Genomic DNA, 57,671 nt, shown 5'->3' on the forward strand with positions numbered 1-57,671 from the left:
CAGATATTTCCTTGGCAATTATTTCATCTCTCTCTCTGACCATTGCGATCCCCGAATCAAACAATACATTATCACGAATGGTTAACAGCAACCCTTCCTCTGTCAGAGATGTCTCTAAATTGGATTTTAAATGACTGTCATTAATATAAGTATCTATTTTTTCTTGGACTACCTTTAATTCTTCCAATTCAGGGCTGGCTTCCTCTGTTCCTTCTTCTTCTTCCCCATCAAATTTCTCTGGGTCTGTTTCTGCCATCATCCCTTCAGGCATCGGGCTCGGATGCTCAAAAACACCTGTTCCTCCATCTAATGCTTTATTAAAGGCTCGTGATAGTTCAGAGAACTTTTGGGCATCTACAGAACTCATAGCAAATAAGACAATAAATAACGCTAATAATAAGGTTAATAAGTCACTATATGGGAGCAGCCAGGATTCGGACATATGCTCCTCATGCTGAGATTTCTTTTTTCGCCTGGACATTGTTTCTCATCTCGCCTTCCAACCACTTCTTCCTTTCCGCAGCAGGTAAATAAGAAGATAGTTTTTGCTCTATTGTCCTTGGTGCTTCACCTTCTAATATAGATAGAATACCTTCTACCATCATCTCTTTAATACGTACTTCCTGTTTAGATTTTCTCTTTAATTTATTCGCAAACGGGTGCCACAATAAATATCCCGTAAAGATTCCCATCAATGTAGCAACAAATGCTGCACTTATGGCATGGCCCAGTATCTCTGTATCACTCATATTGCCCAAGGCTGCAATTAATCCTACTACTGCACCTAATACCCCGAGGGTCGGAGCATAGGTACCAGCCTGTGTGAAAATCTGAGCCCCAACAGCATGCCTTTCCTCCATGGCATCTATTTCTTCTGAAAGGATGTCGCGAATATAATCTGCACTTTGTCCTTCAACCGCCAAATTCAAGCCGTTCCTTAAAAACGGATCTTCAACTGATTCTGAAATTTTTTCTAGCGCCAGCAAACCTTCTTTACGAGCTGTTTGTGCCCAATCGCAAAATGTATGAATTAATTCTTCCGTTGAGACCATTGCTTTTTCTGAAAAAATGATGACAAATAGCTTAGGAAGCTTAATCAATTCATTAACTGGAAAAGCAACTAATATAGCTGCAGCCGTTCCTAAGAAAATGATTAATATAGCAGCTGGATTGACGAGAACTGCGATATCAACACCTTTAAGCACCATTCCAACACCTACTGAAACGATGGCCAACATAATCCCTATGATTGAAGACTTGTCCATATAATTCACCCGTTTTCTACTATTCTTTTATCTCTTCTAGTATCGACATTTCAATAAATTCCTTAACACTAATAAGCTTTTAAAAAGATATGAGAATCAATTTTAGGTAAAAAGACATAAAAAAAAGTGATGAAAACATCACTTTTTTTAATCGATTAAGAGTTGAATCAACAATTACAGATACCTTGCAATAGCAATTCTGAGGAGAATGACTTAACTTTATCCTCTCTATCATTTAATCTTCCATGAATATAATATGGGGTTTTTTAACAAATATGTCGAAGTAACCAAATTTCTGTAATATTTTTGTAAATTAAATTCAATAATGCTGTAACCATAGAAACTAGTATTTTAGTTATAGTAAAAAAGTAGAGAAAAAGGCGGTAAGATTTAACAATGCTGCCAAAAAAACATCTCGGGGGTCACTATGAAAAAAATAATTATTGCTCTTGCTATTTTTCTGTCATCCACGCTTGTGCCATTTGGACCATTTGAATCTAAAGCCTCAGCCGCTATTTCGACAAGTAAAGCTAACAAAGTTGTTTCAACCGGGAAAAAATATGTAGGAACGCCTTATCGATACGGCGGAACAACACCTAAAGGATTTGACTGTTCTGGTTTTGTGGGGTATACCTACAAAAAAGCGGCAGGAAAGAAACTTCCAAGGACCTCAACCAGTATGTATAAACAGGGGAAAAAGATCGCTAAATCTAAGTTAAAAAAAGGTGATTTAGTTTTCTTTAATACTTCTGGAAAAGGAGTTTCCCATGTAGCAATCTATATTGGCAGCAACAAAGTCATTCACTCTGTATCTAAAGGTGTAAAAATAGATTCATTAAGCTCTTCATATTGGAAGAAGCGTTATGTAGGTGCTAAAAGAATATAAACTCTATTTTCCAGGCGGACATCCTTCGCCTTTTTATTTTGCCTTTTTTTTACCCACTTGTAAAAAGTGTAGACCTTTTCATCGAGTATAGCTTGCATACTGTCTTAACCAGTCAGCATCTCACTTGATGGTATTTCACTATAGACTCTGATCTCTCCTTTTCTTTTCAGGAAGGTTTTTAAAGCATCTATTTTTTTATTGGTCGCATTAATGCGTATAAGTCTTCTTCCAAGCGTGCAGCATATGCTTCAGCATGTTTCCCTGCATCCTTCACTCCAGCATTGTAAAAATGAGGTCCTAACGTTTCTGTGAAAAACTCCAAAATATTCTCAGCAGCCAGTTCTCCAATCTCTTCATCACGCTCTTTTTGAAAATATTGTTGAATTTGACCAATTATCCATCTTTTATCTTCTGCTTTCCAATTGATTAGCAATTGTACCCCTCCTTTGAAATTTACTTTATCTTTCATTTATAACAAAAAAATAGTAGGATATAAACCTTCATGTGGTTTATCCTACTATTTTTTAAGCGCAACACCTATTGTTTGTGCCTTTAATTATTTAATTTAGTCTTCGCTCTACTTTTCAAGCTGGCTTTTTCATATACTTGGTTAGCATTTTGTAGGCATGCTCTACTTGTTCATCACTAGGAGATTGGATTCCCGCCAGTGGATATTTGTAGCCAAGTGTTTCCCATTTATAAACACCTAATTGATGATATGGTAAGATTTCTACCTTTTCAATATTATTAAGTGTACCTAAGAATTGACCCATTCTTTCCAAGTATTCATCCTGGTCATTAACCGTTGGAACTAGTACGTGTCTAATCCAAACCGGTTGTCCTTTGTCAGAAAGATAACGGGCACAATCCAAAATATGTTCATTCGGTTTACCAGTTAGCTTAATATGGCGTTTACTATCTATATGTTTAATATCCAGTAGGATTAAGTCTGTATATTCAAGCAGTTCATCGAATTGCTCTAAAAATTCTGGTGATCTCGAAAAACAGCCAGCTGAGGAATCAATGGTCGTGTGAATTCCTCTTTCCTTACATAATTTAAACAGTTCTATAATAAAAGGAATTTGCAATAGCGGTTCTCCGCCGCTGACGGTAACTCCCCCGCCTGATGCATCCATGAATGGTTTATATAATTCAATATCTTTAACGATTTCTTCAGGACTCATTTGCTTGCCTGTTCCAATTGACCACGTATCGGCATTATGGCAATATTGGCAGCGCAACAAACAACCTTGCGTAAAGACAATGTAGCGGATCCCCGGGCCATCTACTGTGCCGCATGTTTCAACGGAATGTATATTTCCATATGTTGTCATGAGATCCCATCCTTTCTTTTCTAAAAATATCCAATTGGAAGTTAAAAGTTAGTCTCCCTGCTAATACAGGGAGACCTCCTAGTAACAAGTACTTCTATATTACATAGTTTCGTGGAACGTACGATTGATAACGTCAATTTGTTGCTCACGAGTCAACTTGATGAAGTTAACAGCGTATCCAGATACACGGATTGTTAATTGTGGATACTCTTCTGGATGTTCCATAGCAGCTAGCAATGTGTCACGATTGAATACGTTGATATTCAAGTGGTGACCTTCCTTGGAAGCATAACCATCCAAGATTGCAGCAAGGTTCGCTTCACGTTGCTCTTCTTCACGTCCAAGTGCTTTTGGCACCATAGAGAATGTGTTAGAAATACCGTCTAAAGAGCAATCGTATGGAAGCTTAGATACAGAAGATAGAGAAGCTAGAGCACCTTTTGTATCACGTCCGTGCATTGGGTTCGCACCTGGTGCGAATGGTTCGCCAGCGCGACGTCCATCTGGAGTGTTACCAGTTTTCTTACCATATACTACGTTAGAAGTAATTGTAAGAATGGATTGTGTGTGCACAGAGCTACGGTATGTTTTATGCTTTTTCAATTTAGTCATAAAGTTACGAACAAGCTCAACAGCCATGCTATCTACGCGATCATCATTGTTTCCGTATTTAGGGAAATCACCGATGATTTCAAAGTCAACTGCTACACCATTTTCATCACGGATTGGTTTAACTTGTGCATATTTAATCGCACTTAATGCGTCGGCTACTACAGACAATCCAGCAATTCCCGCTGCCATTGTGCGAAGGATTCCAACATCATGTAATGCCATTTCAATACGCTCATAGCTATACTTGTCGTGCATGTAGTGGATTACATTCAATGTATTGATGTATAGCTCTGCAAGCCATTCCATTGTGCTATCGAAGTTAGCCATAACTTCATCATAATCTAACACGTCAGAAGTAATTGCTTTGAAGTTCGGTCCAACTTGAATTTTAAGTTTTTCATCCACCCCACCGTTGATTGCATAAAGCAATGCTTTTGCAAGGTTTGCACGTGCTCCGAAGAATTGCATTTGTTTACCGATACGCATTGCGGATACACAGCAAGCAATACCGTAGTCATCGCCGTATTCTCTGATCATGATGTCATCGTTTTCGTACTGAATCGCACTTGTTTGGATAGACATTTTTGCACAGAAACGTTTGAACCCTTCTGGGAACTTCGTAGACCATAATACAGTCAAGTTTGGTTCTGGAGCTGGTCCAAGGTTTGTTAATGTATGCAAGAAACGGAAAGAGTTTTTCGTTACAAGTGTTCTTCCGTCTAATGCCATACCACCGATTGATTCTGTTACCCAAGTAGGGTCTCCACTGAACAATTGGTTGTAATCAGGTGTACGAGCAAATTTTACAAGACGAAGCTTCATAACAAAGTGATCGATGATCTCTTGTGCTTCTTGTTCAGTTAATGTGCCTTCACGAAGGTCACGTTCGATATAAATATCAAGGAAGGAAGATGTACGTCCTAGTGACATCGCTGCACCGTTTTGTTCTTTAATTGCAGCAAGGTAAGCAAAGTATAACCATTGTACTGCTTCTTTGGCATTTGTAGCTGGTTTAGAGATATCATAACCATAAATCTCAGCTAATTGTTTTAATTCACCTAAAGCACGGATTTGCTCGCTTAATTCTTCACGTTGACGAATAACTTCTTCGGACATTGTTCTTAATCCGTAGTTTTTCAAATCTTTCTTACGTTCAGCGATCAAGAAGTCTACACCGTATAATGCTACACGACGGTAGTCACCGATGATGCGTCCGCGTCCGTATGCATCTGGAAGACCAGTGATGATACCAGCCTTACGAGCAAGCTTCATTTCATCCGTATAAGCATCGAATACACCTTGGTTATGTGTTTTGCGGTAATCAGTGAAGATTTTTTGCACTTCTTCATCTACTGTGAATCCGTAAGATTCAGCTGCAGCTACCGCCATACGGATACCACCGAATGGTTGAAGAGAACGTTTGAATGGTTTATCTGTTTGGAAACCAACAATTGTTTCAAGTTCTTTATTTAAATATCCAGGACCATGTGATGTAATAGTAGAAACAATTTTAGAATCAAGATCAAGGACGCCGCCTGCTTCACGTTCTTGTTTAGTAAGTTCCATTACTTGCTTCCATAATTCTTTTGTAGCTTCTGTTGGGCCTTCTAAGAATTCATCGTTTCCTGTGTATGGAGTGATGTTTTTCATAATGAAGTCACGTGTGTTAACTTCATTCTGCCAATCTCCGCCAGCAAAGCCTCTCCATGCATCTTTTTTAGTTACATTATCCATAACCATTGCCATTTTATTTTACCTCCTAATATTACGTTCAGGAATATTATTTCAAATTTCTAGATGTTCAGCTTTTTTAAATTATATAACAGCTTTCTATACTCTTATAATACACATTATATGTGAAAAAGTGAACATGTAAATTATGACAATCTGGTGAAATCAAAAACAACGTTGTTAAATCAATCTTTTCTTTCTATTTTCGAATAATTCTAATATCAGGAACCCTTGACAGTAAATAAAACTGTTATAGTAAAATCCACTCTGAAAGCTAAACTGTACTATAAAAGGCATCTGTTCTTAAATACAGATGCCTTTTATAGATACCATTATATAACAATTCTGTCATTTATGCACGTCTGATCTATTTTTAAAGGCTTCCTTCGTCACAATATATTGTTCGTGGTTTGTATGTTGTTCCTGATTTCCACCCGTTTCAGCATGGTGAGGAAAATTCCCAGGATGACTTTTACGTTTATGATTAAAACCTTTACCTCTCGCCATAATCCTACCTCCTTCCCTTATTATCATTTTCTACAGAAAGGCGAGAATTATGGCAGGTAAGTTGAGGCAATATAGTACAAAAAGAACATCATTATTGGCAGCCATAGACCACTTGTTTAAGCAATTTGGGAACAACCTCAGTGGAAAATGGAATATGCAGCCTTTCTGTACGTTTGTGTGCGTCCTTACCATATGGACCGATATTTACGGCTGGTATATCCAATTCCCCAATAATAGAAAGCGGAAGATTATACCCCTTCCCGTATAGAGGCATTTCATTTTCTAACACCGGCATCACTAAATCACGATCACGTAAACGGCAATAGCTTACATCGGAAAGCCCTGGAAAATAAGACATGATCTTTATTTCTTCATTAAATTTCTCTTTAGCGATCCTAACGCAGTGCTCTACTATACCTTTTGCTTTCTGATCCCTTTCATCATCTTCCAAATAAACGTGTGGATAATAAGGTGGAGCGAGCATGATCATATAAAAAGGGGCCTCTGATTTGAAAAACGCTGCCACTACATCTGCAATTTCAGCTGTTAATTTGGCCATATTCATGCCTGCGTCCTGTTCGAGCAATGCAATCTTTGCGTTTATTTCTTTCATAAACATATGGCCATATTCTCTACAGCCTTTATCAAATAACTCTTGATAAGTATATACACTGGGCTTAAGGTTAGGTTTTCTTGAACCATGTCTTCCATACCCAAGTAAATCATAAATATTTGATAACCGTCCTTCTATATACCTGCTGCTTTCTTCGCCAATATCTTTCAGCTTGTTTATGACTTCTTCCGGATTTTGCTTTAGCGTAAGGATATTAGCTAGTACATATGCTGCAGTTGGCGTTTGGACATTATATGCTTCTTTTAGATCCATTAATTTTAAGATCGTAGGCAGAGGGTTCTGTTCCCCGCGTTCTTGTTCTAAAAAGGCTAAGGATAACTCCAGTCTTTCCGCTATCACACCTGCCATCCAGGCGGCATTCATGCCCTCAAGCGGTTCGCCCACATGTGTTTCAGTTCCTACACAAAAAATTAAGGGCAATAACTTACCCACAGATCCTGTATAAAAATATTTTGTACGGTCTCCTGGATATGCACCAAAACTCGGCTCCGAGCAAATGGCCACTTCCAAATCCAGTTGATATTGGTCCTTGAGTCCCTTAATCAACTCAACTCCCGCAAACATTCCGGCCGAATATCTCTCTTCATCCGGTGTAGCTAAAAATAATAGGTTATGTTTCAAATTGCCATGTTCGGCAGCTTCTGATAGTAAAGCCATCTGAATAGCAAGTCCGGCTTTCATATCCATAATTCCTCTTCCAAAGATCCACTCTCCAGACTTCAAATCCTGCTCGGCATCAACTGAAAGGTTTTCCTCTGCCATTGCACTTGTACATTCCAATGGTGAAAAAGCGAGCGGTGCAAGGCGTCCGTAATCTTCAACCCCAACTACATCATAATGGCTTAAAAGTATAATTGTTTTTTTACTCGTTTTACTACCTTGATAAAACGCAGCAACTGCTTTTCGATTTAATAGATCTCCTGTAATTTCTTTTCTGTATATTTGATCGGGGTAATTTTGAAAATAAGGCATTTCCTTAAGGATCGCAGAAATTTCGTCCTCCATACGCAGCTCACCTCTTGTTCCCGTTACACTTGGCACTTTTACAAGGCGGTATAATAACTCCAAAATCCCTTCCTTTGTATTCCAATGACCCATACCTTATCCCCCCACTTTTTCTATCTTTTTCTAAAATTATAGCAGTATTTGGTCGAATATTCAGTTAAATATTAATAGTATAGCTCTCTATTTTGCCGTTGCTAATTAGATATGTTACGGTATTCTTACAATTAAAGGAGCGGTTACAATGGATATTTCTATCAATATTAAAGAGATTACTCTCCACTATATTTCAATGGAACTAAAGAATTCCTTTACTACTAGCTTTGGAAGCTTGAAGGATAGAGAAATGATTATTATTGAAATGGTTGATTGCGACGGTATGGTTGGGTGGGGTGAATGTGTTGCCTTCCGAGAACCTTGGTATACGGAGGAAACACTCCAAACTGCTGCACATATTATGAAAGATTTTTTAATCCCCAAACTCATCCAGCAGCCAATCTATCATCCGGATGAACTTCAGCATCTTTTTTCTCCCGTTTGCAAAAATCCAATGGCTAAATCGGCTCTCGAAGGCGCAATTTGGGATTTATATGCGAAGAAAAATAATAAATCCTTATCGAGAGCTTTAGGTGGAACTAAAAATGAGATTGAAACAGGAGTTAGTATTGGACTGCAGACCTCAGATGAACATTTATTTCGCCTGATTGATCATAGCCTTGAGCAGGGATATAAGAGAATTAAGCTTAAAATCAAACCCGGTCAGGACATCTCTCTTATTCGGACAGTTCGTAGGAGATACCCACACTTACCCATTATGGCTGATGCAAATTCAGCCTATTGTTTAGCAGATATGGACCTCCTAAAAGCGCTGGATGAATTTGATTTAATGATGATTGAACAGCCGCTTCGTTTTGACGATTTTTATGAGCATGCCATTCTTCAGCAACATATCACAACACCGGTATGCCTGGATGAAAGCATTCAATCATTCGAGAACGCCAAACAAGCAATTGCTCTGGGTAGCTGCAAAGTGATTAATTTGAAAATTGGACGAGTCGGCGGTTTATCAGAAGCCATTAAAATTCTTCATCTTTGTGAAGCCAATAATATTTCCGTTTGGTGCGGCGGTATGCTTGAATCTGGAATTAGCCGAGCCCATACGATTGCACTGGCTTCCATGCCACAGGTTAATCTGCCTGGTGACATTTCGAGCTCCAGCCATTATTGGGAGCAAGATATCACGTCCCCTAGCGTGATTGTCGAGAACGGTGTCATTCAAGTTCCTGAACAAGCCGGAATGGGTTTTGAAGTTAATCGAAAATGGCTAGCCCATTACTCAACTCACAAAGAGTCCTTCACTTCCAAATAATGTGTATTCTTATTCTATAGGGGTATAGAATAAGAAACGAACAATGGGAGTGAATACACATGACAAAGGAAAAACCATTATCGAAGAAAAAAATGGACAATCCTGAAAACTCAATGACTGACAAAGAGCATATGCTCGATAGATTTGAAGATGAACAGCATGTAGACACCATTCCTATCGAAGATTTACGAGAAGAAAATCTTGAAGAAAAAGATAAGACTGCTACGAAGAGCACTTCTTCCAGCGAAAAGAAATACGAGCCCGAAAAACAGTAAGCATGGAGCCAGTTTATCTGGCTCTTATTTATTTCGCCTTTCCAAAAATCCCCTAGCTAATATCCCTCTGTAAACACCGTAATTAAATTCAAAAATATTCCTCAAAAAGTCATCCAAGACCCTCTATATTTCTTATACAAGGGGGGGTTCTAAGTAGGCCAATAAAGTTCAAAACATACTCAATCCGCTTACAGCCAAATCTCAAAGGATTGCAACAGAGATTATCCGAATATCCAGCTTTACACAGGAAAGTTCTGCATCCTCACAGGAGATTCTCGCTAATATCAAAGAGCAAAACCAGCTAATAACCGGTATTTCTCATAGCTTTAATGAACTTGATAATCTAGTTGAAAAACTGGATGGATTAGTGCAGATTTAAATAAAAAACCCGCTATTCATGTTTACGCAGCACCTATTCGATGCGGATTCATGATTGACGAGTTTTTAAATTACATATTAATGTAACTCGTCGTATTTAGTCCCTATCGTTAAAGGACTTCAACAAATGTCTAATACTAACTATTCTTTAATATGTCGCAGTCCCTTTAATCAAAAAATGACGTGTCCCCACGTCATTCATTAATAAACTTATTCCGATTTCACTTTTTCATATCCATTGACGACAACAGATAATTCCCCGGTCGATGGATGAATAACCATTCCCGTTACTGGTATATATGCAGGCATTAACGGATGATTCTTAACCAGATTAACACTTTCCGTTACGCTTTCATGGACATTAGAGAAGCCCTTAACCCACTGCTTCACATCTATTCCTACATGCTCCAAAGTAGAAAAGGTCTCATTAGGTACTCCATTATCAGTCATTTGTCCAATCAATTGATTTGGATCCATGGCAGCCATACCGCAATCCTCATGGCCTACAATAAATACTTCTCTTGCTCCCAATGCATGAATTGCCACAATGATGGAACGCATCACACCGCCAAATGGATGATTTACGATTGCCCCGGCAGTCTTTATAATTTTGACATCTCCGTTAGCAATATTCATGGCCTTTGGTAACAACTCAACCAGCCTGGTGTCCATACAGCTTACTATAACCATTTTTTTATCGGGAAATTTAGTGGTCTCATATGGCAAGTATTCTTCCTTGTTTACAAATTCACGATTATAAGCAAGAATTTCATCTAATGTATTCATTTATTTCTCCCCTTCATACAGCCTTAAATCCATTGTACCTAAGTATTTATAATAGTTGAAATAATATACAATTTCATCCGAAGGAAACTTTCAACAAAAGATGCGTACACTATCATAACAGGTTACTAAACAGTATTGCCGGACAACTAATGAAAGGATCCATATACTTTGAAGACAAAACTTAGGCAACTTGAACCCTATATACATTCCATTTTTGAATATTTACACTCACATCCTGAGATAAGCTGGAAAGAGCATGAAACTGCAGCCTTTATTGAAAAGCGATTAATCGAAGAAGGGGTTAAGTGTAACGCTTTCCCCTCATTTCCCGGTTTAGCTGCTGAAATAGGCTCCGGCAAGCCAGTCATTGCTTTACGAGCGGATATGGATGCCCTTTGGCAGGAATGTGATGGAACCTTTAGAGCTAATCATTCATGCGGACATGATGCGCACATGTCAATCGTTTTGGGTGTAGCCTTGATGCTCAAAGAATTGACTGAGACTGAAAAAGAAAAAGGAACAGTTCGATTTATCTTTCAGCCGGCAGAAGAAACGGGTGAAGGTGCCAAGGCTGTAACGAATCTTGGAATTGTAGATGACGTTGATTATTTATACGGTCTCCATCTTCGTCCAATAGAAGAGCTGCCTCTTGGCATGGCAGCTCCTGCGATCAATCATGGGGCAACCTACCATCTTTCAGGAAAAATCATTGGAGAAGATGCACATGGAGCGCGGCCTCACTTAGGGACAAGTTCAATAGATGTCCTAATTATGATGCATCAGCTGCTTCAACAAATTAAACTGTCGCCGATGAAACCACATTCCATCAAAATCACCAGATTCGAAACAGGTAATGAAAATTTAAATGTTATACCAGGTACTGCTTTGTTTGGAATTGATGCCAGGGCTCAATCAAATGAAGACCTGAACATCATTAAAGAGCAAATAAAGCAAACCTTTGCTCAATTAGAATCAATCTTCCGCATTCATATCCAACTAGAACCATATCCAGATACACCGGCTTCCATCATCTCCGCCAAGGCGGCTCAGTTTATGGAAAAAGCTATTTTGGATACAATGGGGCATAAAGCATTAAGCCCTACAGTGTTAACTCCCGGAAGTGACGATTTTCACTTTTATACGAAACTTCGCCCTTCCATAAAAGCAACCATGCTGGCACTTGGTGCTGATTTAACTCCCGGACTTCATCACCCAAATATGACATTTGATCGTTCCTGTATAATAGAAGGCATCGAAATCCTAACAAGAGCTATTCTCCATACGTTAAAGGCTGAATCTCTATAATAAAGATTCAGCCCCTTTATAGTTATACCTAATCATTTCCCAGCGCTTGTTTTATATCCCCCCATAGATCTTGCCAGTTTTCCAATCCAACGGATACACGCAGCAATTGGTCTGTAACACCCATTTCCAATCGTTCAGATTCCGGAATAATAGCATGAGTCATTGAAGCCGGGTGACAAATCAATGTTTCAACATCACCTAAGCTGACTGCAATTTTAATAAGCTTCATCCTGTTAAGGAAGGCTTGTGCATCCTCTTTACTGCCTTTTATTTCGAAAGCGATAATCCCTCCTGGCTGACGCATTTGTTTCATAGCTGCCTCATATCCAACGTTTTGCTTATCTCCAGGATAATAAATCCGCTCAACTTTTGGATGTTCTTTAAGCTTCTCATAAATTTTTTGAGCATTTTCGCTATGACGGTCCATCCGAATTGGCAAGGTTTTGATTCCCCTTAACAATAGCCATGCATCAAAAGGCGCCATAATTCCCCCGACGTCCTTTAACATTGTTTTTCTAACTCGTGATATGAATTCACGGGAACCCGCAGCCAAGCCCGCTACAACATCCCCATGTCCGCAAATATATTTTGTTGCACTGTGTACAACTATGTCACATCCCAGCTGAAGGGGCTGTTGCAAGTATGGCGAAGGAAATGTATTGTCCACAATGACAGGGATCCCATTTCTTTTAGCCACCCGTGCCACCATTTCCAAGTCAATGACTCTCATAGTTGGGTTTATTGGCGTTTCAACAAATATACACGTTGTTTCAGGTTTAATTAACTCCTGTATTTGTTCCTCTGTTTCCATCGGACTAAAGTCATGATGGATGTTATACTTCTCTTTCATCATGACTAATAAATCGAATGTACAACCATAAATACCGAGTGAGCATAGAATATGGTCATTTGCCTTGGTAAGTTCCATTAAAACAGCTGATACAGCAGCCATACCAGACCCAAATGCAATTCCTTCCTCAGCTCCTTCCAATACTGCTATCTTCTCTTCTAATGAGCGTACGGTTGGATTGCCTAATCTCGAATAGATAAATCCATTATCTGTACCGGCAAATCGCTGTTCCCCCTGTTCAGCAGATTCAAATGTAAAGGTGGAAGTTTGATAGATTGGCATAGAAAGGCTTCCTTGATGTTCGTTTGATTCATATCCGGCATGGATAGCTGCAGTTTCAAAGTGGGTATATTTCTTATTCATATAGCTCCCCCTATTTCAAATGTAAAAAATTTCAATCCCCACTTTATCATATGGCATTCACCCAAAAATTGTAAACAGTCTTATCCAGATATTTTAAAACCCGACTTTCATTACATACAAACTACTGACCCAACATTAAATAGAACTCATCACTTCATACAGAGAAAAATAAGGAACCAATACTTATTAAATCCGGTGTATCTGTTTACTAATCTCCCTAAATTACAAGAAAAAAAGGCCCTAATCAGACCTTTCACCCATGTATAACGTCAGCAAAATCGCCATCTACTACTGATGTAAGTAAATCAGCAACCTTTACTTTCATTTGCACTCCTATTTTTCCTGCACTGACTATAATTTTTTCCTGAATTTCAGCTGATACATCTATGTATGTTTTATACTGCTTTTTCATCCCAACCGGTGAACAGCCACCGCGGATATACCCCGTATATTTTTGTATGTCTTTCATAGGCAGCATTTCAACTTTCTTTTCACCAGAAACTTTAGCTGCTTTTTTCAAATCTAGCTCTGAATCTACAGGAATCACAAATACATAAACAGAGCCAGTCCCTGAAATGGTAACGAGAGTCTTATAGACAAGACGATAATCCTGGCCTATCTTCTCTGCAACGGAAATACCATCAATTTTCCCATCGCGATTTTCGTATTGAAATATTTCATACTCAATTTCTTTTTGATCTAAAAGGCGCAGTGCATTCGTCTTTACGTTTCCCACTTAAAAACTTCCTCTCAAAATTTGCCCGATTTAAAAATTGAATAAAGTAAATACAGTACCATTAAGGTGGCGATAATCGATCCAATTTCAATAATAGGCACTTGCCATAATATAGAACCGCTCCCTCTAGATGATGATCCTATAATCAAGCCTGCCATAATAATACTAAAGGACAAGAGAATAATCGCATAGGAAAGCTGGTTCCCGACCTTATCCATTTTACCAAGGAACACATCTAGTTGCGGCACTTCTATTTGTACACGAAATTTACCTTCTTTCAGCTTATTCATCAATTCATTTATATTGCGAGGCATTTCGTCCAGGATATCCGAGTATTCCACTACTTTGTTCCACAAGGAGTCCGCCAGGTTTTTAGGCTTCAGTCTTTCTTTAATCAACTTCTCCCCAAACGGCTCAATTACATCAATAATATTGAATTCCGGATTCAATGTTTCTACAACACCTTCCACTGCAAGGAAGGTTTTACCCAGCATAGTCAAATCAGATGGGATACGGATATGATGTAAGTAGGTTAATGTAAAGAAGTCATTCACTGCTTCACTCATATTTAAAGTATTTAAAGGATGACCATAATACTTATCGATAATTTCTTCTACATCAGATCGCAGTTTATCATAATTGATATCATCAGGTGTGAAGCCCAGCTTCAGGATTGCACGCATGACACTATCCGTATTACCTCGTTTTAAGGCAATAATCAATGTTGCAAATGCATACTTTATCCGTGTATCCAGGTGTCCAATATTACCGAAATCAATCAAAACAATTCGATTTCCAGGTTGAATCAGGACATTGCCTGGATGTGGATCTGCATGAAACAGACCGTTGATTAAGATTTGATTCATCATCGCATCCGTAAAGCGCTCACTGATTAGTTGCCTGTCAAACCCAAGTTCATCTAGCATTTCGATTTCATTTATTTTAATACCTTCTACATATTCCATCGTTAATACTCGCTTAGTAGAGTAGTCCCAATAAATAGATGGTATCTTAATTATGTCATTATCGATAAATTGATTAGCTATTTTTTCGGAATTTCTTCCCTCAATTCCATAATCCAGTTCCTGATGTAAGGATTGAGAAAATTCATCCACTATATCACTTATGCCATAATCTCTAGCCCAGCTGAATCGCTTTTCTGCCAATCTAGCAATATTATGCAAGATTTCTAGATCTGTCTCAATATTACCCTGGATATTAGGGCGTTGCACCTTTACAGCGACCTCTTCCCCTGTATGAAGAACAGCCTTATGTACTTGACCAATAGAAGCCGCAGCCAATGCTTCTTCTGTAAAGTCGGAAAACAGTTCATCAATTGTTGCTTCCAGATTCGATTCGATAATCTTTTTGACTTCTTCAGGGGAGAAGGCAGGCACATGATTCTGCAGCTTTTCCAATTCCAAAATAACGGAAGGAGGAACGATATCAGGTCTTGTACTCAGCATCTGCCCAAGCTTTACAAAAGTCGGGCCCAATTCCTCAAGAATGGCACGAATCCGCTCGGCAGCCGGCCGATTTTTAACCTCCTTGCCTTCAAACGTCCACTGCCCTCCAAACGGTAGCATATCGGATAATCCCAGTTCTTTGGCAATGGATCCAAATCCATTATGAATCATTGCACGGATGATATCCTGGTACCGATTAAAGTGACGTATTCTCTTTTCAAGCATCTGCTTCCCCCCTAACCTGCTCATTCATAAACTTGTGTTGTTATTGATTTTTCTCCTCTAACAAAGCAATTCGATTTTCCAATCGTGCAATGTCTTCTTTTGTGGCAAGATCCATTTCTGCCAGACGTTGCTTAACCTTTAAATTAATTTGTTGTTCAAATTCTGTCCGGGCTTCATTACCCTTTTTCACTAGATCTTCCACCATTGATTTAGATTCTGCCTGAGTTACTTCACCCTTTTTCACCAATTCATCCACTAATTTTTCAATTTGTTCCTTGCTTGTTACAGCTGCTCCAATTCCCATAGAAAACGTTTTGTTTATAATGTCCCTAATCATGCTCACTTCTCCTCCTTGAACTTATGATTAATAGAATAAAGCAAAGTTTTTCCCACTATTACCTTTCCACCCCTTAATTAAAACAAACCTATAAATTGTGTATTTTTTTTGAATTAATAAACATCTCTGCTTATAAAAAATAGAAGACCGCCCTGCCGGCAGCCTTCTATTAAAAAATTATTCAGATTCTCTTTCTGTACTAAATACAATTCCACTTTCTTTTCGGGAGTACTCTGTAATTTCCAGTACCCCTCTACTAATCTCAATTAGCTTTTGATAATCTGGCTGTTTATCATGGTTGATAATATCGATAAAGGTATCAATTTCATACACCATATCATTCTCTTTTTGAGGAATTGAAAAGGGTTCGCATACTTTTGTTTCTCTATCAATATACTCAAGCTTTTGAATGGTTCCTGATCCAGGAAAGATAATATTCCCCGTCTCCCCATGAATTTCATTTGACCCATAGGAATTAACTATTTTCGAGCAAACAATTGTACATACAAAATCAGAATACTTGAGGATTAGTGTTCCTCCTCCATCAACGCCACTATCAAGCATAACTGGAGTATAGCTGGTCGAGATAGGTTTTCCGAAAAGGGCGAAGGCCATGGCAAGAGGATAAACACCTAGGTCCACCAAAGCACCACCTGAATAATCAGCTGAGAAAATATTAGGAATCTCCCCCTCCAGTAGTTGATCATATCTGGAAGAGTATTTCATATATTGTAAGTTTATATTACGAATTCTCCCCACTCGTCTAATATTATCCTGCAGTAACTTGAAGTTGGGTGTATGAAGGGTTCTGATGGCTTCAAAAAGATAGACGTTATTCCTTTTAGCGATTTGATATGCCTGATCCAGCTCTGCCACATTAGAGAATAACGGTTTTTCACATATGACATGTTTCCCGTTTTCTAACATTAAAACCGCTTGTTCAAAATGACATGAGTTCGGAGAAGCGATATAGACAATATCGATTTCCTTACATTTAGCTAGTTCCTCCAGCTGATTAAAAACAAGATCGACCTCATGCTTATTCGCAAAACGAGACGCCTTATCCAAATTTCTTGAATAAATCGCCTTTAGATAAAGACCATCGCTTTCTAAAACTGCATCTATAAATTGTTCTGTAATGCTACTAGTACCAATTGTTGCTAGATTCATAAGTAACCTCTCCCTCGCCTACCAAAATAAAAATCATAATTTCAAAAGTGCCATTATATTCTTACTAGTACCCCAATAAAGGAGCATGCTTACCTATAATAAGAATTTTTTATAATTACGAACGCTACATAAATCATATCAAAAAATGACTGCAGACATTACAATTAGATGCAAAGATTGGTTGTTACTAACTGTTTAATTGGCAATGAAGATGGGATAAGGATTTAAGCAAAAAAAAGAAGGCAAAATTTGCCCCCCCTGTTTTATTAATCCTCATCTTTTGCATCCCAATCTTCAGGAATCGGTTCAGTTAACCATTCCTGGAAAAGCTTTTTATATTCCTGCAGCTGCTCTTGATAATTGGAGAATTGATCATTGTTAATCAAATACTGCTCCCCGTCAAATATAGCCCGGATTTTCTTTTGCTTGATAAGAGTTTCAAGATAGGATTCCGGCAATGATAAGTATTCTGCTGTTTCTTTCACGGAAAGGTACACCAATCATCCCCCTCTTCTCCCGAAAATATTGTTTATTAAGTCTATCATATTTTCTACTGTTCTTCATTCAGTTGAGGATTTAGAGTATACATATCTTTCATATCTGGTACTGTTATCTATTATAGAAATCATTAATTCTATCCAGAATTCAATGTAACCATACACTGTTTTTCTTCAAAAACCTATATTTTAAAATAATATATTTTTTTTAATTTATTGATAAATTACACGAACGTAAAGGAACCGTAAAGTTATAGTTAAATATGACTGTTTAGTATTTACTTTCAACTTCTTGTCAATAATAATGATAATCGAAAATATTTTTCTAAAATAATGTTGAGGTGTAAACAGTGGATGTAAGTATTCAAGAAATGCTTTTTCAATTTCTCGGCGGATTGGGTATCTTCCTATTCGGTATCAAATACATGGGGGATGGACTCCAAAAATCCGCAGGTGATCGACTAAGAGATCTATTGGATAAATATACAACCAACCCTATTATGGGGATTCTGGTTGGTATTCTAGTTACAGTTTTAATTCAAAGTAGTTCAGGTACAACAGTTATCACGGTTGGATTGGTAAGTGCCGGATTTATGACACTCCGCCAGGCTATTGGTGTCATCATGGGGGCAAATATCGGTACAACCATTACTGCCTTCATTATCGGTATTGATGTTGGCGAATATGCATTACCAATTATCTTTGTCGGTGCATTTTTATTATTCTTCTTTAAAAACCAAAAGCTGCACAACTTCGGTCAAATCCTATTTGGATTCGGATTATTATTCTATGGCCTAGAGCTTATGAGCAGTGGAATGAAGCCTCTACGTACCTTCGAATGGTTTCATGATCTAACTGTCAGCTTAAGTGATTATTCCATACTCGGTGTTGTAGTAGGAACAGTCTTTACATTATTAGTACAAAGCTCCAGTGCTACAATCGGAATCCTTCAGGGATTATTTGGTGAAGGGCTTATTGACCTGCAAGGTGCCTTACCGGTACTATTCGGAGATAACATCGGAACAACTATCACTGCCCTTCTTGCATCGATTGGTGCATCAGTTGCCGCTAGACGTGCTGCTTGTGTACACATACTTTTCAATGTGTTCGGTACAATCATTTTTATGATTTTGCTCGTTCCATTTACGTCCCTTATTGGCTGGTTCCAACAAACACTTGGACTAAATCCGGAAATGACCATTGCCTTTGCACATGGAACATTCAACATTACAAACACACTGATCATGATTCCATTCATTGGTGTATATGCGTGGATTGTTACTAAACTCATTCCAGGAAAAGATACTGTTATTGAGTATAAACCAGAGCATCTGGATGAACGAATCATCGACCAATCTCCTTCTATTGCACTTGGACAGGCGAAAAAGGAAACTTTGCGAATGGGCGAGTTTGCTATTAAAGGATTGGAAGAAACGTATAACTACCTGTTAACTAATGAAACTGCTTCATTGAATACAGGTAATCAAATTGAAGAGGCTCTTAATAATTTAGATCACAAAATAACAGATTATCTTGTTAAAGTCTCCACAAGTTCACTGTCTGCTAATGAATCTGACGAACATAATATTCTAATGCATACCATTACAGATATCGAACGCATTGGCGATCATTTCGAAAATATTCTGGAATTTGCAGAGTATAAAAATACAAATAAAGCAACATTTACAGATGAGGCCACAGAAGGCATGTCTCAAATGTTCACACTAACTATAGAAGCGGTCAAAGAAGCGATGGCGGCAATAGAGAATCAAGATAAGGAAAGTGCATATAAGGTGCTTGAATTGGAACGTAAAATCGATAAGATGGAGCGCCAATTAAGAAAGCAGCATGTCATCCGCTTAAATAATGGATCCTGCTCTGCACAAGCAAGCCTCGTTTACGTTGATATTTTAAGTAATCTTGAACGTATCGGCGATCATGCTAAAAACATTGCCGAAACGATTATTGGTGAACAAGAATAATCAGGAAGTAGACTCTCCTCGGAGGGTCTATTTTTTTATTCCTTCATTATTTCACTATTATAAAATGCCCTAAACACACTCTCTCCCCATTAACTATTTTAGATTTACACATATTTATCATCCTCAAAAATCCTCCTGTTTTCATTATTTATAAATCAAAATTACAACGGTAACTATTGATGAATGAAATATTTCACTATCAATATAGTGTAAATAGTATTCTTTTTGCTATGAAAGCGCTTTTTTCGAGCAAAAAGTTTTGTGAATTTATACACAAGGAGTATGCTTAAAGTAGAGGATTTATGGTTATATAAATATAACTAATTTAATTTTTCGCTATAACAAACAGAAATGGGGTATTTGCTATGTCAGACACAATGAAACAGCAATCAGAGACACAATCCTCTCCGGTTGCTTCACAAGAAGAATTGTTAAAACAATTATCAAAACCAGAGGTTCAGGAATCATTAGTTACACTATTAAATCAATTACCACAATTAACTGAAGTTGTAACAGCACTGAACAAATCATATGAATTCGCTCAATCCGTCGCTACTGATAAAGTATTAGTAAACGATTTTGCCAGTACAGCGAAGGAATTTGCAGAGCCTGTTACGAAAACAGCCAAACATATAGCTGTCAATGCTATGGAAGCAAAGGAAAGAGCTGAACAAAGCAAAGAAGTGATCAGTGTATTCGGTTTGATGAAAATGCTAAAAGATCCTCAAATCCAAAAGGTTCTTCGTTTTGCCAGCGCTTATCTTCAAGTAAGCAACGAACGTTCTAAATAAAAGTTCATTTATTTAAAAAGCACTTATTCTATAATTTTCGAAAAATACTGGATTTAAAAAATTACAAACAAGGGTGGAACATATCATGGCACAAGAAATTGTTATTTTAGGAGCAGGGTATGGCGGTCTTCTTTCAGCATTATCAGCACGTCAGCATTTAACTCCTGAAGAAGCTACTATTACAGTTGTTAACCAATATCCGACACATCAAATTATTACTGAACTGCATCGCTTGGCAGCAGGCAATATTAGCGAAGGCAGAATTGCTATGCCATTAGATCGTTTGTTTAAAGGAAAAGATATTAATCTAATCATCTCTAAAGTTGAATCTATATCAGCAGATGAAAGAAAGGTAACCCTTTCAAGCGGAAAAATCTTAACCTATGATAAATTAGTCGTTGGATTAGGCAGCCAAACTGCTTATTTTGGCATTCCTGGACTTGAAGAAAATAGTATGGTCTTAAAATCAGCAGAGGATGCTAATAAAATTAACAAGCATATCGAAGATCGAATTAAAGAATATGCACAAACTAAAAATCCAGCCGATGCAACCATTGTAATCGGTGGCGGCGGACTAACCGGTGTTGAATTAGTTGGAGAAATTGCAGATACAACCCCTAAAGTAGCTAAAAAATATATGGTTGATCCTTCTGAGCTTAAATTTATCTTAGTTGAAGCAGGTCCAAAAATTTTACCTATGCTTCCTGATCATTTAATTGAACGTTCAATGACAAGCTTAGAGAATCGTGGAGTTCAATTCTTGACTGGACTTCCTGTCACAGGTGTAAACGGAAATGTGATTGAATTAAAAGATGGCCAACAAATTATCGCCAACACATTTGTATGGACTGGCGGTGTACAAGGCCTTCCTGTTATCGGCGAATCTGGTTTAGCAGTAGATCGTAACCGTGCTACTGTTAATGAATATCTACAATCTACTTCACATCCTGATGTTTATATTGCTGGTGACAGTGCAGTTGTCTTCCCTGCTCCTGGTGCGAGACCATACCCGCCAACTGCACAAATGGCTTGGCAAATGGGTGAATTGATTGGTTATAATATTGCGGCATCCATTAAGGGTACTCTTCCTGAAGTATTTGCTCCAGTAAACTCAGGAACATTAGCAAGTCTTGGACGTAAAGATGGCGTAGCCATTATTGGCGGGAACTCAACACCATTAAAAGGCTTACCGGCTACAATAATGAAAGAAGCAAGTAATATCCGTTATCTTTCACACATTAAAGGTTTATTCAGCATAGCCTATTAATAAATGTTAAATCCTGTCCGCTAAACCAGCGGACAGGATTTTTTATTGGCTTTATACACCTCTCTCTTGTCCTATTAACCTTTTCCATGGATAAGTAGCTGGCGGACCAATCAACTACTTGCGGCCAAAGATTATTTCTACAGATTGCCCTCTATCTCTAAAACCTAATGTCAGATAATATTAGAAGTTTCTGATATTTCCCCTTGGTAGGATGACAAAAAGGGTATATGCTTTATATAGACACGTCATCTTAGAAGGGAGCCATATTAGTCATGAACATATTGATTGCTTATGCTTCAAAAAGCGGAACTACAGAAACATGCGTACATATCCTTGAACAAGACTTTAATGGGCATGCAAAATTAGTTGATCTTACGCACACTGATCCTTCGCTGGATGCCTATGATACTGTTTTGATTGGCGGTCCCATCCGTTATGGGAAACTTCATTCGTCGGTTAAAAAATTCGTAAAAAACCATCTTAAAGATTTTAAACAGAAAGAGGTCGGTCTATTTATTTGCTGCGCTGATGTCGGAAATGCTGAAAAATACTTTCAAACCAACTTTCCAGATGAGTTACTTGAGCAAGCAACAGCAATTGACTGCTTCGGTGGAGAAATTCGTTCTCACGCATTGGGAATTTTCGAGAAATTCATTGCCAAAATAGCATTAAAATCGTACCCGGCAGACCAACAGCCTTCTATTCTTAAAGATAATATTCATATATTTGCAGATCGAGTGGAAGCTACCTGACTATAATAAAAAGCCTTGAACCTGTTTAGAACACACGTTCAAGGCTTTTACTTTGTTTATTTCAGTACACCATATTTAATAAAATGAAATTGACGCTCCATGTCTTTTCTTTTTTGGCTTACAGTCGAAAGATCATTTAACGCCAGGATAATTTGATTGAATGTGATAGTTCTCAATATCTCAATAACTTGAAACAATTCCTCTTTTATTTCAACCTTTAGTAAATGAGTGTCAGTAACTAGATTCAGAAACTTCTCTTGTTTCTCTTCCATTTCACGTACATCCGTAAAGCTCATTAAATGTTCAGCTAGCTTACTATCCGTCCGCGTAAATACATTGACCAAAAACTTGGAATGAGCAGGATCCATCGCTTTCTTAGTTATATAATCAAATAGCAGAAAGTGAATTGAAAAGAGGTTTACCCCGGCGTTAATCTTGCTGTTAATCTGATCCAAGAGGTCACTTTTATATTCATTTAATAAATACAGAAACAGATCTTCTTTATTTTCAAAGTAACGATAGAAGCTTCCCCGAGGAATTTGCGCTTCTTTAATAATTCGATTAATTGATGCATCATAGAAGGAATATTGGCTAAATTCCTCCTTAGCAGCCTGAATAATCCTGATTCTCTTTTCCGCTGGTAAATTCACAAATGTTTGACTCGGCATATACTTTCCTACTCTCTGCGTAAAGAGTCAACTGGATCCAATTTAGCCGCTTTATTGGCGGGCATAAGTCCAGAAAGCATGCTAATAATGATGCTAGCAGCAACACCGAAAACAAGATATGCTGGGGTTATTTGTACAATTTCAAAATCAATTAATTTAGTTGAAAGGCTATTAGCTACAAAGGTTAATAAAGAGGCTGCCAGAACACCGATAATTCCACTCGATAATCCAATCAGGAATGCTTCAGATACAAAAATTCTTCTAATATCCATGCGTCTTGCACCAATCGCTTTTAGGACCCCGATTTCCTTCGTACGCTCAACAACACTAATATGGAGAACAACCAAAATCATGATTGCTGAAACAAAAAGTGAAATGCCTGAAATCCCGGTTAATACATATGTCAAAACATCCAGCATTTCGTTCATCATAGCTGTCATTGTTTCTTGCGATGAACCATTGTAGCCCATATCCTTGATTTTTGCTTTTATATCTTCCGTAAACTCTTCATTATCTGCAACTAAATAGATACTTGTAGGATCCAATGTCTGACCGTTATCCTCTGCAAGCTGTACCAGATCCTCATAATTGGCATAGATTAAATCCATCGCTGCAAATTGACTGCCTAATGAAATAATTCCACTAACCGTATAGGTTTTTTCATATAACTGTTCATTAAGCATTAGCGTTACGTTAACATCTTTACCGATCATATCTCCGCCTAATTTTTCAGCGGTACCCTCCGCAAGGAGAATTTCTTGTTTTCCAGGTAAAGTGCCTTCCTTAATACTCGTATCTGTTATGTTAGATGAAATGGTTGTAATCATCATCAAATCAACCTTTTTGTCTCCATATTTAACCGCATTGGAGCCAAATGAGATGAGATTAAATCCCTTTTCCACTGAAGAAACATGCTCGATTTCGGATAATTTCTCGATATCCTTTTCCTCAAATGGTGTCTGTTCTCCCATCATCGATAGCATCATTGCCTGATTTTCATCCACTGATGGCGGAAGTTCCTCTTCCTCAGAAGGCATATTAACTTCTACGACAAGCGGATTCACCATACTGTTCATAGAGTCATTCATATAGGTCTTCACACCATTTCCTAATGAAAGGAAAAAGATGACACTCATGATTCCTATGCTTGCTCCTAATGAAACCCAAACATTTCTACCAAGCTTCTCTTTCATATTCAGAAATGCAAGTTTCACGGCCGCCACAAAGCTAAGGTTTTCACCACCCTTCTTTTCCACTTGATTGGATTGAGGTTCCATTTGTTCTAGAGGTTCTCCTCTGTCATCACGGATAATTTTCCCATCTGCAATTTGGATTACCCTTGAGGAATGGTTCGCTACTCGCTCAGAGTGAGTAACCATAATAACCAGCTTACCTTGCTTAGCAATATCTTTTATGATCGCCAATACTTGTTCCGTTGTTTCAGAATCAAGTGCTCCGGTTGGTTCATCGGCAATGATGATTTCAGGATCATTAATTAATGCACGCGCAATCGCAACCCTTTGCTTTTGACCGCCGGATAATTGATTTGGCTTTTTATAAATATGATTTTTCAAACCAACCTGAGTTAGAATCTCCTCCGCTCTTTTAATGCGTTCCTCTTTCCCTACATTCGATAAAGTCATCGCAATCGTGACATTATCGAGGACAGACAAATGCGGAATCAGATTAAAGCTTTGAAAAATAAAGCCTATTTTATTTTTTCGATATTCATCCATTTCTTTTTCATTAAACTCACCAATATTCTTCCCTTCAAACTGAACGGAACCGGTAAAATCAGAATCCAACCCGCCAATCAGATTCATTAGAGTGGATTTACCACTTCCTGATTCACCAATGATGGAGACCAATTCTCCCTTCTCAAAGGAAACATTAACATCTTTAAGAGCAGGGAAGTATTGACCATCTGCAATCGGGTATTGTTTGTTCACATGATGCAACTCAAGTACTTTCATATACGTTTGATGACACCCTTTACTTATTAGTCTCTTGATGTAATTAGTCTGGTCAGTTTCATGACAGTTTATCAAGTAAGACTACTATAAGTGACAACCTGTCACCTGTCAATTAATTATATTAAAATAATATTTATTAACTGAATATATTTTATTTAAAGTGATTATGTGAAATTTTGTTATTTAAATATATATTTTCTTATTCAAAAGAAAAAGCAGCTTGTCCCTCTAAATCAGAGAAACAAGCTGCCTAATTGTAATCAATTATTTAATATTTATTAGAATGCTGAAGTCCAACCACCATCAACTACTAAAACTGTACCATTTACAAAGCTGGAATCCTCAGAAGCAAGGAATAAGGCAGCTGCTGCAATTTCTTCCGGCTGTCCCACTTTAGGAATCGCAGCTTGTGCTAATCTAGAACGTCCCATTCCAAATTCATTAACTTTTCCCATCGATGCAGAAATATTGGTCTCAACCGCACCTGGTGCGATTGCATTACAGCGAATGCCTTCTTTTGCATACATAAAGGCTGTGTTCTTAGTAAGACCAACCACCGCATGCTTGGAAGCACCATAGGCTGCACCTGCATGAGCACCGTTTAATCCACCAGTAGAAGCAATATTTATAATTATGCCTTGGCCTTTTTCCTGGAATAATGGAACGACCTTACGCATGGAACGCATAACACCTTTTGTATTTACATCAAAAATTAAATCCCATCTTTCATCTTGTATATCCGCAACAGGTTCGAAACCATCCATAATGCCTGCATTGTTAACAAGTATATCTAATGTACCAAATTCACTAACAGCTGTATCAATCATTCCCTCGATATCTTCAAGCTTTGCAACGTTCACTTGCAATGCTTTCGCTGTACCACCATTGTTTGTAATCCCTTCGACTACATTTTCAGCACCCTCAAGGTTAAGATCTGTTACAAGGACTTTAGCTCCTTCTTTTGCATAAAGCTCTGCAATCGCTTTCCCCATTCCGGATGCTGCACCTGTTACAACCGCTACTTTTCCCTCTAATTTCATTTTGAACTACCTCCTCATTAAAGTATAGGCTCTGTTTATCCATACGGATTTTAAAATTTATACTTGGATTTGTCTGTGACACTTCGTATTAATCCAGCATAAAAGCGAGACATACCCAATGTCCTCAGATCCATTTCAAGTAAAACCTGCTTAGCCAACATAACGGACTTTAACATAGCCTAATTTTGCCTAGACATAAAAGAAAGTAAGTTTACCCGAAAAAAATGATATTCTTGCTTCAGGAATATTTTAACTTATATTTAAATTTAAATAAAACTAAAACACCTAACCTACTAGATCAAAAGTTGGACACAATGTGACAATTAGTAGTTAAAGAGAAAAAAGAGTGAAAGTATATTAAGACTTTGTCGAATTAAACTTCCATCCCCCACTTTTTCTGTTCAGCTTCCTTCATCTGTTTTTCTGTTTGCTCTGGATAAACTGTACGGAATTTATGGTGTTCTGCCGGGATAATTTCTATCATTTTTTCAATCATATCCTCTGGATCCATTTGATTTTTCAATCCCTCTTCCATTGCTTTCATATCTTCTTTACGGGTAAAGTGTTCTTCCTCATTAAACCAATTCCATTTTTCTTCTACAGCCCGATCGTTGAAACCCGTATCAAATGAACCCGGGTTAATAGTCGCCACCTGTATGCCAAACTCTTTTAATTCATCCTTTAATGTCAAAGCCATTGCTTCAATGGCATGCTTGGTCGCTGCGTATGGACCTGCATAAGGAGTTGTCATAATGCCTGCCATTGAACTTAAGAAAACAATTTTGCCCATACCTTTGTTAACCAGCTTTCTTGCAGCGATTTGAGCTGTCTCAAGCGTGGCAAAAACGTTCACTTCAAAGATAGCGCGGAACCGTTCCATTGGTATTTCAGCGAGCGGTCCACCTTCATTAATCGCGGCATTCGCCACAAAAATATCAAAATCATATTTATCAATTTCTCTTAAATCAATAGGATTGGTAATATCGAGCTTAAAAACTTCCATATTTATTCCCAAGTCTCTCGTTTCCCGCATAAGCGCTGTTTTCTGAGATGTCGTCTCAGTCGTCGCTATGACATGATGACCTTTTTTCGCCAGACCAATAGCCGATCCTTTGCCGAGTCCGCTCCCTGCTCCAGTAATAAAAATTGTTTTTTCCATTTTATATTTCCTCCTTTCCCCTTCTATCACTTCTTTTTTCTTCTTCCCGATGGCAATTAGCATAAACATTCATCCATTGGCTGAAAATTATTACTTGATATCTGCTATATTGGTAAACCATGTATTAATTTTAAAAATATTTCATTAAATATCCGTAAAATTCATAGAACAATAGAACGAAATTGGGCAGGACCACATGATTAAAAAATTTAAATCTAGTAAAATAAGAAGAGCTCGTTTACGACTACATTTAGAAGTAAATAGAATAAGGAAGTACATAAATTATTAAGGAGAAGTGAATACATGATCAAAAAGGGGATTGCAATCATAATCGCACTGTTCGTGATTCTTTCAGGTCTTCCCGTGGAAAATAACGTTCAAGCTGCATCATCCAAATATGTAACGGCCAGTACACTAAATGTACGAAGTGGTCCAGGAACTACATACAAAGTTGTTACAACTGTTAAAAAGAATACCTCAGTCAAAGTAGCTCAAACGAAAGGCTCATGGGAAAAAGTAACGGTTGGAAGCAAGACTGGCTGGGTTTCCAGCAAATATTTAACATCTAAAAAACCTGTTGCAGAAGTAACTTCTAAAACGATGTATGTCACAGCAAGTACATTAAATATTCGCAGTGGAGCCGGAACTAAGTACAAAGTAGTTACAACTGTTAAAAAGAACAGCTCAGTTAAAGTAACTCAAACGAAAGGCTCTTGGAGCAAAGTAATCATTGGCAGCAAAACCGGTTGGGCTTCCAGTAACTATTTAACTTCCAAAAAGCCCGCAGCTCCGAAAAATTTAGCTGAAGGCTTAAAGACAGTCGAAAGCAACAAGCAACTCATTCTCGTTACTTCAAGTGGATATAATACATCGAAAGCTGAAATCCGCACATTCGAGAGGAACTCTAAAGGAAAATGGGTACCTGTATTAATAACCAAAGGTTATATTGGGAAGTATGGATTTGCAAAGGAAAAGGACATGAAAGAAAGTGGCAAGAGGTCTCCGATTGGGAAGTATACAATCGGTACAGCTTTTGGCCGAAAAGCAAATCCCGGAACAAAGCTGAATTATCGTAAAATCACAGCGGATGACGTATGGGTTGATGATCCGAAATCGAAACTATACAACACTTGGCAGTCCAAAAAGAAAACCAAGGGTCAATGGAAAAGTGCAGAAAATATGAATATATCAGCCTACACATATGGGTTTGTAATCAACTACAATACGAAGCGAACACCTTATAAGGGAAGCGCAATCTTCTTCCACATTGGCAACAGCTATACTTTAGGCTGCACCGCAACATCTGAAGCAAACGTGAAAAAGATTTTGAAATGGTTAGACCCTAAAAAGAAACCAGTCATTATTCAGACTCCAATTAATGAACTTAATACGTACTAATAAAACAACCCTGCATTTGTAAGTCTAGTGCAGGGTTGTTTCTACTGTTCATAAAATAAAGATAGGGCAACCCGCTTAGTATAGTGAGTTGCCCTTATTTATAATTAAGCTATGCTTAGTTACAGATCATTTCTTTTGTACAAAGTCCCAGTGTTTCTGTAGTTGATTGATTAATTTCTTTGAAAAGATCAGGATTTTCCATTAAAGATAGACCATAAGATGGAATCATTTCTTTTATTTTAGGTTCCCACTCCTTCATATTTTGAGGGAAACATTTATCCAATACTTTAAGCATAACGTGAACAGCAGTAGAGGCTCCAGGAGAGGCTCCGAGCAATGCAGCAACCGAACCATCTTCAGCACTGACCACTTCTGTACCAAATTGAAGTGTTCCCTTTCCTTTTTCTGTATCTTTGATTACTTGCACACGTTGGCCTGCCACAACTGTATGCCAATCTTCGCTGTTGGCGTTTGGAATAAATTCACGTAATTCCTCCATACGCTTCTCATTCGATAGCATGACTTGCTGAACCAAATATTTAGTCAATGCCATTTCTTTAACTCCCGCCGCCAGCATCGTAATAACATTATTCGGTTTTACGGACCCAAATAAATCAAAGTTGGAACCAGTTTTTAAGAACTTGGGCGAAAAACCGGCAAATGGCCCAAATAATAACGTTTTCTTATTATCGATATATCGTGTATCTAAATGAGGAACAGACATTGGTGGTGCACCAACCTTAGCCTTTCCGTATACTTTTGCATGATGCTTTTCAGCGATTTCCGGATTGTTACAAACCATAAACAGTCCGCTTACAGGGAAACCTCCGATATGCTTGGACTCCGGAATGCCTGTTTTTTGAAGTAAAGGGAGACTTCCGCCTCCTCCACCGATAAAGACGAAATGTGCCGTATGGTACTCAAGTTTACCATCTTCTAAATCATGCACCTTCACCTGCCATAGACCATCAGTGGTACGTTTAATATCTTCTACACTATGACTATAATTGACTTCTACACCGCTACTATGTAAATGTTCAAACAGCATACGTGTTAACGCACCGAAGTTAACATCGGTTCCTGAATCAATTTTTGTGGCTGCAATCGGTTCATCCGTTGAGCGTCCCTCCATTATAAGAGGAATCCATTCTTCTAGTTTCTCTGGATTCTCTGTAAATTCCATTCCTTCAAACAAAGGATTTTTAGAAAGCGCTTTAAAACGCTTTTTCAAAAAAGTTATATTATCCTCTCCCTGCACTAAACTTATATGAGGAATTGGCATGATAAAATCCTGTGGATTTTGAATCAAATTTCTGTTAACCAAATATGACCAAAACTGCTTCGATTGCTGAAACTGCTCATTAATATTGATAGCCTTGCTAATATCTAAAGATCCATCAGCTTTTTCAGATGTATAGTTAAGCTCACACAGTGCAGAATGACCCGTCCCTGCATTATTCCATTCATTTGAGCTTTCTTCCCCTGCACTTGCAAGTTTTTCAAATACTTTGATGTTCCATTCAGGTGCTAACTCTTTAAGTATTGCCCCCAATGTCGCGCTCATAATCCCGGCACCAATTAAGATAACGTCTGTTTTCTTCTGCATGTTGCTCATTATAACCATCCTCATCCCCTAATTTGTAAAAAAGAGCAAGCTCTCCTGTTTAAACAAAGCAAAAAGAAAGGCTCTACTTAAGAAACCCTTTCATCTCATTTTTTACCATATCTCATACCATTATAATGATTCTTCGACTAAAATTTCTACTATTTACAGATAATTATAAACTATTTGTCGTTTTTATTGAAGATGGAAGCTTTTATTTAAAGAGAGGCAGACAAAACACCTTATACCCTTATTCAGATTGGTTAAGGGTTTTGCCTCTTATAATGAAATCAGCTTCTTGTGTCCTGCCTAGGAAATCTATTTTCTTGAAGTTTTAACAATCTGTCCCTTAATTCCGGATCATGTGCATATATGTACAGGCCATGTATGCCCCTCTTCATCAGTATGTTAAGTGAATTTAAAATAATTCTTTCCATAATTTCTTCACTGTTTTTATACTCATTCCTTCCCCTAAAGGCCTCTGTATCCTTATAGTTTTCAGGAATGATTTTTAACATATCTGTTTCCTTATCATAGCCGATTGATGGACCTAGAATAACCCCAACATAATTTAAGTCAAAGCCCTGAATTGTATAAATGGATCCTACTTCCTTTATGGTATTTGCTTCTTCTGCCCATGTATGATTTCCATAATCATTATTCCATGGAAGTTTAAAACCATCCTCTTCCACATAATAGGTTTGTCCATCTTTCTTATGTATATAATCGAAGGTGGACACAATTCTCGCCAAACCAAATTTGTTATTCTGCTCTTGGATTACTTTATACATTTCTGCTGCCGATTCGAAAATCCGAAAATCATATGCGTCTTCAATCGGCATCGGTGTAATTTTCTTTTCCACAAAATAATTAATCCAATTGACCATATTATCGGAGGCACGCATTCGAAATTGATTTGTCAGTACATAATTCCCTGTATTACAGCTCTTTGTGATTGAGTATAGCTTTTCTTCGTCCCAGTAACTTTTCATTTTCAAGACTTGCTTGTCATCATAGACGATAATGGCTACCTTGCTATGTCTAATGATCTCTTCCAATTGATTTTCTTCATTGAAATTATTGTAACTATCAGGTTTTGTTAACAATAAATGAGCTTCATCTACTAGAACGATATCAGCCTTTTTCCCCAATTTCTTTCGCTTGTTGATAAATGTTGTCGGCTTTTCAAAATTCTTTTTAGAAAGTACTTTAACATTTCCAGCTATTTTTCTATAGGTCTTTAACATCTCAGAATGATTAACTAATAAATAGTTTTCAGTTTTGGATAAATCGTTATCTTTTTCCTTGGCGAGCTCTTGTATTTTATTAAAAACCGAACTTAAGACAACACTCTTTCCGACACCCGCTTCCCCTTTAATAAGAAAAACAAACGGTTTTTCATCCTTTATATGTTCTTTGCATACCTTTATAATTTCCTGTTGCAGCTCTAACTGTTCAGTCGTCATTTCCTTAAAGGGGGATAACTTAAAGATATCTTTATTTTCAATTGCTTGTGCTGAATGATCGACAATTTTTCTTTTTAAAAGTTCAGTCCAAATTTCATCAAAAATTTGTTCGTCATAGTATTGTTTTTCATAATAATTATGCATTACATTCTTTGCAGTTTGACTCTTGTTCTGCAGCTTATAACGCTCATCCGCCAAGAAATAATTGATTAGCTTCGTTTCTATATTATATGTAGCAGAACGATTAAATTTATTATGGATAATTAAGGACATCTTACTTAATGATTTTCGTTCATTATTATTCAGATGGTCCCTCATCCGATTTTTGACTGCCACTGTTTCGCCTATATAGACCGTAGTTTCATTGTTCAGAAAATACACGACAGGATAATCAATATAATACCCGCTCAGGCGATTTATTGATGCCTTGTTAAAAGGCAGTGTCTCTATTTTTACTGTACTTGTACTCATACCGCACCTCCACATCACACATGATTGTAAGCTGAATATGATTCATAATATGACTATTTCTTTGCCGGAGCCGGGTATTTTATGGCGTTCTTCTTCAGTTTCTTGAGTGCTTCCTCTTCCAGATTGATATCCAATTTATCCGCTAACTGCAAGAGATAGATAAATACATCGGCCATTTCTTCTTTTATATTGTCTATTGAATCAGCCGCTGCCTCTTCGCTATCTCTCCACTGGAAATTCTCCAATAATTCATTCGCTTCCAATGAAATCGAAATCGCTAAATCTTTCTCATTATGATATTGTCCCCAATTCCGCTCATCCCTGAACTCTAAAACCTTTTGTATGACTTCTTTCATTTTTTATTACCACCTAGTCTTTTATTCGATATATTCTACTTTACCATTTTTAATATAAAATATATAAAAACATTATCCAGTAGAGTTTTCGGTTAAGAACTAGTTAGAAATAGAGTAAATACACTATTGAAAGGAAGGCTTTGTTGATTCGCTATTGATTTCTAAGCTTGCCCTTCACTTTCCTTAATTTACCAACTTTACAATTATCCACTGCTTTTATCCGCCTAATTTATTCATCATAGGAAATTGATTGTTTTAAACAAATGCGCAGTAAAGTTAACAAGATACTGGTTTCTCCTATTTATTGCATAAGGAAAAGACCCTATATTACGAAAAAAAGCTCTATGAAAAAATTTAGGGCCAGTAGAATATCTTTTACTTTTTTTGATTCAGGTATCTTTACTTACTTCCCATAAATAATCTTCGCCAGACCGTAGTGACTTATATTTTCAATCAGATTGGCAATCTCTGAGGGAGACTCCTTGTAATCATTTTGAATCCATTCATTCAGGATACCTATTGTCCCAGCAGTTATAAACGTTGATAGATACCCCACTTGTGTTTGCGGTACATTTTTCCCGTAACGATTCCACTTTTCTATACATTTCATATGGGCAATATCTAACACATCATCAAGAAAGTCTTTTCCGTTCTTCAAAGTAAAGAGAATTCTGCTCAGTTCCTTATTTCTTAGAATCACCTCAAGAATTTCATTTGTAAATCCCGAAATCGTGTAGTCGTCCTTTGAAATGGAGATAGCTGCCTTCAGTTCATCCACATATTGACTCTTTAGCTTCTCCATCAAATCATATACATCCTCATAGTACCGATAAAAGGTAGCCCGATTGATTTCAGACTTTGTACATAGCTCGGTTACGGTAATTTTATTGATTGGCTTTTGTTCTAACAATTCAATAAATGTGTCTTTAATTACTTTTTTGGTATATCTTATTCTGCGATCTTCCATCCATTCTGACTCCTATTCTTAAACAAATCGTCCCATTCTGTTTAATAACTTTCATTCTGATTAAAATTGATGATTGATGCTTCCGGGGCAACATTATACAATGATAACAAATTTTATACAACACAGTGTTTAATAACTAACGGAGGTTTTCATGAAGAATATATCAATTATTACCGATGGAAGTTGCGATATCCCAGCAGAGGTAATCGAAAAATATGGAATAAAATTAATTCCTCTTCATTTTCAGTTTGAGGATCAAATAGAGTACGGTTCCGAACGTAAAATGGAAATTACGGAGTTTTATAATAGATTAGCAAATGGCCAGGTTGCCAAGACCAGTGCCAGCTCTCCTTCAGCCGCAATTCAAGTATTAAAAGAAGAATTGGAAAAAGGAAATGATATCATTTGTGTAACTCTTTCCAGCGCATTAAGCTGCACGTTTAATAATATTAGATTGGCAAGTCTGGAATTACTAGATTCATATCCGGAAAGTCGCATCGCCGTAATCGATTCCTTGACCGGTTCTATGGCTATGGGTATGTTAGTGGTTAAAGCTTGCATGATGAGAGATGAGAAGTATTCCTACGACCAAATTGTCGAATATCTGGAAGAAAACAAACAATCCTTCCACGTGGAATTTTACGTGAATGACTTACAATACTTAGCCAGAGGTGGCAGACTAAATCCGGCTATTGCGAAGATTGGTGGACTAATCGGAATCAAGCCAATCCTTTCTGTTACAGATAATGGAGTCATTGAATCTGTCTGCAAAGCTCGAAAAACATCCGGTGCAACCAAGCAAATCAAAGAAAGATTCCTAGCTTCAAATGTTGAGAGAGAAATGATTTGTATTTTACACTCTAATAATCTTGATCATGCATTAACCTTAAAAGCAGATCTAGAATTAGAACAATCCTTCGATCAAGTATTCATCACTGAAATCGGCCCATCCATTGGCAGCCATACAGGCCCAGGTTGTCTAGGACTTGCTTATATAAAACAATAAATGAGAATAGAAGGGATATCTCCGATTGGGCGACAGGAGATTATCACCTAACTAAACTCAATGAGCCAATTAGAGTATCAAACATTGATATTATTGCCTCAATAAGAGACAAAAAGAGATTGGGACAAAAGGTCTCCAGCATCTATAAAAGCCGAACTATTATATAATGCAGTGTTAACATCAATTATTAATAATAGTTCGGCTTTTTCTATTTAGATTAATAAAAATCAAATACATCATTCGGTTTTAGACATAGTAAATTTAGTTATGTCCCAGCCTCTTTTTAATGTAGAAATTTCCTACTCTGGATCGCTAATAGTTTATATATGCACATAAAAAATCCCTTAAACTCATCGTCTAAGGGAGCAAATAAATATAAACTAACCTTCCTTCAAGTCATCTGGATGAATTAATAGATTCCCACCGCATCAAAACCAGATTGTACGGCCGCCTCTTCCTCGCTGCCTTCACCATACAAATCAATAGCAGACTGCACAATTGCGTTCCGAGCATCGCTAAAATTGGAATTAGAGGTTAAATAAACCGTTAAAGCTCGATAGTAGATTTTCCCCAATTTTTCTCTTCCAAGTTCTTGACCGATCAGGTATGCAGCATGGTTTGTAATAGATGAATTAACATGGACACCACCGCCATCTACGGAAGTCGGCATATGATAAAACTCATCCATATGGTCTGGATAGACACCACCATTTGTGCTATATTCTCTTCTTTGCTCGTTGCTGACGATTACACTGTTAGGATTACTTAAACTGCGCAATACCGTCACCCCTTCAGCTTTGGCAGCTGGTGCCATAATATCCTCTCCCATTTCCCAGTCACCATCATCAACTAGTACACCAAACACGTCAGCAAAAGACTCGTTTAGTGCTCCTGATTGATTCCGGTAAACCAGATTAGCTGAGTGAGAAATTACACCATGGGTCATTTCATGAGCAGCTACATCAAGACCTGCTGCCAGAGAAATCATAAACTCTCCATCTCCATCACCGTAGGTCATCCAACGTCCGTTCCAGGAAGCATTATTATAATTGGTACCATAGTGGACTTTAGATATAATTGCCATTCCCTCTCCATCTAGAGAATTACGGCCATGCTCGTTTAGAAAATACTCGTATACTTTTTCGGAATTATAGTGCGCATCGACAGCAGCACGATCGTAGTCTTTGATAAATGAAGCTGAATTCCCTACATAAAGCGTATCATTACTGGAAGTGTTATCGTTTTTGGCATCGTATGTTTCAATTCCACCAAGGTTAGCATGAGCATAATCCGCTAAAGAAAACTTAGTACCAGAATTCGCTTCCTTTACACGGGTAATGTGTAATTCTCTGCGTTCTCCATGCACACCGATTCCTGTACCTTTTTGTGTTTTTCTTTCAGCGGCATGCATGATGGCATTATACTGATCAATTATCTCACCCGTTTGTGCATCTACAAAGACAAACCAGTTTCCAGGTTCCACACCCATAAAGTTAACATTTACTTTATAGACTGTATGGTTTTCTCCTTTAAAAGGATAGACAACCAATTCAGTAGTAGGTTCATATGTCAGCTCTTCAGGGGCTTTAACAGAGGATAAGGCTTCTTTTACTGCTCTTTCACTGCTTAAAGAGACAGCTGTATTCACTTTTGATTCACTAAGTGTCTGATTCATCCTACCATTAACGGATTCAACTTCATTATCCTTATTAAAATGAACGATAATGTCTGAACCTTCAACATTTACTCCATTTACCGTCTGATTAAAGCGGATATGCGTCATGCCCAGTTCATCCTTTTGTACATCTTTCACCTTCAAGTTTTTCTCCGGATTACTGATTCCAGTCTTTCCTTGACTATTCTTCAAATAATTCAAAGCATTGGAAGGGGTACTAGAAGAGTATTTTTCAGCAGACCGCTCCTTCACGAATAAAGGAACGCTAGCCCTCTCATTCCACTCCTTACTAACTGCTTTCGAATTAACTGGCTGTGCAATTACACTTCCGGCCGGAATCGAGCCTACTAATATAGCGGATGTTAAAAGTACTGGTACTATCAATTTTTTCTTCAATGTATTCCCTCCACTAAACCCTATTTTATTCATTATAAAGCGGAGGAAGAATAATATCATGAATAATTTGAATTATTAAAATATTTAAATCGATAGATAGTTAATCCTACAATACTAGAAGCAGCAATAGATTATTCTAAAGGAAAAACCCTTAGACATGCGGAAAACACGCAGTTCCAAGGGTTATTTTAAGATTAGGATTACTTCATAACATACCATACAGATTTGAAATCCGTTCTACTATAGAGAAGTAGCAACAATTTTCTCATTCGATTGCTTCTTACTTTTCGTCCATCCCATTAAGCTCTTCAAATTTATCGATCAATGCACGCGCTTCATCTGAGGACTTCGTATTCATCAACTCATTTCTTAATTCACCAGCCCCATGGAATCCACGGACATAGATTTTAAAGAAACGATGAAGATGTGTATACTTGCGAGCTACTACTTCTAAATATTTATCATGGAGATCTAAATGCAGCCTCAAGAGATCCAGCAATTCCTTACTGCTATGTTCCTTTGGCTCATGCTCAAAGGCAAATGGATTTTTGAAAATACCACGCCCAATCATAATCCCATCTACACCGTATTGTTCAGCCAGTTTCAATCCCATTTCACGGTCAAGGATATCTCCATTGATCGTTAAAAGTGTATCGGGTGCGACCTGATCACGAAGTTTCTTAATCTCCGGAATAAGCTCCCAATGAGCATCTACTTTACTCATTTCATCTCTTGTACGCAAATGAATAGAAAGATTAGCAATGTCTTGCTTCAATATATGTGTCAGCCAATCACGCCATTCGTCTATATCCGCGAAACCAAGCCGCGTCTTCACACTTACCGGCAATCCCCCAGCTTTAGCTGCTTGTATTAAATCGGCTGCAACTTCGGGACGGCAGATCAGACCACTTCCCTTCCCATTGTCAGCTACATTAGGTACGGGACATCCCATATTGATATCTATGCCTTTAAACCCTAACTCCGCCATACCAATACTCATTTTTCGGAAGTTTTCAGGCCTGTCACCCCAAATATGGGCTACCAACGGTTGTTCATCCTCTGTATAGGCTAAACGTCCACGCACACTCTCTTTTCCCTGAGGGTGACAATAGCTTTCCGAATTTGTAAACTCTGTAAAAAACACATCAGGTCTCCCAGCTTCACTCACGACATGACGAAAAACAACATCCGTCACATCTTCCATTGGTGCCAGTACAAAAAAAGGTCGTGGTAGATCACGCCAAAAATTTTCTTTCATATTCAAATTCCAATCCTCTCATTAAATGGGATATCATATAAAAATCTATCCCAAAACTAAACAGAAATAATCTTCTTTTACACTTATAGCATGCTTGGGCACTTTTTATCAAACTATAGAAATTTTGAACATATTATCCCTTATTATGAACAAAAAGTACAAAGAAAACCAGGAAAATTAGGTCCAGTCTGGTCAATGATAAAGTACATCAACCATGTTCATATTCATTACTTACTTATTTCCAAATTATTTTACTAAGATATTGAATTGCTAATCTGAATAATTCCTAGTAAGAGAACCAATATATTAATGGAATGGAACAGAAGAAATCAAATAGACGATATTTCACTTGATTGTCATCCTCATCAGTCTTAGCTTATAGATGTTATAATTATTTTTATATAATATATCCCTAACTATAAGAGGAAAAGAAATGAAGGAGGGAAACTCAATGACGGAAAAGAGGATAGATTCATCTAAGGTTAAAAAGATACCTGAAGTCGAAAAGGCAGATGAAGAGTGTACACTATATACGCCAAATACGTGGTTCGGAAATGCCATCCTGCATCGAGCAATTCTCTTTGCAACGAAAGCACATCAGGGACAGACTCGTAAAGGAACCGATATTCCGTATATTTCTCATCCATTCGAGGTTGCCCAGATTCTAACCTCTGCCGGCTGTAATACTGCGCTGATTATTGCAGGCCTGCTGCATGACGTTCTGGAAGATACAGACGAGACTTCTGATGCAATTGAAAACGAGTTTGGTCCTTTAGTTTTATCCCTTATTCAGTCAAACAGCGAGGACAAGTCACGCAGCTGGGAAGAGCGAAAGCAGCATACCATCGACTACATGACAGAGTCAGCTAGCTTTGAAGAGCTCTTACTTGCCTGCGCGGACAAACTATCCAATCTCCGCAGTATTAAAGCAGACTATATTGAATGCGGAGACGAACTCTGGACCAGGTTCAACCGTGGAAAAGAGCAGCAGAGCTGGTATTACAGTAGGCTAATTGATGCATTTGCACCCCTGCATGAATATGATATGTATTGGGAAATTTCCAATCTGTATACGGATATTTTCGTAACCTATTATCGTGAATTTAACGAAGGTGCAGAAATTATTTATCAGACCAATGGTCAGGAGACTTACTTCTACCATGAGGACAATTGCCAATGGATACCCATTATGCTCGATGAGTGGGAAAAAATTCAACCGACACTGACTGCCATTTCGAAAAGAGAAGCTCTTGAGATGGAAAATAGACTTCGTGAAGACTATCCGTCTCCGATGTGCTTGTTACGTCATCAACGCGATCCGAATATGATAGTCTTATACGCCAAAAAGCTACTGCGTGAAGGTCATAGTCCTAGACTATTCGCTGATCTGTGGAATAATATGGGCGGCGGAATTCCAGCCCATACTTTGCGCGCAATAGAATGTGCATTTCTGGCTCTCTACGAGCAAAAAGATCAATAAGATATGTGAGGCTGGTTAGCATCACATACAACTGTGTTTTCCTAAAAAAGTGGACAGCCCTCAATACCATGCATAGTGTGCCGTATTGGGGGCTGTCTCTATCATTTAATTTTATTTTATTTTATTTTAAATTCTTAATGCCAGTTTCTAATATTTCCATTTGCAGCAGTGTCTGTTCATCTGTAATAGTTTTATCTTTACCATTCATAATGGCTTCATATAAATCATCATACACTAACCCATAATCACCATTGATGGATTTCACTTTTTCTTCATGGATGGTACCTTCTTCATCAACATATGTCAGTACACCATAATGTTCTAGCGTATCTACTCCAAAATCCTTGTTATCCGGCATGTAAAATAATTTTAGGTGTTCTTCCTGGCGGTCCTTCGTTGCTTTCACAAAGCATCCCTTTTTACCGTAAACTACAAAGCTAGGCCTTTCTTTAATTCTAAAATAACTGGATTTTACAGTAACCTTCAATTCAGCATAATATAGATCTAAATCAAAATAATCATTCATTTTGCCTTGCCCCAATAATTGCCTAACATCATAGTGGATGTGATCCGGCTTGCCGAAATAGCTGATAACCTGATCCAATGTATGGCATGCATGTCCATATAAAAATGACATAGCAGGATCGAAAGTAGTAGTGGATTCTGGTACTTCGGGGCGGAAATAGTCAAAATGCATTTCTACTTCCAGCAGTTCTCCTAACTTCCCTTCTTCGATAACCTTTTGAACAGTTAAAAAATCACTATCAAAGCGTCTGTTTTGGTAAGCTTGAACAATTAGTCCCTTCTCACGCGCGATTGCAAATATTTCTTTTGCCTGCTCGGAGGTTTCCATAAAAGGCTTCTCAACTAAACAATGTTTATTATGTTCTAATACCAATTTGGCGTATTCATAATGACTGTCATGTTTTGTACAAACTACAATGAGTTGTATATCTTTATCATTTAACAGTTGATCTAAGTCAGATGTATAAGTGACCCCTGGAATCCGATCCCAGCTTTCATGTTTAGGATTCCTTTGATAAATTGTCTTTACCTTTATATTCTTTCTTTGCAGGACGAACGGTAAATGGTATCTGTTCGTGCTTTTCCCATTTCCAATATAGCCAATTGTAAGCATGGCAGCCTCCTAAAATATAAATTTATACTTAATATCTTCTATTAAGCAATAGTTTAATTCAAAATGGTTTCCATTGATATGTATATAGTAGTAATGATCAAGTTTCTGGCGGTATATAAAGAGCACCCCCTGAAAATGATTCGCTCAATTTCAGGAGGTGCTTCCCTATTTGTTTAACAGTCTTATAATCTATCTTTGTATAAGTCTGAACAAGCTTTATAAATTTATTTTTACATGATGCCTAATACATGGAAGACAACACCAACGACGAACAATCCAAGGATCATTACGATTGGTGATACTTTCTTCCTAAGCAGCCACATACAAAGAAGTGTTAATAGCAATCCAGATAAGCCTGGGATTAAACTATCTAAATTTTGTTGTAGAGTTGTTACTTTAACATCACTTAATGATAGACCAGCAGCTTGTTGTTCCAACGCTGTTTTAATTCCCTCTGCTCCTGCAGGTAACTTATCCCAATCAATATAGGCACCTTCATCAAGCTGAACGGAAGATACAGTTGGCGTAAACTTAACAGAAACCCAACGGTTAACTAATGCACCAAGGATAAACATCCCGAGTATCGATGCACCTTTAGTAATATCTCGAAGTAACCCGCCAGATAAGTCATCTGTAATTTTAGATCCTGCTTTGTAACCAAATTCCTGTGTATACCAAGTGAATCCCATACGAATAAGATTCCATAAAACGAAGTAAAGAATCGGTCCAAGTATATTACCAGTCATGGCAAGAGAAGCTGCTAACGCACCAAGGATTGGCTTAACCGTGAACCAGAAAACTGGATCTCCGATACCCGCTAAAGGTCCCATCATACCAACTTTAACACCTTGAATAGCTACGTCATCAACCGGTGCACCATTTGCACGTTCTTCCTCAAGCGCTAAAGTTACCCCGAGTATAGGTGAAGCTACATATGGATGAGTGTTAAAGAACTCTAAGTGACGTTTTAGTGCAGCAGAGCGGTCTTCTTTTGTTTTATATAATCTTTTAATAGCTGGAATCATTGCATACGCCCAACCACCGTTTTGCATTCGTTCATAGTTCCAAGAACCTTGAATGAAGGTTGAACGCCACCAAACAGAAATACGATCTTTTTTCGATAATCTCAATTCTTTTTCCACTTTCTGTCCTCCTCCTTCTTAGTAATTATCAATAATAGCGCCTATTGGATCACCTGTATTACCATTTCCGCCATTACCTGAACCGCCTTGTTTAGAAAGAGCTAAATAGATGAGTGCTAGAGCCACACCGATAGCACCTAAACCAATAAGTGTAATTTCTGTAACAGTTGCTAATACGAATCCAATTGCAAAGAATGGCCATACTTCTTTTGTAGCCATCATATTAATAACCATTGCATAACCAACAGCTACAACCATTCCACCACCGATAGCTAAACCATTTGTCAGCCACATTGGCATAGATTCAAGCAAGCTACGAACCGGACCTGCACCAATGGCTAAAATTAATCCAGCTGGGATTGCAATACGTAATCCTTGCATACAGATTGCAGCAATGTGCCAAAATTCTACTACTCTGATATTTCCTTCTGCAGCTGCAGCATCCATAAAGTGAACAAATGCAGTCGCAATCGTACGACAGATAATTGTTAATAAAAGGCCAGCAACTGCAAGCGGAACTGCAATCGCGATTGCAGAAGATACTCCATCTTGACCTTGTCCACTTAAAACTAAAATAATAGCAGATGCAACTGATGCTAACGCAGCATCCGGTGCTACGGCTGCTCCAATATTTGCCCATCCTAAAGCAATCATTTGAAGCGTACCGCCTAAGATAAGACAAGGTACAAGTTCTCCTGTAACTAAGCCGATTAACGTACATGCAATAATTGGCTGATGGAAATGGAATTCATCCAAAATTCCTTCTACACCGGCTAAGAATGCTACGAAAAGGACTAATATTATTTGAATAATAGTCAAATCCATAATGATTTATCCTCCCTTTTTTTCGTGATAATCATGATTATTTTTGTTTGTTTAACTCTTCTTGAGCCTTCTTGATAATCTCGTCCATGTTGCCTTTTGAATCGTTCGGAACTTTACGTACATCAAATTTCAAACCACGCTCTTTTAAACTAGCAAAAGCCTCAATATCCTCTTGATTGAATGCCAATACCTTATTCGGTTGAACTTTACCAGGTGAGTGTGCCATAGAACCAACATTGATTGTCTCTAATGGAACGCCACCTTCAACCGCCCTAAGTGCATCCTGCGGGTTTTCGAAAAGAAGCAATGCGCGCTGACCGCCAAAGTGTTGATCATCTTTTGCAAGTTCAATCATTTTATGTACAGGAACAACATGTGCCCTTACACCTGGTGGAGCAGCTTGTTGGATTAATTTCTTACGAAGATCGTCCTTAGCTACTGTATCAGATACAACAATGATACGAGTAGGATTTGTTGCTTTAGTCCAACCAGTCGCTACTTGTCCGTGAAGCAAACGAGAGTCGATGCGAGCTAACACGTACTCAAATTTACCAGGCGCACCTGCAGTTGACGGTTTATCAGCAGGTTTAACCTCTGTAACGGGTTCTAACTCTTCTGGTTTAACTTTAACTCCTTCTTTAGCAGTGCCCAAAATATGAGCGGCAATTTCATGTGCTTTGTTCATTGAAAAACGAGATGCAAAAGCTTCAATCAACATTGGCAAGTTCATACCAGCAACGATTGCCCATTTGTCTTGGTGATCTTCAAGCAAGCTATTGGCTTGGTTGAAAGGAGTACCACCCCAAAGATCGACTAAGAATAAGACTTCATCTTGGTTATCGAAAGAGGCAATTGCTTCTTTCATTTTTGCCTTTACATCATCAGGTCCTTCGCTCGGCATCAATGTAACAGCTTTTACATTTTCTTGTACTCCGAAGATCATTTCTCCAGATTGCAAGAGACCATTCGCAAATTCACCATGACTAGCAATGATAATCCCTACCATCTTTTTACCTCCTATTATTATTGTTACAAGCAAACTAATACGGTAAAACACGTCTATTTCTATATTTCTATAGATGTGTTTTCCAACCATCTGAAAACGACTATATTCGACAAAAAAAGACATAAAAAAAAGTGATTAAATGAAGTTATAGGTACAAAGACTCCCCTTTTTCTCTTCATCAATCAATACTTTTTACTTACATCTAATCGAAGTAGTATCGCGTAAAAAATAAAGGAGATGGTTATTTAGACTAGCTTTTCGAAAATTTCAATAAACTTTCTTAGTGATTATAGCACGCTATATAATCCGCTTTCAAGCAGGATTAAAATTTTCTATGTCCAAAGCCTCTTTGCCAAGGACATTTACATACCGTGCAATTTTTGTTTTTTTCGACAAAAAAAAGACAAGTACTAACTTATCTTTTTTTAAAACTATTACTTTTTAAATATACTACTCATACCGCGTTTGACCACATCAAAGAAACTTAATGATTGCACCATATGAGCGGGATCAACATGTTCACGAATGACTCGCAAAACTTTTTTTGAATCCTTCGAGGAGAATGTAAATGTCCCATTTCGTTTAGTTTGAATAGCATAACGCGGAATCCATTTCCCTTTAAACATGATAGAAGCAATCACATAATCAACTTCCTCCCAAGGAATTTGAATAAATTTACGAGCATCACGTTCATTAAAGAATTCAAATCCTTTGTCACCAATCATAATTTTTCCGTATTCAGGAAGCCCGTTATGTGAGGTCGCATCAATAACTAACTCGACTTTTGTATTGATTGATTGAACCATTTGATATACTACTCCATTTCTCTCTTTTAATATTCATTATTATACGCATTTTCTCACTTTAAGTGAATAGAGTTAATAAACATAGAAAAACCAGCATCATAGATAAAACTAAACAAGTAGATGCTTGCCAGTGGATATTACTACTAACTGAGCTTATCTAGAATAATGAAAGATATTAATCAACTTAATGAAGATCCTTTCAATCCGAAGACAATAACTGCTCAACTCCTTCACTCACTTGCCGAGAAAATGCCTGCATTTCCGGAGTCTATACATATTGATAAATCCAATACTGGAAAAATCAAAAGGCAGCGTCCCATTAGCTAAGGACGGAGTGCCTTTTAATATAAGTTACGAAATATTTTTCGCTTATGTAAACTCTTAGGTAAACCTAATTCTGATAATTAAAATCCTGGTTTGTGAGGTATTTAAAGATTTTAAGATTTGTCCCCTCTAATTGTTCCTTATGCATATCTATCGCATTGATACGATTATTTTCATACGTTTTATAGTAATAAACACCTTTTTCTTGATCCATACAAGAAGAATAGGTTGTACCATCCTCTAACCCATCATCTGTAAGGACCCCTCCTTTAACCATTTTTACATAATCCAGCATATGAAAAAATTGTGTAATAGAATGTATATCTCCTTCAATTTTAGGCATATGTGTACGAATATAAGCTATCCTTACAAATCTGGAAACGGAAGCAAAGTCTCCGGGTATCCCTAATGTTCCAGCTCCAATGCCTAGTGCTTTTAATGTTTGCTTGCCCCATTTTGTTTCTTTTGGTGAAATTGGTGTCAGATGTAAATACTCATTCAAGTTAGTTAAATGCCAATCAAAGGTAGGATTGTTGGTCAAAACTCCTATCAGATTGTCATGTACAGTCAATCGGTCTTTTGTCTTTTCTACCACAATAGCCTTTCCTGTCTTATCTGTAATCATCCAGTGAAGCATTGAAACAGGTGTATTTTCATTGATTGGGCAATCCACAAGTTCTAAATGCTCAATTCCACGTTTAACTTCTTCTACTGTTTCGTGATTTGATAAAACCCATTGTATAAAGTCGTAGGGTGCAATATTATTTTTCCCTTCAATCGGTTCTTTCTCAAAGTACGCGTACCCTTCAAAATTTAATCCTGCGCAGGCTAGGCCAACTTCGTTCATAGCATCCGCCAGAAGAGGATGGTTATCAATTACCGTCCCCATTCCAATGATAGCGCGTTTATTGGTTACCATATTACCTGAGACTCTATCTTGATATTGATAATTTCTTGGGATAATCATAACTGCTTGATTGAAGTAATAGGCTAAGTCCATATTCCTTCCAAAAAACCACTTACCCTCTTGAGATTGAATACTTAATCCTGTACAAATATCGGTCACCTCATTTTTATATTACAAAAGATCAGATATGCAAAAATAACCATCTATCATCCACTATATTTTTCTGCATTTTTTAATTTTTATACAAGCTATGTTCACATCGTAATCATTATTGAATCAGTTTTGTTTAAAGACTCTAGATTAGGCTCTCATTAGTATCAGTCAACAATAGACCAATTTCTTCTTCTGATGGTTCTTATAGCATATCTTTTATTTATCTATTAGACGTTTTAATAATACGTTAACATTTCGTAAACAATCACATGCTATAATGTCAAAAATACAACGAGGAGAATACATATGTTTCAAATATTAGTAGTAGAAGATAATGAAAATTTAAATCAGACAGTCTGTACTTATTTGAACCTAAACGGCTATCAAGCTAAAGGTGTTCAAAATGTCAATGATGCCTATGATGCGATGACTGACCATATATTTGATTTAATTATTTCTGACATAATGATGCCGGGGATTGATGGATTTGAATTTGCTAAGTCTGTTAGGGAATTGAACAATGATATCCCTATGTTATTTATGACAGCAAAGGAAGATCTCGAATCAAAAAGAAAAGGATTCCATGCCGGTGTGGATGATTACATGGTTAAACCTGTAGATTTGGATGAATTACTCCTTCGACTGGAAGCATTGCTCCGCAGGGCAAAAATTGCATCCATTAAAAAAATCGAAATTGGCCAGCTGAGGCTTGATATCGAAGAGCATACAGCTTATTTGAACGAGGAAGAAATCAATCTGACAGTAAGAGAATTCAAGTTATTGTATAAGCTGTTGTCATACCCAAAGAAAACATTTACAAGAACTCAATTGATGGATGAGTTCTGGGATGCCGAATCCCAGTCCGGACCACGTGTAGTGGATGTTTATATTACAAAATTGAGAGATAAGTTTTCTGCGTGCAAGGATTTTGAAATTGTCACCGTGCATGGATTAGGATATAAAACGGTGCTCAAATGAAAATTACAACAGATGAACGAAATAGGAAAAAGTTTTTATTTAATTTTGGGAGATTCCTAATATTTTTTATACTGATGGCATTTGTAGTTACCTGCAATCTGGTACTGTTTTTACATTGGGTTGATTTGACGACGGAAGAAATGAAAGCTGCTGTTCCCATTACCTTCTTAAACGTTATCATTCTCACATTTATTTTCAGTATGATTGATGAAATTCGCCGTACCTTGATGGTAAGAAAACCAATAGCACGGATTCAGGCAGGTCTGGATGAAATAATGTCCGGCAATTTCAAGACACAGATTCCCTATATTAGAAATGAAAAAAGCAGCAATGAATTCGATGCAATTATCAAAGGGATTAATGAGCTGGCTGTAGAGTTGTCTGGAGTAGAAACTCTCCGAACAGATTTCATTTCAAATGTCTCTCATGAAATTAAGACTCCCCTTGCGGCTATCCAAAATTATGGAACACTGCTTCAGGGACATTCCCTTTCAGAAAAACAGAAGGTAGAATATGCAAAGGCCATTACCGAGCAGACAAGAAGATTATCTGGTCTGATTACAAATATATTGAAATTAAATCGCCTGGAAAATCAACAAATCTTTCCTGAGAGAAAACACTATAATTTAACAGAACAGATTCGCGAATGTTTACTTCTATATGAACAGTCATGGGCAAGTAAGAACATTAATATTGAAACCGATCTAGAGGAAGATATTTTCATACACGAAGATGCCGAACTGTTAAGTCTAGTATGGAACAATCTGTTTTCAAATGCGATAAAGTTTACAGATAATGGCGGAACTGTTGGTGTTAAGGTGAAAAAAGAAGGACTTACCGCATTTGTAGAAGTCAGCGACAGCGGTTGTGGCATTAGCCCGGAAACAGGAAAGCATATTTTCGAAAAATTTTATCAGGGGGATACCTCCCATGCTACGCAAGGAAACGGTTTGGGACTGGCATTGGTAAAGAAAGTGATTGATATAGTAGGTGGAGATATTCATGTACAAAGTACAACGGGAGAAGGAAGCACGTTTACTGTCTACTTAAAGGAGAACGTAATCGAATAAAATTATAGAAATATTGTCTTATGCGTAAATATAAATCAGGAATGGATGACAATGATGGAAAATAATAAATTTGAGTATATATATTCTGCAAAAAGGCAGGCAGAAATAGAAGCTATTAAAAAGAAATATATGAAAAAGGAAGATGATCCATTCGAACAGTTACGAAATTTGGATAAAAGTGCAGAAAGACCAGGAACAATCTTGGCCATTATGTCAGGCCTTATAGGAACATTATTATTTGGAATAGGTATGAGCTGCTGTCTAGTATGGGATGAACAGCTTTTCATACCAGGAATAATTGTAGGTTTTTTAGGAATTGTGCTAATAAGCGTTGCCTATCCCATATATGTGAAAATAACAAAAAGAAAACGAGAAAAACTAGCACCACAGATACTATCTTTGAGCGAGGAATTATTAAAATAGCCATAAGGGAACTATAACATCCTATAAATGGTAATCGTTTATAGGATTCTTTTATATGGATAATATTTTTTCATTTTAACATTTAGTAAACATTTCTTTTGCAATTCACAAACATCAAATAGGTAAGATACAACTATCAAATGAAGTATACAAAGGAGATATTACAAGATGGAAAACAAAAAGACTTTTATTACATTATTGATTGATGCTGCAGAAGGGTATGTGCTTACACTAGGTTTGTCGAATCCACCTTATAAAGTTATCCAATAATCACTGCATTCTCAAATATAAAAAGGTAGCGCCCTTATTACGCAGGGATACTGCCTCATTTCAATAAGCTTTGCGACACTTTTTCACTGAATTAGTTATACATACAGGTGCTCCATCCAATGGATATTTTTAAACAAATTTACTGGGGAGGATTCATACGCACTAGCACAAACAAAGAAGGGCCTCTCAAAAATCATTGATGACTTTAGAGAGGCCCCTCTGATTAATTTATACACTTACATCTACAAACGTAAATGTATCAACATCAAACAATCCTTGATTCGTAAGCTTTAACGAAGGAATAACTGGCAAGGCCAAAAAGGATAATGTTAGTAAAGGTGAGAATTCATCCGTAATTCCAAGTGATGACAGTGCAATCAGCAACTGGCTGTATTGCTTATTTAATTCTTCAGGTGAGATAGTTGTCATTAATCCTGCCACAGGCAATGATAATGAAGCGATTGTCTCTCCATTGCAAGCAATTGAAATACCTCCGCCAATTTTCTCAAGCTCCCTGATTGCGACATCCATATCTTCATCATTCTTTCCGATGCAGATAATATTATGCGAATCATGAGCAATCGTTGTAGCAATAGCTCCTTTTTGCAGACGGAAGCCCTTTACAATACCGACTCCTACACTTCCTGTACCTTTATGTCTTTCGACTACAGCCATTTTCACGAAATCCTCTTCTTCACTTGGGACAAACAGGCCATTGACAACCGGTACCTTGTATTGCGCTTTTTTCGTCACAATCGAATTAGGAATAATTTCAATTACCCTCGCTATATCAGTAGTCAATGACAGACGCAAAAGCTCTTTTGAGTAGCTTCCCAATATAACGGTATTTTCAAAAGACGCTTCTTTCTCTTGTTCGTTATCTTCTTCGTAACGGATTCCGTTTACCCAAACAGAATGTATATCAAAGCCTTCAATGGCATTCAATAAAATAAAATCAGCATCATAGCCAGGCGCAATTGCCCCTTTTCCTTTTAGATTATAGCATTGAGATGCATTAAGAGATGCCATTCTCATAATAGAATATACATCGATTCCAGCCTTTAAGCATTCACGTACATGATAATCAATGCTTCCCTCTTCCAATAGATCATCTATATGCTTATCATCTGTACAAAACATTAAACGATGTGAAAGCTCTTTACTATAGCCGGCTAACAAATCATGAAGATTGCGGGCAGCAGAGCCTTCGCGAAGCATCACATACATACCTCGTCTGACGCGTTCAATCATTTCCTCTGGTTTTACGCATTCGTGATCCGTTGTAATACCCGCTGTCAAATAGGCATTAATATCTTTTCCGCTTAAACCGGCACCATGTCCGTCAATCGGAACATTGTTGATCATTGCCCCTGACAACTTTGCCATTATATCTTCCTGACCAGATAATACTGCAGGGAAATCCATCACTTCCGCCAAGCCAAGCACAAGCTTATGATTATAAAACGGCGCAAGATCCTCAGCCGTCAGAGTCCCTCCATTGTCCTCAAAGGAAGTTGCCGGGACACAGGACGGCAGTTGATAGCGATAATTCAATAGACAGTTTTCACTGTCCTGCAACATCCATTCTATTCCTTTTAATCCTTGGACATTAGCTATTTCATGAGGATCTGTGATAATAGTTGTAATCCCTCGCGGTAAAACAGCTTTTTGAAATTGAGAAGGAGAAAGCATACTAGATTCGATGTGGACGTGTGAATCAATTAAACCCGGAACCATTGTATATGGAGTGCCATCGATTTCCTTTTTACCATTATAGTGGCCGATACCTACGAACTTACCATTATGAATGGCAACATCTGCACGCTCCATTTCATCCGTAAACACATTTACTAATTGAACATTTTTAATAACTAACTCAGGTAAACTGATATTTCTTGCCGCTAGTATTTGGGATTTGATTTGTTTTGGGGTTTTCATCTTATTCCTCCTCATTTTTTGCTCGGCGGGAAAAATAAGAAAGTAGAAGGATGTATAAATAAAATATAGCAGTTTACTATACATTCTGTACGTATCTATTCCCGTAGACGAACTAATTAAAGTGGTTAGTTTGTAGAAACTCTTGGACCATATTTCCAAGATTATACGAGTTTATTTTTATAATTTAGTTGTTTTTATTTCGTAAACCTTTTTTGCATTCTAACAACGCATGCAGTGATAGTCAATAAAAATATTTTTACTAAATTTATTTTTGTGAAAAGAAGCATTTACCTTATTATTTTAATCTTAAACTTCCTGGTATGGGATCAATAGCTTTTATCACCAGGAATAATCGTAGGTTTATGAGGAATTTGTTAAGCATAGCCTACCTATCCCATATATAAGAACTTTATTTGTTATGTGGAAGGAATACATGCTGGATGCGCCGAATAAAGTCAGAGTATTATAGTTTGGTTGTATTCTCAATATAAATGTATAGAGCATTTTATTGAGAATATATTCGTCCTTATATAGCCAACAGTCCAAAATGATGGTTATTTTATGCGTATTAGTGGCTTTTTGTTAAATAGATTATAGGATTATTATTGTCAGATTTTTACTTTAAATTATCCCAAACAGAGAGGAGATTGGTTGTATGCAAGTTGTAACTAAAGTGTTTTTAGAACAACTCGACATGCACTGCCATGAGAATGAATGGTTTGCTTCCATGAATCAGGCACTTCATGGAGTCACTGCAGCTGAGGCGGCATGGAGAAGTTCGGAAAACAGCAATTCGATTTGGCAAATTGTCAATCACTTGATATTTTGGAATGAAGATGTAATCCACCGAATTAAGGGAACTGAGAATCCGCATAAGCCAGAAAACAATGAAGAAACCTTTGGAAATCCAGGGGATCCAGAAGACGAAATCAGATGGGCCCAGACAGTGCAGCGCCTTAATGAAGTCATGAGTAAATTAAAAACGGTCATTGCGGACCTTGAGGATGAAAAGCTAAAAACTTTGTATGCAGCTAACAGGTACTCTATTGAGCGTTTACTCAGCAATATCATGATGCACGATTCGTATCATATCGGCCAAATTGTTCTATTGCGAAAGTTGCAATCCTCTTGGGATAGCATTTGGTAGGTAACCTGACAATCAGATAAGACAATTCACATTAAATCCAGCTTTGTAAATTCATTGTAAGAAACCTAAAAAGGCAGCGCCCCAATGAGGGCTGCTGCCTTTTTCATTATAAGCTTTGCTACACTATCCACATGTGGACTGTATGTCCACACACTAGGTATATTTCCACCTTATGTCGACGCACGATAAGAGTGTGCATTATCTTAGACCGTAATTTATCGATACTCACACGTTGCGTCAACCAAATTTAACATGTTAGCCCATGGAAACTGCTTAGTAAATTTATTTATCTCTTTCCTTTGTCATAAATCTCACCTAACGCTTTCGGAGCACGGTTTGATTTAGAAAAGAAGATTAATAACAATAATGTTAATACATACGGCAATATCATAAATAAATCAGTATAACTGCTTGGCAATGCCATTGATTGAGCAATAAAAGCTCCACCAGATTTCGCAAAACCAAACAAAAGACACGCAGCTAGCGTCGGGACAATCTTCCAATTACCGAAAATTAATGCGGCAATGGCTAAGAACCCATATCCCATATAAATGCTGGAAGAAAAGTTAGCTGAAATGGAATAGGCAAAACACATGCCGCCCAGACCAGAAAATAGACCTGATATTAAGACTGCTGTAAACCTGAGTTTCGCAACATCTACACCTGCTGCATCAACGGAATGAGGATTTTCCCCACACGCTCTTAAGCGCATGCCGAACTTTGTTTTATATAAAAGATACCAAGCAAAAATGGCAATCGCGATGATAATTACTTCAAACGGATACACATTCGTAAAGATTGCACCTATTACTGGTATATCGGCTAAACCAGCAATAGTAAACCGCTCCATGACACCTAACTGGAACTTGTCCGAAGCAGTTCCGAAGACAAGCGCATTGATTTGTGTCGTTAAGAATGTTGTTAAAGCCAACGCCAGTATATTAATGACGACACCACTGATAACTTGGTTTGCCTTAAACTTAATGCATAGTACAGCGTGAATAACTGCGAAAACCATTCCGCCGATCATGGCAAATAGTAACGCTACGTAAAACAAATCTTGAATATCTGTACCAAAGGCATTTGCGATTAATACAGCTGACAGCGCCCCGATGAATGCCCCAAAACCTTGAAATCCTTCAAGTGCTAAGTTGGTAATACCACTCTTTTCACTGTATATACCGCCAATTGCTATAATAAAAAGAGGCAAAGCAAAGGATAGACCATCAATAAGTACTGTATCCATTATGATTTACTCTCCTTTCGTTCCGCTGCTTTTTCATTCATGCGGCTAATTTTATACTTCAGATATACACCACATGCACTAAACAATAGGATCAACCCGATGATCACAGAAGAAATTTCTTGTCTGATTCCTGCCTGTGAACTCATATAGGTGCTTCCCTGATCAATGATTGATATTAAAGATGATGAAAAGATAACACCAATTGGATGAGAGTTTCCTAATAGGGCTACAGCAATGGAATCAAAGCCGATGTCTGACAATACCTTTGGTTGTATAGAAGCGTAATAACCTAAATAATATGTGACACCTGCAAGTCCAGCCAAACTACCCGATATAACCATTGCCAGGACTGTATTTCTTCCTACATTAATTCCCGCATATTTTGCTGCATTGCGGTTGGATCCTACCGCTTTAATATCAAATCCAACAACCGTTTTGTCCATGAGGATCTTTATTAAAATAGCGGTAATGATGGCCAACACAAAGCCTAACGGAATATCCATTTTCAGGTTTCCTATTTCAACATTCGTCAATGTTAATCTTGCTGCTTCAGAAATATATTTAGATTGCCTTGAGACTGGATCAATATAATACATTTGAATAAAAAAGCTGATGACATATTGAGCAATATAATTCAACATAATCGTAGATACGACTTCATTGATGTTAAATTTATATTTGAGCCACCCAACTAATCCTCCCATTAGTCCCCCGGTGACTATACCAATCAGTAAAACAAGCGGCTTTGCGATTACCGCATCCAAGCCACTGTAGCCGACAATAATCGTCGCAAAAAAACCAGAGACGAGCATTTGACCGGCAACCCCAATATTAAATAGACCCGCTCTAAATGCGACAGCAACTGCCAAGCTCGCAAATAACAGCGGCGTCATCGCGTTCAGCAAACTCATGAAATCAGTCAGCATGCTTTTATAGCCAGCATAAAATGGCTTCGGTAAAATTCCTGCCCCTTGGAATAAGTTGTAGAACGCCTGCAAAGGATTTTTACCCATTAAAAGTATGACAATAGCTGCCGCAATAAAACTCATGATTATGGCGACTAGTGGAATGGAGATCGATTGCCACTTCTCATTATTTATCAGCCGAATAAGACTACTACGTAACTTATTACTTTTTCTATCTTTACTCATGCTTTGCCCCCATCATATATTCACCGACTTCATTGGTCGTTAATGACTCTCTGCTAGCAATCTTTTGAAGTTGGCCATTATAGATAACTCCTATCGTATCTGCTACATTCATAATTTCATCTAGCTCCAATGATATAAGGAGAATCGCTTTTCCACGATCACGTTCCTGAATGATCATCTTATGGATATTTTCGATTGCGCCAATATCTACTCCCCGTGTTGGTTGAACAAAAATCATAAGAGGTGATTGCAATTCGATTTCTCGGGCAATAATGGCTTTTTGCTGATTACCACCGCTCATCGAACGAACTTGCGTTTTGACGCCTTGTCCGCTTCTAATATCATATTTATCAATCAACTCACTGCCAGATCGCTCGAATTCCTCTTTATTTAGCATCCACTTACTAGAAAAAGGCTCCTTATAGTACTGCTTTAATGCTAGATTAGTAGCTAAATCGAAATCCAAAAACAGTCCAAAGCTTTGTCTATCTTCAGGTATATACGATATACCAGCTTCTGTTCTGCTTCTTATCGTTTCATTCGTAATATCCTTGCCATTAAGATGTATATTTCCGCTGCTGACCTTTGTTAGTCCAGCTATTGCATCCGCTATTTCAACCTGTCCATTATCTGCAACTCCTGCAATGGCAAAGATTTCACCGCTGCGAATGGTAAAGGAAACATCTTTCACTACTTCAAACCCATCTTCATTCTTAACGGTTAGATTTTCTACCTTCAATACTTCGTCTTTAAATTGAGCTGGCTCTTTCTCCGCTTCAAAGTTTACCTCTCGCCCTACCATTAATTGGGCCATATGATTAACGGAGGTTGTCTTTACATCCAAAACATCAATTAATCTGCCTTTATTCAATACGGCGCATCGATCGGCGACCTTCTTAATTTCTTCCAGCTTATGTGTAATTAATATGATCGTTTTCCCACCGTCTCGCAGTCCTTTGATTATATCCAGCAAGAATTCAATTTCCTGCGGTGTTAAGACTGCAGTCGGTTCATCAAAAATAAGGATGTCTGCTTCCCGATAAAGCACCTTTAAAATTTCCACACGCTGTTGCATGGAAACATTTAAATCAGCTATTTTTTTCGTAGGATCCACTTCTAATCCAAAGCTCTTGGATAGCTCTTCAATTTTTCGATTGGCATTTCGAATATCCACATATGGAAAGAGACCTGCAAATTTTCTGATTGGCTCGATTCCCAAAATAATATTCTCTGTAATCGTATAATCTGATACCAGTTTAAAATGCTGATGGACCATCCCTATATTGAGCTTCGCCGCATGGTTAGGTGAGCTGATATTCACTTTCTCACCCCGGATATAGATTTCGCCTTCATCCGGTTCATACATGCCACCCAGCATACTCATCAACGTTGATTTACCAGCACCATTTTCTCCAAGTAAAGCAAAGATTTCTCCCTTTTTTATGCCAATGGATACATCATCATTCGCTACTATTCCAGGAAATCGTTTGGTTATATGTTTCATCTCTACAATATAATCAGACATCTTTCTGCTCCTTTATCACATTAAATGGAAAGGAAAAAATTAGAAGTTTACCCTCCCCCTGATCCAGTAAATCAGGAAGGGATAAACTTCTAACGATTATTCCATCATGCTTTTCTAATGAATATTACAACCCTGGGAATTTTTCTGGCGTATAACCATTAAAGTTAGATGCCGGCACGATTTTGCCTTCTTTCACTAACTCGTACGCTTCATTCATTTTCGTAAGGGTATCCTCTGATAATTGGTGACGTCCTTCTTCTTTTATAAATCCAGTAGAATTTGAATCTGCATGAAGAACTACGTTTCCGCTTTTAAAGCTTCCGTCAACAATTGCATTCAATTGCTTTTCAACGTTCATGCCCATAAATTTAGCTGCAGATGTTAATACAATGTTCTCAGAACCATTTACACCATCATCAAATTGGTCAACGTCACAACCAATTACTTTAACATCGCCTTTCGCTTCCTTAACAGCAGTGAACACACCGTTACCCGTTCCACCTGCTGCAACAAAGATTTGGTCTACACCTTTTTTAATCAATGCATTACCAATTACTTTTCCTGTTGCTTCATCTCCAAAAGATCCTGCATAGTTACCGCCAACATCCACTCCGTTGACATCAGTTCCTGCATATCCAGATAACTCAACAACCTCAACATTTTTTTCATACTTTTTATTAACAAACTCTACGCCAGATTCAAAACCAAATTGATAGTTTACATTTGATGGATAAGCAATTCCATTTACGACTGCAACTTTATTTGATTTTGTTTCAAGTGCTGCTGCCATTCCGGCAAAAAAGCCACCTTCTTGTTCGGCAAAAGTCATAGAGTAAATATTATCGAACGTTTTTTGGTCACCTACAGGTGTAGGCTCAGAATCAATTAAAATAAATTTCTTATCAGGATTTTCTAAAGCAACACTGGAAACTCCAGCAAATTGGAAGCCAGGTGTTACAATCACGTCATAATCTGCCACGATATCAGCAACGGCTTGTACTCCCGCAGCAGGATCACCCGTTTCTTCTTTAATAGCTTTTACAGTAGCTGTTGGATGGTTTTCGATGAATTTTAAAATACCATTGTAGTTATTTTCGTTAAAGTTGCCATCGTCAACACCAGTTAGGCTTGTTACAATCGCAATTTTTAACCCATCTTTATTACTTCCGGATTCTTTATCTTCACTTTTCCCGCATGCTGCCATAGCAAAAGTCAGTAGGGCAATACATACTAACATAACCAATTTCTTTGCATTTCGCTTCAAGATATTATCCTCCTATATCATCTTTACTATTAATTTTTTCTTCTGGCTATAGAACATATCCAATTCCAACTGAAAAAATCTATTTACACTATTCATAATGCCCCAGCAGAAATATTTAGTCATAGCCTTTATATTATATTAAAATAACATTAATCAGTACAAACCAATCATATCAACAAGAGGTAAGTTCGTCAATAAAAAATCCGTACGATTTTTAAAAAATAACGATTAATATTCGCTAATAATACAACAAACACGAATATTACAGAAGAATACATGCATAAGATTGACAAAAAAACGAAATATCCCTAATAAGAGGGGGGCAATGTGATTTGTATTTTATGGATAGGGATGAAGGAGTTTGATTCATACTTCATATGGACTTGAATAGCATTTGACCTTCCTTTGATCAGGGATAGGCCAGGCATAGCCCGAGTATGTCCAGGCCATAAACCCTTTTCCTCCGAATTTCCCCGGACTTGTCACGCATTTCACCGAGGATACTAGATTCAATGTGGACATGTGAATCAATTAGACCTGGAACCAATGTGTATGAAGTCCCATCAATTTCTTTTTGGCCATTTATAAAAAATCATTAGTATAGGCCGGTTGCTTATTATGTATCGATTTATTCAAAATAGGATATGTAGTTCCCCTACAAGAATGGAATGCAAACCCCTAAGATGCCTAACACCCCGCTAACTATATAAAGCTAGCAGGGTGCTGTATTTTAAAGAGCATCTTCCAATTCTTCTTCAGTATAACCAAACATATAATCTTCATCTTTCCCGTGAGAAGCCCATATCTCCGCTGCTTCGTAAACACTTAATGACTCATCTAATTCTTCAATATCGTCTATATCTTCAATATCATTGATACCATCATACTCGCCTAATTCTTTAGATTTATCAGATTCATTATT

The 57,671-nt window shown here is 37.6% G+C and carries 51 protein-coding genes and 1 riboswitch (2 of these 52 only partly in view); of the genes, 15 read left to right on the forward strand and 36 right to left on the reverse strand.

Annotated features, from left to right (window positions below):
* Both motB and motA read right to left on the reverse strand, forming a co-directional pair.
* Positions 1 to 481 carry the 5' portion of a flagellar motor protein MotB gene (gene motB, locus A8L44_RS15320; protein ID WP_066108285.1) on the reverse strand. 287 nt of this gene lie to the left of the window's left edge, so 481 of the gene's 768 nt are visible here — the first part of the coding sequence; it begins with the start codon at positions 479 to 481; the stop codon falls past the left edge of the window.
* Positions 450 to 1,265 carry a flagellar motor stator protein MotA gene (gene motA / locus A8L44_RS15325; protein WP_066108286.1) on the reverse strand — a complete coding sequence of 272 codons (816 nt, stop codon included), beginning with the start codon at positions 1,263 to 1,265 and terminating at the stop codon, positions 450 to 452. Before motA ends, motB begins: the two co-directional genes overlap by 32 nt.
* Before the next feature lie 427 nt (positions 1,266 to 1,692).
* On the opposite strand from motA, the gene A8L44_RS15330 reads away from it, so the two are divergent.
* Positions 1,693 to 2,151 carry a C40 family peptidase gene (locus tag A8L44_RS15330; protein ID WP_066108289.1) on the forward strand — a complete coding sequence of 153 codons (459 nt, stop codon included), beginning with the start codon at positions 1,693 to 1,695 and terminating at the stop codon, positions 2,149 to 2,151.
* Positions 2,152 to 2,338: 187 nt separating this feature from the next.
* Here the strand turns inward: A8L44_RS15330 and A8L44_RS15335 are convergent, their stop codons facing one another.
* From A8L44_RS15335 to A8L44_RS15350, 5 genes are all read right to left on the reverse strand, one after another.
* Positions 2,339 to 2,584 (reverse strand): DUF2164 domain-containing protein, encoded by a 246-nt coding sequence (locus A8L44_RS15335; RefSeq protein WP_066108292.1) that lies wholly within the window; start codon positions 2,582 to 2,584, stop codon positions 2,339 to 2,341.
* A 151-nt stretch (positions 2,585 to 2,735) separates the two neighbouring features.
* The gene (gene pflA, locus A8L44_RS15340; protein WP_066108295.1) at positions 2,736 to 3,485 is read right to left on the reverse strand and encodes a pyruvate formate-lyase-activating protein; all 750 of its coding nucleotides are present in this window, start codon (positions 3,483 to 3,485) and stop codon (positions 2,736 to 2,738) included.
* A 99-nt stretch (positions 3,486 to 3,584) separates the two neighbouring features.
* Positions 3,585 to 5,843, reverse strand: a complete 2,259-nt coding sequence (gene pflB, locus A8L44_RS15345) for a formate C-acetyltransferase (RefSeq protein ID WP_066108298.1) — start codon at positions 5,841 to 5,843, stop codon at positions 3,585 to 3,587.
* Between the two features lie 333 nt (positions 5,844 to 6,176).
* Positions 6,177 to 6,335, reverse strand: a complete 159-nt coding sequence (locus A8L44_RS19040; RefSeq protein WP_175354311.1) for a hypothetical protein — start codon at positions 6,333 to 6,335, stop codon at positions 6,177 to 6,179.
* Between the two features lie 91 nt (positions 6,336 to 6,426).
* Entirely contained in the window at positions 6,427 to 8,067 is a 1,641-nt protein-coding gene (locus A8L44_RS15350; RefSeq protein ID WP_066108300.1) for a M20/M25/M40 family metallo-hydrolase, read from the reverse strand.
* 148 nt (positions 8,068 to 8,215) lie between these two features.
* Here A8L44_RS15350 and menC point away from each other — a divergent pair, with 148 nt between their 5' ends.
* On the forward strand, positions 8,216 to 9,340 hold the full coding sequence (menC, locus tag A8L44_RS15355; RefSeq protein ID WP_175354312.1) for an o-succinylbenzoate synthase: 1,125 nt from the start codon (positions 8,216 to 8,218) through the stop codon (positions 9,338 to 9,340).
* A 59-nt stretch (positions 9,341 to 9,399) separates the two neighbouring features.
* Positions 9,400 to 9,615, forward strand: a complete 216-nt coding sequence (locus A8L44_RS15360; protein WP_066108303.1) for a hypothetical protein — start codon at positions 9,400 to 9,402, stop codon at positions 9,613 to 9,615.
* A 588-nt stretch (positions 9,616 to 10,203) separates the two neighbouring features.
* Here the strand turns inward: A8L44_RS15360 and A8L44_RS15365 are convergent.
* Positions 10,204 to 10,779, reverse strand: a complete 576-nt coding sequence (locus tag A8L44_RS15365; protein WP_066108306.1) for a beta-class carbonic anhydrase — start codon at positions 10,777 to 10,779, stop codon at positions 10,204 to 10,206.
* 168 nt (positions 10,780 to 10,947) lie between these two features.
* Between A8L44_RS15365 and A8L44_RS15370 the strand changes: the two genes are divergently transcribed.
* Entirely contained in the window at positions 10,948 to 12,084 is a 1,137-nt protein-coding gene (locus tag A8L44_RS15370; protein ID WP_066108308.1) for an amidohydrolase, read from the forward strand.
* Positions 12,085 to 12,112: 28 nt separating this feature from the next.
* Here the strand turns inward: A8L44_RS15370 and megL are convergent, their stop codons facing one another.
* From megL to A8L44_RS15400, 6 genes are all read right to left on the reverse strand, one after another.
* Positions 12,113 to 13,297 carry a methionine gamma-lyase gene (megL, locus tag A8L44_RS15375; protein WP_066108311.1) on the reverse strand — a complete coding sequence of 395 codons (1,185 nt, stop codon included), beginning with the start codon at positions 13,295 to 13,297 and terminating at the stop codon, positions 12,113 to 12,115.
* 253 nt (positions 13,298 to 13,550) lie between these two features.
* Positions 13,551 to 14,033 carry a Cys-tRNA(Pro) deacylase gene (gene ybaK, locus A8L44_RS15380; protein ID WP_066108313.1) on the reverse strand — a complete coding sequence of 161 codons (483 nt, stop codon included), beginning with the start codon at positions 14,031 to 14,033 and terminating at the stop codon, positions 13,551 to 13,553.
* Between the two features lie 14 nt (positions 14,034 to 14,047).
* Positions 14,048 to 15,724: an ABC1 kinase family protein gene (locus tag A8L44_RS15385; protein ID WP_066108315.1), complete on the reverse strand. Its 1,677-nt coding sequence runs from the start codon at positions 15,722 to 15,724 to the stop codon at positions 14,048 to 14,050.
* 40 nt (positions 15,725 to 15,764) lie between these two features.
* Complete coding sequence (locus tag A8L44_RS15390; protein WP_225983642.1) at positions 15,765 to 16,061, reverse strand: phasin family protein; 297 nt, start codon at positions 16,059 to 16,061, stop codon at positions 15,765 to 15,767.
* Between the two features lie 177 nt (positions 16,062 to 16,238).
* On the reverse strand, positions 16,239 to 17,231 hold the full coding sequence (locus tag A8L44_RS15395) for a Gfo/Idh/MocA family protein (protein ID WP_066108319.1): 993 nt from the start codon (positions 17,229 to 17,231) through the stop codon (positions 16,239 to 16,241).
* Positions 17,232 to 17,497: 266 nt separating this feature from the next.
* On the reverse strand, positions 17,498 to 17,728 hold the full coding sequence (locus tag A8L44_RS15400) for an excisionase family DNA-binding protein (protein ID WP_066108321.1): 231 nt from the start codon (positions 17,726 to 17,728) through the stop codon (positions 17,498 to 17,500).
* 350 nt (positions 17,729 to 18,078) lie between these two features.
* On the opposite strand from A8L44_RS15400, the gene A8L44_RS15405 reads away from it, so the two are divergent.
* From A8L44_RS15405 to A8L44_RS15420, 4 genes are all read left to right on the forward strand, one after another.
* Positions 18,079 to 19,710, forward strand: coding sequence for a Na/Pi cotransporter family protein (locus A8L44_RS15405; RefSeq protein ID WP_175354313.1), 1,632 nt, complete (start codon positions 18,079 to 18,081; stop codon positions 19,708 to 19,710).
* 365 nt (positions 19,711 to 20,075) lie between these two features.
* A complete protein-coding gene (locus tag A8L44_RS15410) occupies positions 20,076 to 20,501 on the forward strand; it encodes a DUF1641 domain-containing protein (protein ID WP_066108324.1) in 426 nt (141 codons plus the stop codon).
* 85 nt (positions 20,502 to 20,586) lie between these two features.
* Positions 20,587 to 21,768: an NAD(P)/FAD-dependent oxidoreductase gene (locus A8L44_RS15415; RefSeq protein ID WP_066108327.1), complete on the forward strand. Its 1,182-nt coding sequence runs from the start codon at positions 20,587 to 20,589 to the stop codon at positions 21,766 to 21,768.
* Positions 21,769 to 22,040: 272 nt separating this feature from the next.
* Positions 22,041 to 22,520, forward strand: a complete 480-nt coding sequence (locus A8L44_RS15420) for a flavodoxin domain-containing protein (RefSeq protein WP_066108330.1) — start codon at positions 22,041 to 22,043, stop codon at positions 22,518 to 22,520.
* 56 nt (positions 22,521 to 22,576) lie between these two features.
* Here A8L44_RS15420 and A8L44_RS15425 read toward each other — a convergent pair whose 3' ends face one another.
* The 4 genes from A8L44_RS15425 to A8L44_RS15440 all read right to left on the reverse strand — a co-directional run bounded on the left by A8L44_RS15425 (position 22,577) and on the right by A8L44_RS15440 (position 27,360).
* Complete coding sequence (locus A8L44_RS15425; RefSeq protein ID WP_066108333.1) at positions 22,577 to 23,188, reverse strand: TetR/AcrR family transcriptional regulator; 612 nt, start codon at positions 23,186 to 23,188, stop codon at positions 22,577 to 22,579.
* An 8-nt stretch (positions 23,189 to 23,196) separates the two neighbouring features.
* Complete coding sequence (locus tag A8L44_RS15430) at positions 23,197 to 25,161, reverse strand: ABC transporter ATP-binding protein/permease (protein WP_066108336.1); 1,965 nt, start codon at positions 25,159 to 25,161, stop codon at positions 23,197 to 23,199.
* Between the two features lie 278 nt (positions 25,162 to 25,439).
* A complete protein-coding gene (locus tag A8L44_RS15435; protein ID WP_066108337.1) occupies positions 25,440 to 26,201 on the reverse strand; it encodes an SDR family oxidoreductase in 762 nt (253 codons plus the stop codon).
* Positions 26,202 to 26,574: 373 nt separating this feature from the next.
* Positions 26,575 to 27,360 (reverse strand): SDR family oxidoreductase, encoded by a 786-nt coding sequence (locus A8L44_RS15440; protein WP_066108594.1) that lies wholly within the window; start codon positions 27,358 to 27,360, stop codon positions 26,575 to 26,577.
* Between the two features lie 303 nt (positions 27,361 to 27,663).
* Between A8L44_RS15440 and A8L44_RS15445 the strand changes: the two genes are divergently transcribed.
* The gene (locus A8L44_RS15445; protein ID WP_066108340.1) at positions 27,664 to 28,758 is read left to right on the forward strand and encodes an SH3 domain-containing protein; all 1,095 of its coding nucleotides are present in this window, start codon (positions 27,664 to 27,666) and stop codon (positions 28,756 to 28,758) included.
* A 115-nt stretch (positions 28,759 to 28,873) separates the two neighbouring features.
* Here the strand turns inward: A8L44_RS15445 and A8L44_RS15450 are convergent, their stop codons facing one another.
* The 4 genes from A8L44_RS15450 to A8L44_RS15465 all read right to left on the reverse strand — a co-directional run bounded on the left by A8L44_RS15450 (position 28,874) and on the right by A8L44_RS15465 (position 33,621).
* On the reverse strand, positions 28,874 to 30,373 hold the full coding sequence (locus A8L44_RS15450; protein ID WP_066108596.1) for a malate:quinone oxidoreductase: 1,500 nt from the start codon (positions 30,371 to 30,373) through the stop codon (positions 28,874 to 28,876).
* A gap of 278 nt (positions 30,374 to 30,651) precedes the next feature.
* Positions 30,652 to 32,298 carry a DUF2075 domain-containing protein gene (locus A8L44_RS15455; protein ID WP_066108344.1) on the reverse strand — a complete coding sequence of 549 codons (1,647 nt, stop codon included), beginning with the start codon at positions 32,296 to 32,298 and terminating at the stop codon, positions 30,652 to 30,654.
* A 53-nt stretch (positions 32,299 to 32,351) separates the two neighbouring features.
* The gene (locus A8L44_RS15460) at positions 32,352 to 32,654 is read right to left on the reverse strand and encodes a nucleotide pyrophosphohydrolase (protein WP_066108347.1); all 303 of its coding nucleotides are present in this window, start codon (positions 32,652 to 32,654) and stop codon (positions 32,352 to 32,354) included.
* A gap of 403 nt (positions 32,655 to 33,057) precedes the next feature.
* A complete protein-coding gene (locus tag A8L44_RS15465; RefSeq protein ID WP_066108350.1) occupies positions 33,058 to 33,621 on the reverse strand; it encodes a TetR/AcrR family transcriptional regulator in 564 nt (187 codons plus the stop codon).
* 151 nt (positions 33,622 to 33,772) lie between these two features.
* Here A8L44_RS15465 and A8L44_RS15470 point away from each other — a divergent pair, with 151 nt between their 5' ends.
* Entirely contained in the window at positions 33,773 to 34,627 is an 855-nt protein-coding gene (locus tag A8L44_RS15470) for a DegV family protein (protein ID WP_066108353.1), read from the forward strand.
* 409 nt (positions 34,628 to 35,036) lie between these two features.
* Here A8L44_RS15470 and A8L44_RS15475 read toward each other — a convergent pair whose 3' ends face one another.
* Positions 35,037 to 36,698 carry a M4 family metallopeptidase gene (locus A8L44_RS15475; RefSeq protein WP_066108356.1) on the reverse strand — a complete coding sequence of 554 codons (1,662 nt, stop codon included), beginning with the start codon at positions 36,696 to 36,698 and terminating at the stop codon, positions 35,037 to 35,039.
* Between the two features lie 280 nt (positions 36,699 to 36,978).
* Positions 36,979 to 37,956, reverse strand: a complete 978-nt coding sequence (locus tag A8L44_RS15480; protein ID WP_066108600.1) for a tRNA dihydrouridine synthase — start codon at positions 37,954 to 37,956, stop codon at positions 36,979 to 36,981.
* Between the two features lie 451 nt (positions 37,957 to 38,407).
* Between A8L44_RS15480 and A8L44_RS15485 the strand changes: the two genes are divergently transcribed.
* Positions 38,408 to 39,436 carry an HD domain-containing protein gene (locus A8L44_RS15485; protein WP_066108359.1) on the forward strand — a complete coding sequence of 343 codons (1,029 nt, stop codon included), beginning with the start codon at positions 38,408 to 38,410 and terminating at the stop codon, positions 39,434 to 39,436.
* Between the two features lie 121 nt (positions 39,437 to 39,557).
* On the opposite strand, the gene A8L44_RS15490 is transcribed toward A8L44_RS15485, so the two are convergent.
* The 6 genes from A8L44_RS15490 to bsh all read right to left on the reverse strand — a co-directional run bounded on the left by A8L44_RS15490 (position 39,558) and on the right by bsh (position 45,743).
* Complete coding sequence (locus A8L44_RS15490; protein ID WP_066108362.1) at positions 39,558 to 40,574, reverse strand: oxidoreductase; 1,017 nt, start codon at positions 40,572 to 40,574, stop codon at positions 39,558 to 39,560.
* A 230-nt stretch (positions 40,575 to 40,804) separates the two neighbouring features.
* Positions 40,805 to 41,716, reverse strand: a complete 912-nt coding sequence (locus A8L44_RS15495) for a PTS system mannose/fructose/sorbose family transporter subunit IID (protein ID WP_066108365.1) — start codon at positions 41,714 to 41,716, stop codon at positions 40,805 to 40,807.
* 18 nt (positions 41,717 to 41,734) lie between these two features.
* The gene (locus A8L44_RS15500) at positions 41,735 to 42,541 is read right to left on the reverse strand and encodes a PTS mannose/fructose/sorbose transporter subunit IIC (RefSeq protein ID WP_066108368.1); all 807 of its coding nucleotides are present in this window, start codon (positions 42,539 to 42,541) and stop codon (positions 41,735 to 41,737) included.
* A gap of 37 nt (positions 42,542 to 42,578) precedes the next feature.
* Complete coding sequence (locus tag A8L44_RS15505) at positions 42,579 to 43,547, reverse strand: mannose/fructose/sorbose PTS transporter subunit IIA (RefSeq protein ID WP_066108371.1); 969 nt, start codon at positions 43,545 to 43,547, stop codon at positions 42,579 to 42,581.
* Positions 43,548 to 43,981: 434 nt separating this feature from the next.
* Positions 43,982 to 44,353, reverse strand: coding sequence for a DUF956 family protein (locus A8L44_RS15510; RefSeq protein ID WP_066108374.1), 372 nt, complete (start codon positions 44,351 to 44,353; stop codon positions 43,982 to 43,984).
* Between the two features lie 391 nt (positions 44,354 to 44,744).
* Positions 44,745 to 45,743, reverse strand: a complete 999-nt coding sequence (bsh, locus tag A8L44_RS15515; protein WP_217491085.1) for a choloylglycine hydrolase — start codon at positions 45,741 to 45,743, stop codon at positions 44,745 to 44,747.
* Between the two features lie 300 nt (positions 45,744 to 46,043).
* On the opposite strand from bsh, the gene A8L44_RS15520 reads away from it, so the two are divergent.
* The 3 genes from A8L44_RS15520 to A8L44_RS15530 are packed head-to-tail and all read left to right on the forward strand — an operon-like array spanning position 46,044 to position 48,208.
* Positions 46,044 to 46,715 carry a response regulator transcription factor gene (locus A8L44_RS15520; RefSeq protein WP_066108375.1) on the forward strand — a complete coding sequence of 224 codons (672 nt, stop codon included), beginning with the start codon at positions 46,044 to 46,046 and terminating at the stop codon, positions 46,713 to 46,715.
* Positions 46,712 to 47,785 (forward strand): HAMP domain-containing sensor histidine kinase, encoded by a 1,074-nt coding sequence (locus A8L44_RS15525; protein ID WP_066108379.1) that lies wholly within the window; start codon positions 46,712 to 46,714, stop codon positions 47,783 to 47,785. Before A8L44_RS15520 ends, A8L44_RS15525 begins: the two co-directional genes overlap by 4 nt.
* Positions 47,786 to 47,839: 54 nt before the next feature.
* On the forward strand, positions 47,840 to 48,208 hold the full coding sequence (locus A8L44_RS15530; protein ID WP_066108604.1) for a hypothetical protein: 369 nt from the start codon (positions 47,840 to 47,842) through the stop codon (positions 48,206 to 48,208).
* 498 nt (positions 48,209 to 48,706) lie between these two features.
* Here the strand turns inward: A8L44_RS15530 and ade are convergent, their stop codons facing one another.
* Positions 48,707 to 50,416 (reverse strand): adenine deaminase, encoded by a 1,710-nt coding sequence (ade, locus tag A8L44_RS15535; RefSeq protein ID WP_066108381.1) that lies wholly within the window; start codon positions 50,414 to 50,416, stop codon positions 48,707 to 48,709.
* Positions 50,417 to 50,500: 84 nt separating this feature from the next.
* A riboswitch (purine riboswitch) is annotated at positions 50,501 to 50,605 on the reverse strand.
* A 466-nt stretch (positions 50,606 to 51,071) separates the two neighbouring features.
* Here ade and A8L44_RS15540 point away from each other — a divergent pair.
* Entirely contained in the window at positions 51,072 to 51,563 is a 492-nt protein-coding gene (locus tag A8L44_RS15540; protein WP_066108384.1) for a DinB family protein, read from the forward strand.
* Positions 51,564 to 51,849: 286 nt separating this feature from the next.
* Here the strand turns inward: A8L44_RS15540 and A8L44_RS15545 are convergent, their stop codons facing one another.
* The 5 genes from A8L44_RS15545 to A8L44_RS15565 all read right to left on the reverse strand — a co-directional run.
* Positions 51,850 to 52,809 (reverse strand): ABC transporter permease, encoded by a 960-nt coding sequence (locus A8L44_RS15545; protein WP_066108385.1) that lies wholly within the window; start codon positions 52,807 to 52,809, stop codon positions 51,850 to 51,852.
* Positions 52,809 to 53,960 carry an ABC transporter permease gene (locus A8L44_RS15550; RefSeq protein WP_066108387.1) on the reverse strand — a complete coding sequence of 384 codons (1,152 nt, stop codon included), beginning with the start codon at positions 53,958 to 53,960 and terminating at the stop codon, positions 52,809 to 52,811. The genes A8L44_RS15545 and A8L44_RS15550 overlap by 1 nt, the downstream gene beginning before the upstream one ends.
* Positions 53,953 to 55,485, reverse strand: a complete 1,533-nt coding sequence (locus A8L44_RS15555; RefSeq protein ID WP_066108391.1) for an ABC transporter ATP-binding protein — start codon at positions 55,483 to 55,485, stop codon at positions 53,953 to 53,955. Before A8L44_RS15555 ends, A8L44_RS15550 begins: the two co-directional genes overlap by 8 nt.
* A 124-nt stretch (positions 55,486 to 55,609) precedes the next feature.
* Positions 55,610 to 56,749: a BMP family lipoprotein gene (locus tag A8L44_RS15560; RefSeq protein ID WP_217491086.1), complete on the reverse strand. Its 1,140-nt coding sequence runs from the start codon at positions 56,747 to 56,749 to the stop codon at positions 55,610 to 55,612.
* Positions 56,750 to 57,479: 730 nt separating this feature from the next.
* Positions 57,480 to 57,671: the 3' portion of a hypothetical protein gene (locus A8L44_RS15565; protein ID WP_066108394.1), read on the reverse strand. It continues 54 nt past the right edge of the window; only the last 192 of its 246 coding nucleotides appear in the window; the start codon falls outside the window, past its right edge; its stop codon occupies positions 57,480 to 57,482.

The sequence above is a fragment of the Bacillus sp. FJAT-27986 genome, assembly GCF_001685035.1.
GTDB lineage: Bacteria > Bacillota > Bacilli > Bacillales > Pradoshiaceae > Pradoshia.

Excerpts from the sequence above, each read along its gene's own strand:
- pflB (WP_066108298.1), bottom strand. The coding sequence starts at position 5,843 with ATGGCAATGGTTATGGATAATGTAACTAAAAAAGATGCATGGAGAGGC.
- A8L44_RS15465 (WP_066108350.1), bottom strand. The coding sequence starts at position 33,621 with ATGGAAGATCGCAGAATAAGATATACCAAAAAAGTAATTAAAGACACA.
- A8L44_RS15540 (WP_066108384.1), top strand. The coding sequence starts at position 51,072 with ATGCAAGTTGTAACTAAAGTGTTTTTAGAACAACTCGACATGCACTGC.
- ade (WP_066108381.1), bottom strand. The coding sequence starts at position 50,416 with ATGAAAACCCCAAAACAAATCAAATCCCAAATACTAGCGGCAAGAAAT.
- A8L44_RS15360 (WP_066108303.1), top strand. The coding sequence starts at position 9,400 with ATGACAAAGGAAAAACCATTATCGAAGAAAAAAATGGACAATCCTGAA.
- A8L44_RS15330 (WP_066108289.1), top strand. The coding sequence starts at position 1,693 with ATGAAAAAAATAATTATTGCTCTTGCTATTTTTCTGTCATCCACGCTT.
- A8L44_RS15410 (WP_066108324.1), top strand. The coding sequence starts at position 20,076 with ATGTCAGACACAATGAAACAGCAATCAGAGACACAATCCTCTCCGGTT.
- A8L44_RS15385 (WP_066108315.1), bottom strand. The coding sequence starts at position 15,724 with ATGCTTGAAAAGAGAATACGTCACTTTAATCGGTACCAGGATATCATC.
- A8L44_RS15420 (WP_066108330.1), top strand. The coding sequence starts at position 22,041 with ATGAACATATTGATTGCTTATGCTTCAAAAAGCGGAACTACAGAAACA.
- motA (WP_066108286.1), bottom strand. The coding sequence starts at position 1,265 with ATGGACAAGTCTTCAATCATAGGGATTATGTTGGCCATCGTTTCAGTA.
- A8L44_RS15350 (WP_066108300.1), bottom strand. The coding sequence starts at position 8,067 with ATGGGTCATTGGAATACAAAGGAAGGGATTTTGGAGTTATTATACCGC.
- A8L44_RS15450 (WP_066108596.1), bottom strand. The coding sequence starts at position 30,373 with ATGAGCAACATGCAGAAGAAAACAGACGTTATCTTAATTGGTGCCGGG.
- A8L44_RS15550 (WP_066108387.1), bottom strand. The coding sequence starts at position 53,960 with ATGAGTAAAGATAGAAAAAGTAATAAGTTACGTAGTAGTCTTATTCGG.
- A8L44_RS15510 (WP_066108374.1), bottom strand. The coding sequence starts at position 44,353 with ATGGTTCAATCAATCAATACAAAAGTCGAGTTAGTTATTGATGCGACC.
- A8L44_RS15505 (WP_066108371.1), bottom strand. The coding sequence starts at position 43,547 with ATGGTAGGGATTATCATTGCTAGTCATGGTGAATTTGCGAATGGTCTC.
- A8L44_RS15545 (WP_066108385.1), bottom strand. The coding sequence starts at position 52,809 with ATGGATACAGTACTTATTGATGGTCTATCCTTTGCTTTGCCTCTTTTT.
- A8L44_RS15555 (WP_066108391.1), bottom strand. The coding sequence starts at position 55,485 with ATGTCTGATTATATTGTAGAGATGAAACATATAACCAAACGATTTCCT.
- A8L44_RS15500 (WP_066108368.1), bottom strand. The coding sequence starts at position 42,541 with ATGGATTTGACTATTATTCAAATAATATTAGTCCTTTTCGTAGCATTC.
- megL (WP_066108311.1), bottom strand. The coding sequence starts at position 13,297 with ATGAATAAGAAATATACCCACTTTGAAACTGCAGCTATCCATGCCGGA.
- A8L44_RS15470 (WP_066108353.1), top strand. The coding sequence starts at position 33,773 with ATGAAGAATATATCAATTATTACCGATGGAAGTTGCGATATCCCAGCA.
- A8L44_RS15425 (WP_066108333.1), bottom strand. The coding sequence starts at position 23,188 with ATGCCGAGTCAAACATTTGTGAATTTACCAGCGGAAAAGAGAATCAGG.
- A8L44_RS15455 (WP_066108344.1), bottom strand. The coding sequence starts at position 32,298 with ATGAGTACAAGTACAGTAAAAATAGAGACACTGCCTTTTAACAAGGCA.
- A8L44_RS15480 (WP_066108600.1), bottom strand. The coding sequence starts at position 37,956 with ATGAAAGAAAATTTTTGGCGTGATCTACCACGACCTTTTTTTGTACTG.
- A8L44_RS19040 (WP_175354311.1), bottom strand. The coding sequence starts at position 6,335 with ATGGCGAGAGGTAAAGGTTTTAATCATAAACGTAAAAGTCATCCTGGG.
- menC (WP_175354312.1), top strand. The coding sequence starts at position 8,216 with ATGGATATTTCTATCAATATTAAAGAGATTACTCTCCACTATATTTCA.
- A8L44_RS15490 (WP_066108362.1), bottom strand. The coding sequence starts at position 40,574 with ATGCTTACAATTGGCTATATTGGAAATGGGAAAAGCACGAACAGATAC.
- A8L44_RS15445 (WP_066108340.1), top strand. The coding sequence starts at position 27,664 with ATGATCAAAAAGGGGATTGCAATCATAATCGCACTGTTCGTGATTCTT.
- A8L44_RS15440 (WP_066108594.1), bottom strand. The coding sequence starts at position 27,360 with ATGGAAAAAACAATTTTTATTACTGGAGCAGGGAGCGGACTCGGCAAA.
- A8L44_RS15395 (WP_066108319.1), bottom strand. The coding sequence starts at position 17,231 with ATGAATCTAGCAACAATTGGTACTAGTAGCATTACAGAACAATTTATA.
- A8L44_RS15485 (WP_066108359.1), top strand. The coding sequence starts at position 38,408 with ATGACGGAAAAGAGGATAGATTCATCTAAGGTTAAAAAGATACCTGAA.
- pflA (WP_066108295.1), bottom strand. The coding sequence starts at position 3,485 with ATGACAACATATGGAAATATACATTCCGTTGAAACATGCGGCACAGTA.
- A8L44_RS15390 (WP_225983642.1), bottom strand. The coding sequence starts at position 16,061 with ATGATTAGGGACATTATAAACAAAACGTTTTCTATGGGAATTGGAGCA.
- A8L44_RS15460 (WP_066108347.1), bottom strand. The coding sequence starts at position 32,654 with ATGAAAGAAGTCATACAAAAGGTTTTAGAGTTCAGGGATGAGCGGAAT.
- A8L44_RS15520 (WP_066108375.1), top strand. The coding sequence starts at position 46,044 with ATGTTTCAAATATTAGTAGTAGAAGATAATGAAAATTTAAATCAGACA.
- A8L44_RS15435 (WP_066108337.1), bottom strand. The coding sequence starts at position 26,201 with ATGAAATTAGAGGGAAAAGTAGCGGTTGTAACAGGTGCAGCATCCGGA.
- A8L44_RS15530 (WP_066108604.1), top strand. The coding sequence starts at position 47,840 with ATGGAAAATAATAAATTTGAGTATATATATTCTGCAAAAAGGCAGGCA.
- A8L44_RS15365 (WP_066108306.1), bottom strand. The coding sequence starts at position 10,779 with ATGAATACATTAGATGAAATTCTTGCTTATAATCGTGAATTTGTAAAC.
- A8L44_RS15525 (WP_066108379.1), top strand. The coding sequence starts at position 46,712 with ATGAAAATTACAACAGATGAACGAAATAGGAAAAAGTTTTTATTTAAT.
- A8L44_RS15430 (WP_066108336.1), bottom strand. The coding sequence starts at position 25,161 with ATGAAAGTACTTGAGTTGCATCATGTGAACAAACAATACCCGATTGCA.
- A8L44_RS15415 (WP_066108327.1), top strand. The coding sequence starts at position 20,587 with ATGGCACAAGAAATTGTTATTTTAGGAGCAGGGTATGGCGGTCTTCTT.